The organism is Klebsiella sp. HMSC09D12 (genome assembly GCF_001808475.1).
Lineage (GTDB): Bacteria > Pseudomonadota > Gammaproteobacteria > Enterobacterales > Enterobacteriaceae > Klebsiella > Klebsiella oxytoca.
Genome location: NZ_KV793473.1, coordinates 95,431 through 152,835 on the forward strand (window position 1 = coordinate 95,431; position 57,405 = coordinate 152,835).

A 57,405-nucleotide genomic window follows, 5' to 3' on the forward strand; every position below is an offset into this window, starting at 1 on the left:
ATGCTGCGCATCTGTCCGGGCTACGCGTTCTCAGCGGTCTGCGGTCCGGTAGCCCGGGCAGGCGCTGTGCGCCGCCCCCGGGAAGAGGTGCCAGGGCTGATGTATTAAAACCAAATCTCCGTCTGCACGCCAAAGTTCCAGTTTCCTCCGGCGGTAAAGCCTTTACTGCCGAAATCATCGTTGATCGCATAACGATCCAGGTCTTTATCCCAATTCATCCACGTGACAAAGAAACGTATCTCCGGCCTCGCTTTGATATCAAACACATCGCCAACTTTGAACGTCGGGGCGAAGGTCAGCTTGTAAAAATCGCCGCTCACCGCCTGGTATTGATGCACGCCGCTGTCGTAGCGATAGGTTCGGCCGTTGGGATTCAGGTCCATATATTGCCAGGACGCCTCGTATAGCAGGGCGAAGTTGCGGGTGATGCCCTGGGAAACCCGCAGGTTAAAGGTTGCCCAATCGTAGCGGTCGCCATCGCGGTAGCGATCTTCACTATGCTGGGCGATAACCGATGGTGCAAGCTGCCAGTTTTTCCCCAACGGCAAAATGCCGTAGGACGCAAAACGCAGGGACTTAGCGTTCTCGGTAAGATCGCCATCGCTGCCGGGCTGGCGCGCCTCGGCGCCCAGCCCGCCGCCGTACTGCAGGGCGCTCTCCGATACGCCCGGCGCGAGGCCATAGAATTGCTGTTTGTCGTGATACGCCAGCATCGCGTAGTAGCCGTGTTTCGCCGTATTATCGCTGCGCAGAGCGTAACTGCCGGTGGTCGAGGTATTATCTTTCAGGTCATCATTGCCCTGGGCGGTCATCGCCGTGGTCATCAGCTGCCAGTTGTTCCAGAAGTGGTTGGCGGTGAACATCAGGTTCTGTATATCGTTATCCTGGTAGTTATCGCTACCCAGATCGCCGAAGTTACGCGCATAGACCGAGTAATCGCCGCGCAGCGTATCACCCCACATCACGTCATTGATCCCGCCGCCGGTACCGCCGAGGAACATAATATCGCTATCGGTAAAGTGGATATCGAAATTATCGCGGTCGAAACGCTTGCCCGCCCAGATGGAAGCGCTCCTGAACGGCCCGGAAAAATCGGCGAAATTGCCCATCTCGACGTACAGCTGACGCACGTTCATGTGGTGGCTGTCGTTATCCTGTACCCATGGATCCGGGTTGGTTGCCCCGTCGGCAAGCATGGTTTTAAAGTGCGCCCATGACCCGTCGCTGAAGGTCATTTTTTTGCCGAAGCTGAGCTCCACGTAGTTATCTTTCTCGTTGCCGAGACGGCCAACGTGGGCATCGCCGTTGAGCGAACTGGCCGGGGAGACACCCGGGCCGCCGCGCGCGCCTTTACCATGGCTGTCAACCAGCATCCCGGAGCGCGCGTAGGCGTTGAACTCGAAGCCATCGCTGAGGCTGCTTTTCGCCAGCTGTTTGTCAGCAGCCTGCTGCTTTTGCTCGGTCGCTGCGGTGCGCTGACTGAGGGTCTGCACCTGCTTTTCCGCTGCCGCCGCGCGTTGTTCCGCGGCGCTGGTGCGCAGCTCCGCCTGCTGCGCCCGACGTTTGGCCTCTCCGGCCTCCTGCTCCGCATGATTAAGCCGGGCCTCCAGCTGCGCTAGCCGTTGTTCGACGGTGAGCGGGGCCGCACTCGCGCCGTAAGCCGAAAAAAGGGCGCAGCAAACCGCTGCGCTAATCAAAGAGATACGCATATCAATCCTTATTTTTTCAGAGGTATGTAGGGGGTGCTGCGCCTTACAGGGCGTGGTTTTCTCCAGCAACGGACGATGGGTTCGACGGCGCACGGCGTCCAGCGTCAAGGTCGGCGCGGATCTGCTCGTACTGGTCGTCGAGTCGGTAGAAGCGACCAATCCACAGCATTGAAGCCACAATCAGCAGCGCCGGGATATAGAGGTAGCAGGCTTTTATCGCCAGCATCGCGCCGTCGCTTTGCGTCTGGTTAGCGATATAACCGCCGGATGAGAGCAGGACCCCGGTAATGGCTCCCGCGCCCGCCATCGCCACCTTGCCAAGAAAGCCGTTGATAGAGGTCAAAATGCCGGCGGTATTGATGCCGGTTTTCCATACTCCGTAATCCACCGGATCGGCTTGCATAGAGAAGTAAATTGCCGTGCGCTGTCCGGCGCCAAGCGAGAGTACGACCGCTCCGGCAACCAGACCCCAGCTGTTAACGCCTGCCGCCATCATCATGCCCATGCCGACCAGGTTGATCGCGCTGGCGACCAGATAGACGTGGCGCTTTTTCATCCGGCTGGCGAGCAGCGGAACGGTGAGGGTACCCAGCAGAGGAACGAAGGTGGAGATCCCGGCGACGATCGCCGTGAGATCGTTATTACCGACGTAATAATGGAAGAAGTAGACCAGCGCCCCGGTCTGGAAGAAAAACGCGCCCCACATCAGGAAAATATTGATGGCGAAGACGAACCACGGTCGGTTGGCGCGCAGGCTGACCCAGGCGCGTTTTAAGGTCATGCGCTCCTGAGTAATACTGATATTTTCCTTAACGTTCCGGAAGCTCACCAGCAGAAAAAAGGTGGCAATAACGCCGAAAATCACCGCCGTATAGAAGAAGCCGTGCTCCTGATTGCCTTTCCCCAGCGCGCCAACCAGCGGCAGAGTGGCGACCGCGACAATAGTCGCGCCGAGCGAGCCGAGCAGAATGCGCACCGCCGACAGCGTCGTGCGCTCCCGCGAGTCGTTCGTCAGAAACGGCAGCATGGCGCAGAATGGAATATTAACGAGGGTATAGAGAAACGACAGACACAGATAGGTGACAAAAGCGTAGATCAGCTTACCGGTAGTGCCAAAATCAGGCACGTAAAAGGCCAGAATACACAGCAGTCCGAAGGGGATCGCGCCAATCAGCAGATACGGACGGCAGCGCCCCCAGCGGGTGGCGGTATTGTCGATAACCAGCCCCATTAGCACGTCGGCAACGCCATCCACCAGGCGCGTCACGAGGAACATCAGGCCTACGTAATAAGCGGGCAGGCCCATCACATCGGTGTAAAAGAACATCAGATAAAGAGAGATCATCTGCCACACAAGGTTGCAGGAGAGGTCGGCGATGCCATAGCCAAGGCGCTGCCGCCAAAGGGTAAAGGTTGTTTCTGCCATAAAAGTAAACTCGCTTATCGTTGTTGTTAAAGTCCGTACTGGCGAATAAACCAGGCCGGGGTGCAGCTCCACGCATGGCAATAACTGTTTATCAGCTTGCTGCCATAAGGGGAAAAATCAGGATGCGCCGGGTCGAAGATTTCCCAGAAGGTATCGGCACCGTAGTCGACCATTGCTCCCCAGTAGGCTTTGATCTGCGCAATAGCGTCGTCGCGCAGCCCGCACTGCAGAAGGGCGGCAATATAGTGGTGACGCAGGTATGGCGTGTTCATGGCGATCGCGGGGGGATTTTGCTCCAGATTATGCATGATCTCCCGGCGCTGCTGAGGAGTACCGACTTCCGCCAGTACCAGCCAGATTTGCGATGCCCATGAGACCTGCCGCTGCTCGCCGCTGATGTAGAAGCCTTGCTGCTCGTCCCATAAGACATCGAGGGCCGCAGCTTTAAGCTGCTGTAAACGCTGGCGATAGCTGACGGCCAGCTCAGGTTCGAAACGCTCGGCCAGCCAGACGGCGCGCTGCAGGCAGTAAATCAGCACGCCCTGCGCTGCAGCCTGTTTATTCAGCGATGCCTGCCAGTCGATAAACACCCACCAGTCGTCGCTATCGCGCACAACCCCGTAGGCGTCGCAGCGTTTCAGCGCCAGTTCAATCTGACGACGGGCCGTGGGCCACAGCTCGCGGGCCGTAGCAATATCCTCCGCGCTTTGCAGATAGTTGTAGAGAACGTCAACAAAAAATAGAGAATAATCAAAAAGAAAGGTATCGTCAGCAATGACATCCGGCTGCACGAACACGTTGGCCGATACCATACCGTCCTCACGAGTATGCCCGGCGAAAAGGTACAGGCAGCGGCGTACTAAATCGTGACGGGCGAAGGTCACATCGTTCACCAGCGCCTGCAAACGTAAATCGCCGAGCCACAGGCGGCGGTCGCGTTTGGGGCCATCCTCAAACACCTCCTGCATGCAGTTTTGCAGGGTCAGAACGGCAACGCTGTCGATGGCCTTGAGCTGCGGGTCGGCGGTTGTCGCTGCCGGGCATGCGCCGCTGGCGGAGGTAACGGCATTCACCTGAATCTGGTTGAACTGCAGACGAAACTTGCGCGACACGGCTTTGACCTCCACCTTCAGATAGCGGAAGCAGTAGCGGCGCGGCAGATCAACTTCGGCCGGCAGGACATCAAGCCACAGATCCTGCTGCTGCAGCCAGCTGCTGCTTAGCCAGCCCTGGTAATCGCTGAACGGCTCACACACTTCGCTCAGCGTTTCGCCGAAGGTGAACTGCAGATGGGCCGGAGCGTCCGGTGGGCTCCCGACGCTCTGACAGAGAAAATGCAGGTAGCCAACAAAGTGGCTGCCAAAATCAATAATGACGCTATCGCCGCTGCTCAGCTCGCGCTGGTAAAACGCGGCCGGGGAACTTACCGGTTCGGCGCGCCAGCCAAACAGCGCCGTGGCGTCGGCGTGGGCTTCCACCACGGCGATCGGCGGGTACGCCTGGCGGCGTAGCGCGGGCCGGAGCGTCTCGGCGGTGCGTAGAAAATCCGGGTGGCGGGTCATCGAGACCTGAGAATTATGCTGAATTGCCTGTGACATACTGCGTCCTCTGTATTTATTTGTCCGCAGCATAAGATGCCGGCCCCGGGGGTAACCACTCTGGCAATGCCAATGCATTTGCCAGATTGGCACTGATAATGAGATGGGCGGGTTGCCGATCACAATTCCAAAAATCTTGCTCGTGGCGGTCGGGAAAATGCATTATCTTGCCTCTGCGCCGTATGCCGTTTTGGACTTTATAGATGATGATGTTGACCGTTGAGTATTATTTCACCCATCCGCAGGATAAGCTGGGCATGTACGCCAGCGATCCGGAAGATAATAGCCATGAACATAGTCATGAATTTGCTGAGCTGGTGATCGTTGAGGAAGGGCACGGTTTACATGTTATTAATGGCAGACCACTATATATTCAACAGGGCGACGTTTTTTACGTTCAGCCGGGTGACGTTCATTATTATGATGAGCTAGGGACGCTTAAGTTAATTAATGTGCTGATTAACCCGTTGGTAGGGTTTCATTATTTACAGCCTCTCGATACTTTATTACAGACTTTCTCTGCGCAGAATGCGTCCTGCTACGGTTGGCTGGCGCCGGACACCCGCCATATCTGCAAGGAACTGGTGGATAAGATATTTTCTGCCGAGCTGCGGCAGGGGCAAAATATTGCCCTGCGCGAAGCCGCGTTTTTCCAGCTGGTGACGACGATTCTGCATGCCGAAACCGAAGCCGAATATAGCACCACTAAATATAAGCTGCATAAATTGCTGACCTGGCTACAGGAGCACTGTTTTGAAGATCATAACTGGCAGCAGCTGGCGGAGAAATTCCATCTGACCACGCGTACCGCTTTTCGCCATATTAAAGAGGCGACGGGATTGACGCCGGATAATTATTTAAAGCGTCTGCGCTTAGTTTCGGCGCGCGTAAAATTACGCGAGACCGATATGACGATTACCGAAGTGGCTTATCTATGCGGCTTTGCCAACAGTAATCACTTTACCACTTTATATAAAAAGGTTTTTGGCCTGACTCCCAGCGAAGACCGGCGGCGTTTGCTGCGCTAGTACACCTGCCGGAGGCGATGCTGCGCATCTGTTTGGGCTACGCGTTCTCAGCGGTCTGGGGCCCGGTAGCCCGGGCAGGCGCTGCGCGCCGCCCCCGGGAGAGACGAGCAGGGTGGTGAAGAATTGCCCCGGAGGCGATGCTGCGCATCTGTCCGGGCTACTCTTCTGGCGTATTGGCGCGGACGTGGCGGCCGCTGGCGACAAAGTTGCCGGTGCCGAGATGATGGAGGGTATTGATCTTATCATCGTCGAACTGCCAGCGTCCGGTGACAAACGCGCGTTCGTCGGCGGCGGCGGAAACCACTTCGCCAAACAGCGTATCGTACTGCTCCTGAGCCGCCGTTGCCGGCAGCAGTCGGCACTCCATCCACGCCAGACACTTTTCTTCAATCAGCGGCAATCCCAGCTCCGGGCCTTGCACCACCGGAATACCGTAAGCGTTAAATTTATCCTCATCGCGTCCGCTGATGCTGCCGACCGCGTAGGTCCAGCTGGCGGCCTCGACGCCCGGGACGACGATGCCGAACGTGCCGTTGCGCTCAATAATTTCCCGCGTCCAGGCGCTTTTATCCACCACGATAGCCAGCCGCGGCGGGGCGAACTCCACCGGCATCGACCATGCGGCGGCCATAACGTTGCGGCGCTGAGTATGGGCGTCGTAGCTGGTTATTAAAATCGTTGGGCCATGGTTGAGCAGGCGACTGGCGTACTGGAGTTCCACGTGGCGAAAACGGCTCATATGCGTTCCTTGGTAAATGGGTCTGATGCCAGACAACACGTTAATCCGCAATGAAAATGTAATCAATACGTCATCAAGGCTCCCTATAGTCGGCGTCACTAAGTCCCAAAGAGGATAACAATATGTTAGCTCCCCTGTCTTTGACACAGGTGAGCGCGCGCCGGCGGATGTTGACCGCCGGCAGAGCCACGCTTTCCCAACGGGAGGGCGAAAATGCGCGCGCTTACCAGCATTAAGCTTGACGGCGTTTCTTTCGCCTTCGGCGCCAACACCGTCCTTAATCAGATCGATCTGCATATCGATGCGGGCAGCATCGTGGCGCTGCTCGGGCCTTCTGGCTGCGGCAAAAGCACGCTGCTGCGCCTGCTCGCCGGATTAACCGTACCCGCCAGCGGCAGCATTCACTTCGGCGATCGGCTGGTGGCGAAAGCCGGCTGGGGTATGCCGCCGGAGCAGCGCGATCTCGGCATGGTCTTCCAGGATTACGCCCTGTGGCCGCATATGACGGCGGCGCAGAACGTGGCTTTCCCGCTGCGCATGCGCGGCATCGGGCACAAGGAACGACAGCGACGGGTCGAGGAGGCGCTGGCAATGGTCGGTCTCAGCGGCTTCGCCGAGCGTAAACCGTCGGGCCTTTCCGGCGGACAGCAGCAGCGCGTTGCCCTGGCCCGCGCCATCGTCGCAGAACCGCGCGTGCTGCTGTTCGATGAGCCGCTCTCCAATCTCGACAGCGAGCTGCGCGAGTCGCTGTGTCTCGAAATGAGCCGCCTGCTGCGCCAGCTGGGCATCACTGCCGTCTACGTCACCCACGACCGTCGCGAAGCCGAGCTGCTGGCCGACAAGATTATTCATTTATCTGCGGGCTGCGTTGCCGCTGTCCGCGCCGTGACTTCAACCTCAGGGGAATCCGTATGAAAACCGTTATCACCGTTACCAAAGGAGCCGCGCTCGCGATGATGCTGTCCGCCACCACGATCTCCTGCGCCCACGCGCTCACCGTCTACACCGCCGGGCCGGGCTCGCTGGCGAAAAGCCTCGCCAGCGGTTATGAGAAGAAAACCGGGGTGAAGGTGAATATATTTCAGGCCACCACCGGTAAGGTGATGGCGCGTCTTGAGGCCGAGCAGGCTAACCCGCAGGCAGATGTGCTGATTTCCGCCTCGTGGGATACCGCGGAAGATTTGCATCACCGCGGCTGGCTGCTGCCGTATCAGAGCGCCAATGCCGATAAAGTCCCGGTGAACCTGAAATCCGCCGATTACGTTGCCCAGGGGATTTCGGCGCTGGGGATCGTCTGGAATACCAAAAGCGGCACTCCGGAGCCGAAAGAGTGGCGCGACCTGACCGAAGCGGCGTTCAAAGACAAAGTGACGACGCCGGACCCGGCGCTTTCCGGCGCATCGCTGGATTTGCTGATCGGGTTACAGAATGGCATGGGCGACCAGGCCTGGGCGCTGTTTAAAGACTTGAAGAAGAATGGCATGGCGGTCAGCGGGCCGAATGCCCAGGCGGTAACGCCGGTGATGCAGGGAGCGAAAGCGGCGGTATTCGGCGCGGTTGATTATGTCTCTTACGGCAATATTCATCAGGGCGAGTCGCTAAAGGTGATTTTCCCGGCCAGCGGCACGGTGATTGCGCCGCGGCCAATGATGATCCTCAAAACCAGCCCGCATGCTGACGATGCAAAGGCCTTTATTGATTATGTGCTGTCGCCGGAAGGCCAGGCGCTGGTCGCCGACGCCTGGCTTATGCCCGCCCGCAGCGATATTCCGGCGAAGCGTCCGCTGCTCAACGAACTGAAAATTCTGCCGACCGCCGGCGAAGGCACTAGCGAACGTAGTGCGGTGCTTTCCCGCTTTAATACGCTTTTCGCCCAGTAAACCGACTTTTCCCCAAGCTGCGAAAGTTGGTTCGGGCACATTCCCCGGAGGCGGCGCTGGCGCGCCTGTCGGGGCTACCGGACTGTAAACGGCCGTGATTTTGTAGCCCGGCTAAGCGCAGCGCGAGCCGGGTAAGATCGTATCCAGGAATATATCGTGAAACAGAGACTTATTTCAGCGGGCACGCTGGCGGCACTGCTGGTGCTGGTGGCGTTGCCGCTGCTCTTTATCGTCCTCCAGGCGATTTTTCCCCGGTTTAGCGCCGGCTCGCTGAGCGGCGCGTTTAGCGGCGTGTCAACACTGATTGCCGACCCGCAGCTGCCTACGATGCTCGGCGGCACCCTGTGGGTGGCCTGCGGCGTGGCGCTGATGAGCGTGGTCATCGGTCTACCGCTGGGCGTCGTGCGCGGATTGTTTACTATCCCGCTGCCGCGGCTGTGGGATCTGCTCTTTCTGATCCCCTTTCTGACGCCGCCCTATATTGCCGCGCTGTCGTGGATGCTGATGCTGCAAAGTCATGGCTATCTGCAGCAGCTGACCGGCTGGGATCTTAACGATCTGCTTTTTAGCCGCATCGGGATCGTGCTGGTGATGACCCTCAATATCTTTCCGGTGGTCTACTTTGCCGTCTCGCGCAGCCTGTTGGCCAGCGGTCAGCGGCTGGCGATTGTCGCCCGGGTGCACGGCGCCAGCGCCTGGCGTGCGTTCTGGTACATCACGCTGCCGATGCTTTCGCCGGCGCTGGCGGCGGGGATGCTGTTGGCGTTTACCCTGGCGATTGAGGAATACGGCGTTCCGGCGGCCCTCGGGTCGCGGGCGGGGCTGGTCATGCTGACCGTAGGCATTGAGAAAAAGCTTGCCGACTGGCCCGTCGATCTGCCCGGCGCATCGCTGCTGTCGCTGCTGCTGATCGCGGTGGCGCTGCTGGCCTGGTGGCTGCAAAAACGGCTGACTGGCGGTAAAGAGGTTACCAGCGTCACCGGCAAACCGGGAGAGAATAGCGGGGCGGAGCTGGGCTGGCTGGCGCTTCCGGCGATGCTAGTGATGGCGGGCGTCGGTGGGCTGGCGGTGGTGCTGCCTGGCGCATCGATGGTGTTGACCAGCCTGATGAGCACGCTGTCGGGCGGTATTCATGCTGACAACGTTACCTTTCGCCATTTTGCTGCGCTGTTTACCCAGCAGGGCGATGCGCTGTCGGCGCTGGCAACCAGCCTTTCGCTGGCGCTGGCTTCGGCTGGGGTTGTTGGGCTGGTGGGGCTGCTCGCCGCCTGGCTGGTTGTGGTGCAAAAAATCAAGGGGAGCGCGATAGTCGATGCCTTATCGCTGCTGCCGGCGGCGCTGCCGGGCGTGGTGGTAGGCGTCGGGTTGATTCTGTTGTGGAATCAGCCGTTCTGGCCGCTTTCCCCCTACAACAGCTGGTTTATGCTGCTGCTCTCCTACAGTTGTCTGCTGCTGCCCTGGCCGGTACGCTACGTCGGCAGCGCGCTGCGCCAGCTTGGCAATAATCTTGAGCCTGCGGCAAGGGTACATGGGGCGACGGCCCTGCAGGCGCTGCGTCTGATCGTTCTGCCGCTGGTCTTCCCGGCGCTGCTGGCGGCGATGCTGATGGTGTTCGCCGTCGCCTCCCGCGAGCTGGTAACTTCGCTGCTGCTCGCGCCAGCCGGGACGCAAACCGTCGCGGTGTTTATCTGGCGCCAGTTTGAGCAGGGCTCGGCGGGGCAGGGAATGGCAATGGCGTCGCTGACGCTGCTTACCGGTCTCGGGCTGATGCTCAGCGCGCTGTCGCTGATGCAGCGAGGCACGCGCGGATAAATGCGATCGCACAAAATAGCTGGTCAGGCGGGAAAAACAGGCTATAAATGTCGGACACCGATTGCTGGAGGCATTGATGAGTCCCTTTTTAAGCGCCTATTTTTCTCGTCTGGGCTGGACGGGCACCCCGGGTGTTTCACTTAATACCCTGCGCGAATTGCATATTCACCATAACGGCGCGATCCCCTTTGAAAATCTGGATGTGCTGCTGCCAAGAGAGATACATCTCGACGATCGCACCCTGGAAGATAAGCTGATTCACGGTCGTCGCGGCGGTTACTGCTTCGAGCAAAACGGCCTGCTGGAGAGAGCGCTGCGCGAAATTGGTTTCAATGTGCGCAGCCTTCTGGGCCGCGTGGTGCTGGCCAATCCGCCGCATATGCCGCCGCGTACCCATCGGCTGCTGCTGGTGGACGTGGAGGGCGAACGCTGGATTGCTGACGTTGGTTTCGGCGGCCAGACCCTGACCGCGCCGATCAAGCTGCTGGCCGATGTGGAACAAGCGACCCCGCACGGTGAGTATCGCCTGATCTACGAAGGGGAAGAGTGGACCCTGCAGTTCAGCCATCACGGCCACTGGCAGTCGATGTACCATTTTGACTTAGGTCGCCAGTACGCTTCCGACTATGTGATGGGCAACTTCTGGTCAGCGCACTGGCCGCAGTCGCACTTCCGCCATCATCTGCTGATGTGCCGCCACTTACCGGATGGCGGCAAGATGACGCTGACCAATTTCCACTTTACCCATTGGGATAAAAACCATGTGGTCGAAAAGCGGGATTTAGCGGATGTTCCGGCGCTGTATGAAGCGCTGCAAACGCGTTTTGGCCTCGGCGTGGATGATGCCAAATATGGCTTCAGCGAAGCGGAACTGGCGGCAGTGATGGCGGCGTTTGATACCCATCCCGAAGCCGGAAAGTAGAGCCGGGGAAAGCGTTAAAAACAGCTATTTTAAGTGACAGAGTCAGGTTAAATGAATCATTGAAACCTGACTCTGTGAAATTGTTTGTGCCCATAATGCTTCACTTAGGGCGAGCCTGTCAGGCGGAGATAAATGCCATGTATAATCGAACGTCAAGCTGCTGATTTTGTAATGGTCTGGCAACCCTTCATTGTGTTCTACGAATATATTGTTTCTTTTCGATACGAGGCTGTGGAGATTTCACAGGTGTTGTTTTAATATCAGGTAAGTGATTAAAATATACCCAAGGTTAAAAACCAGTTTGTATCCTCCAGCGACTGTCGATTGATGCTGCATGAAACACTTAAGAGGTTGTTTATGCAGGTTGTCTTTATTGTATTTTTGATGGAAGGAGCCCATCTTTTCCACACCGGATTCAATCAGTGAAAATATAACAAAATAGATGAAAACATACCCTGCAGCTAAAAAACATAAATCGGCAAGGAGTGGGTTGAGAGGATTGTAACCTAATTGCACTCTAATATAAGTGAGTAATAAAAAACCAACTATTCCGAAGGCAATTCGGTAGAATTTGCGCTGTGTCTTCATCTTTCCTCACGGAAATTTTCGTTTTTACGCCAACAAATGCGTGTCTATTGTTTACTGTGTTCGAAGTGCGATTCGTTGATTCTTCAATAATGCTTCTCGCTGCAATGCGGGTTATACAAATCAAAGTCAATAAACTAAGTTTGTGATGCTCTTTCGCCAGACGATCAGCTCAAAGCTACTATACCTTATTGGATTGGGGATAATTGACAATTCAGAAAAGCACTCGGCATAAGGTAAAAGCGAAAGTCTACTGAAGATACCGCCGAGCGCGTCGATAACCGGAAACTGGTGTAGCGTTTAAAGTGGGTTTTAGGCTGCCTTTCTCCCTCTCCCCGCTTGCGGGGAGAGGGTTGGGGTGAGGATAAGACTCAGCGTCTTGAACGTACCACCTGGTAGCGGCGGGTGAAATATTCAAACGGCGCGCTCCAGACGTGAACCAGACGGGTGAACGGGAACAGCAGGAAAATCGTCATTCCCAGTACCAGATGTACGCGGAAAACAAAGGCGACACCGCTGAGCATTTCAGACGAGCCGCCGCGGAAGGTCACGATGCCTTGCGCCCAGCCGACCAGCTTCATCATTTCACTGCCGTCAGGATACTGCGCCGAAAAAGGAATCGTGCTCAGCCCGAGCAGGCACTGAATCAACAGAATGCTCATGATGATGATATCCGGGGTGGTCGAGGTCGCGCGAACGCGCTGGTTGGTCAAACGACGCCAGAGCAAACCGGCGCCGCCGATCAGCGTCAGGACGCCGCAGACGCCGCCGAGCACCATCGCCATCTGCTGCTTGACCGCAATCGGTAAAAACCAGGCATACACCCAGTGCGGCGTTAACATGCCGAACAGATGGCCAAAGAAAATGCCGAGTATGCCGATATGAAAAAGATTCGACCAGATCACCATCCCGCGTTTATCGAGCATCTGGCTGGAGGAGGCGCGCCAGGTGTACTGACCGTAGTCATAGCGCAGCCAGCTGCCGAGAAAAAAGACCGTCGCGCAGATGTAGGGGTAGATGTCGTAAAAAAAGACGTTCAGGTACTGTATCATTTCGGGCCTCCCGCGCTGACGTCGACGTACTGCGGCGCCACGTCCTGGCTAAAGCGTCGTTGATATTGCTGTAACGGTGAGCTGTCACAGGTTGTGGCGTTATCTTCGATAAATTTCACCTGTTCTTCTTCCCAGACCGCATCCAGCGCCTGCCGGGTATCATCACGGGACTCGTTGTTAACCTGCTGCGTGACACTGTCACTTGAGAGGGGGCTCCCGGCGAGGCTCAGCAGGGCGTCAAACAGCGGATACCACGCTACCTCGCGCTGCTTGAGCCGCCCGCCCAGCAGCGCCAGAATCGGCGCGACGTTTTGCAGCCCCTCACGCGCTTCGTTTTCCGGCAGGATGCTGAGGTATTCCAGATACAGCGGCAGATGGTCTGGAAGTTCGCGACAGTTTAGCTGTAGACCCGCTTTTTCATACTGAGCGAGCAGATCGACCATTGCCTGGCCGCGATCGCGGGACTCGGCGTGCACGTGTTCAAACAGCAGCAGCGACGTAGCGCGGCCCCGGTCGAACACTTCGCACCATTCGGCCTGCTTATCCAGCAGCGGAGCATTCAGCATTTCCGCGACGAAGTCGTTGAGCATGGGGGCGTCGTGCCGCACCATGGCCAGCACCTCCTCCTTGCACTGCCAAAGAAACTCATCCGGGTACTCCATCAGCAGGCCGATCGCTTTGAGGATTTGCATTATTCCCCCTCCGCTTTATCGCGTACTTCGGTGATGTTGATGGCATCGATACGGCTACTGTTGAACAGGTTGAATTTGGTGTCGGAGCCGTGGCAGCCGTCGCCAAAGGTAAAGCCGCAGCCGTTGCGCTCGGGGAAAGCGTCGCGCGCCATTTCGCGGTGGCTGGTCGGGATCACGAAACGGTCTTCATAGTTGGCGATCGCCAGATAGCGGTACATCTCCTCGACCTGTTCAACGCTTAAGCCCACTTCCTCGATGGCGCGGGTATCCGTGACGCCTTCCACCGTTTGCGAGCGCATGTAATGACGCATCGCCATCATGCGCTTCAGCGCGCGCAACACCGGGCCGGTATCGCCCGCGCTGAGCATATTGGCGAGATACTGTACCGGAATACGCAGGCTTTCGATGGCCGGAAGCACGCCGTCGCTTTTCGGCAGGCCGCCGGCGTCGGCGTAGGACTGAATCGGCGACAGCGGCGGCACGTACCAGACCATTGGCAGGGTGCGGTATTCCGGATGTAGCGGAAGCGCCAGCTTCCAGTCCATCGCCATTTTGTACACCGGCGAGCTCTGGGCGGCATCAATCACGTTTTGTGGAATCCCCTGTTTCAGCGCTTCTTCAATCACCGCCGGGTCGTGGGGATTGAGGAACACCTCGCACTGCCGCTCATAGAGATCGGTTTCGCGCTCGGTGCTGGCGGCCTCTTCAATGCGATCCGCGTCGTATAACAACACGCCGAGATAGCGGATACGCCCCACGCAGGTTTCCGAACAGACGGTGGGCTGTCCGGATTCGATACGCGGGTAGCAGAAGATGCATTTTTCCGATTTACCGCTTTTCCAGTTGAAGTAGATTTTTTTGTACGGGCAGCCGCTGATGCACAGACGCCAGCCGCGGCATTTATCCTGGTCGATCAGCACGATGCCGTCTTCTTCACGCTTGTAGATGGCGCCGCTCGGGCAGGTGGCGACGCAGCTCGGATTCAGGCAGTGCTCGCACAGGCGCGGCAGATACATCATGAAGGTGTTTTCAAACTGGCCGTACATCTCCTTCTGAATCTTGTCGAAGTTACGGTCGCGGGCGCGCTTTTCAAACTCGCCGCCGAGCAGCTCTTCCCAGTTGGGCCCCCAGATGATTTTATCCATCCGCTTACCATCGATAAGCGAGCGCGGACGGGCGGTGGGCAAATGTTTCCCCTCCGGCGCGTTGTGCAGGTGCTGATAATCAAAGGTAAAAGGCTCATAATAATCGTCGATTTGCGGTATCACCGGATTGGCGAAGATTTTGGTGATGACGCCCATTCTGCCGCCCAGACGCGGGCGTATTTTGCCATTAACGTCGCGCACCCAGCCGCCTTCCCACACCTCCTGGTCTTCCCAGTTTTTTGGATAACCGATGCCTGGTTTGGTTTCGACGTTGTTAAACCAGGCGTATTCCATTCCTTCACGTCCGGTCCAGACGTTTTTACAGGTGACGGAACAGGTGTGGCAGCCGATGCATTTATCAAGATTGAGAACCATGCCGACCTGTGAGCGTATTTTCATTTTTTCGCCTCCTGTATCCCGTCGCGACCTTCGTCATCCAGCCAGTCAATATTTTTCATTTTGCGTATCATGATGAACTCATCGCGATTGGAGCCGACGGTGCCGTAATAGTTGAAACCGTAAGCCAGCTGGGCGTAGCCGCCAATCATATGGGTCGGTTTCGGGCACACGCGGGTCACCGAGTTATGGATCCCGCCGCGCCGTCCGGTGACTTCCGAGCCCGGAATATTCATCAGACGCTCCTGCGCGTGGTACATCATGGTCATCCCCGGCGGTACGCGCTGGCTGACCACCGCGCGAGCGGTGAGCGCGCCGTTGGCGTTAAAGGCCTCGATCCAGTCGTTATCTTCAATCCCCAGTTCGCGAGCATCGGTTTCGCTGATCCACACGATCGGCCCGCCGCGCGACAGGGTTAGCATCAGCAGGTTTTCGCTGTAGGTGGAGTGAATGCCCCATTTCTGGTGCGGCGTCAGAAAGTTGAGCGCTTTTTCAGGAAAGCCGTTAGGCGGGATCGCTTTCATCTGGCTGACGCTGCGGGTGTCAATGGGCGGACGATAGACCACCAGGCTTTCGCCAAAGGCGCGCATCCAGGGGTGATCCTGATAGAGCTGCTGGCGGCCGGAAAGGGTGCGCCAGGGGATCAGCTCGTGGACGTTGGTATAGCCGGCGTTGTACGACACATGCTCGCTCTCGAGGCCGGACCAGGTCGGGCTGGAGATAATTTTGCGCGGCTGGGCCTGAATGTCGCGGAAGCGGATTTTTTCATCCTCTTTATTCAGCGCCAGGTGCGTGTGCTCGCGGCCGGTAAATTCGCCGAGCGCTTGCCAGGCTTTGACCGCCACCTGGCCATTGGTTTCCGGGGCGAGGGCGAGGATCACTTCCGAGGCGTCGATGGCGGTGTCGATGCGCGGGCGGCCTTTAGCCGGGCCATCCAGCTTGACGTAGTTGAGCTTACCGAGGAAATCGACCTCGTTCTGGGTGTTCCAGGTGATGCCTTTACCGCCGTTGCCGAGTTTGTCGAGCAGCGGGCCGAGGGAGGTAAAGCGCTCATAGGTCGCCGGATAATCGCGCTCAACCACGGCAATCGACGGCGCGGTTTTACCCGGCGTCAGCTCGCATTCGCCTTTCCGCCAGTCCAGCACGTCAAAGGGCTGAGAGAGTTCCGCCGGGGAGTCATGCTGCAGCGGCACCAGCACCACGTCGGTCTCTTTATCGAGGTGGCCGACGCAGACTTCAGAGAAGGTTCTGGCGATATCTTTGTAAATTTCCCAGTCGCTTTTCGCCTCCCACGCCGGGTCAACGGCGGCGGAGAGCGGGTGAATAAAGGGATGCATATCCGAGGTGTTCATATCGTCTTTTTCGTACCAGGTGGCGGTTGGCAGAACGATATCGGAGAACAGACAGGTGCTGGACATGCGAAAGTCGAGCGTCACCAGCAGGTCGAGTTTGCCCTCAATGGCCGCGGTTTGCCACTCCACCTCTTCCGGCTTCACCTCATCGGTAGCCCCCAGCTCTTCGCCCTGAATACCGCTGTCGGTCCCCAGCAGGTATTTGAGCATATACTCATGGCCCTTGCCGGAAGAGCCCAGCAGGTTTGAGCGCCAGATAAACAGATTACGCGGATGGTTTTTGCCGTTATCCGGCTGTTCGCAGGCGAAGCGGATCTCGCCGGACTTCAGCGCCCGGGCGGTGTAGTCGGCGGGGGGCAGTCCGGCTGCGGCGGCCTGCGCCTTGATGGTCAGTGGGTTAACCCCCAGCTGCGGCGCGGAAGGCAGCCAGCCCATGCGCTCGGCGCGAACGTTAAAATCGATCAGATGGCCGCTGAATTGGCTGGCGTCGGCCAGCGGCGACAGCAGCTCCCGGGCGGTCAGCTTTTCATAGCGCCACTGGCTGGCGTGATTGTAAAAAAAGGAGGTGCTGTTCATCTGGCGCGGCGGACGATTCCAGTCCAGCGCGAACGCCAGCGGCAGCCAGCCGGTTTGCGGACGCAGTTTCTCCTGGCCGACATAGTGCGACCAGCCGCCGCCGCTCTGGCCGACGCAGCCGCAGAACACCAGCATATTGATCATCCCACGGTAGTTCATATCCATGTGGTACCAGTGGTTGACGCCGGCGCCGAGAATAATCATCGATCGTCCGTGGGTTTTATGCGCGGTATCGGCGAACTCGCGGGCGATCTGCTCGATGTGCTGGCGCGGGACGCCGGTGATCTGTTCGGCCCACGCCGGGGTATAGGCTTTCATTTCGCCAAAGTCCCTGGCGGCGCTGGGGTCGTCTAAACCGCGATCGAGCCCGTAGTTAGCGAGGATGAGATCATAAACACTGACCACCAGTCCCGTTTCGCCATTGGCCAGCGGGAGGTGTTTAACCGGTAGCTGGTGCAGGGTGACCGGATCCTGCTTAACGCTGCGAAAGTGCGGGTTTTCGTTGCCGCCGAAGTAGGGAAAGCCCACCGTCACCACGTCGTCACGGCTATCCAGCAGCGATAGTTTGAGTTCAATGGTTTGCCCGGCGGCCTGCTGTTCGAGGTTCCACTTGCCTTTCTCTCCCCAGCGGAAGCCAATCGAACCGTTGGGCGCCACCAGTTCACCTGCGCTGTTGTACGCGACGGTTTTCCACTCCGGGTTGTTGCTTTCGCCCAAATCGTCGACCAGATCGGCGGCGCGGACCATCCTGCCGGGAACGTAGAAACCCTCCTCGCGGCGCTCAAGCATCACCAGCATCGGCATATCGGTATAGGTGCGACAGTAGTTGAGGAAATAGTCGCTGGGATTATCAAGGTGAAACGTTTTGAGGATCACATGGCCCATTGCCATCGCCAGCGCGCTGTCGGTGCCCTGTTTCGGCGCCAGCCACTGATCGCTGAGTTTGGCAACTTCCGAAAAATCCGGAGTAATCGCGATGGTTTTGGTGCCCTTATAGCGCACTTCGGTAAAAAAATGGGCGTCCGGCGTTCGGGTCTGTGGGACGTTTGAGCCCCAGGCGATGATATAGCTTGAGTTATACCAGTCGGCGGATTCAGGGACATCGGTTTGCTCACCCCAGGTCATCGGCGAGGCGGGGGGAAGGTCGCAGTACCAGTCGTAGAAGCTCAGACAGGTGCCGCCAAGCAGCGACAGATAGCGGGTACCCGCGGCGTAAGAGACCATCGACATCGCCGGGATCGGCGAAAAGCCCGCCACCCGGTCCGGCCCGTAGTTTTTGATGGTCCAGACGTTGGCGGCGGCAATCAGCTGATTCAGCTCTTTCCAGCTTGAGCGGATAAACCCGCCTTTGCCGCGTACCTGCTTGTAGCTGAGGGTTTTAACCGGGTCCTGCATAATGCTATCCCACGCCTGCACCGGATCGGCGTGCTGAGCCAGCGCTTCGCGCCACAGCGCAATCAGCCGCTTGCGCACCAGCGGATACTTCAGACGGTTGGCGCTGTAAAGGTACCAGGAGTAGCTCGCGCCGCGCGGGCAGCCGCGGGGTTCGTGGTTGGGCAGATCCGGGCGGGTTCGCGGGTAGTCTGTTTGCTGGGTTTCCCAGGTGACCAGACCGTTTTTGACGTAAATCTTCCAGCTGCATGAGCCCGTACAGTTCACGCCGTGGGTTGAGCGGACGATTTTGTCGAACTGCCAGCGCTGCCGATAGCTGTCTTCCCAGTCGCGGTTGGTGTTGTATACCTGGCCGTGACCGTTGGCAAAGCTCTCGCCTTTTTGTTTAAAGTAGCGAAAGCGATCCAGTAGTTTACTCATGACATTTCTCCTGCACCAATAATGTCCGGCCTTACAAGACCGCACTATCCTGTAGGCCAGATAAGGCTTCAGCCGCCATCCGGCAAAGATGTCGTTATTTTTTTGCCGATTTACGACGGCCGTAGACCAGCCAGGTCACCAGCACACAAACCACGTAGAAAACAAAGAAGACCTTCATTGCCCCGACAGGTGAGCCGGTCAGCGCCAGCGAGGTGCCGAAGGCTTTAGGGATAAAGAAGCCGCCAATGGCGCCGATTGCGGAGATAAAACCGAGCGCCGCCGCGGTGTCGGTCACCGCTTCGTGCTGAGCCTGTTCATCGCTGCCGCCGCGCTTCTTCACGCTGTCGATAGTTATCTGGCGGAAGATCACGGCGATCATCTGGAAGGTGGAACCGCTGCCGAGACCAGCGGTAAGGAACAGTCCCATAAACACCACGTAAAAAGCGAGAAAACTGCCGGAGCCGGTGCCGGGCAGGGTGAGGAACAGCAGGCCGGTGAACAGCGCCATTAAGATAAAATTGATCAACGTGACCCGCACGCCGCCGAGACGGTCGGAAATAATGCCGCCAAATGACCGCGCCAGCGCGCCGATAAACGGCCCGAAGAAAGCCAGCTTCAGAATATTCACGTCGGGGAACTGCGTTTTCGCCAGCATGGCAAAACCGGCGGAGAAGCCGATAAACGAGCCAAAGGTGGCAAGGTAGAGCAGGCTTAACAGCCACATATGCGGGCGCTTCAGTACCGGCAGCTGCTCGCGAATTGAGGCCTTCGAGCTGGCGATATCGTTCATTCCCACCCAGGCTGCGAAGGTGGCGATCGCCAGCAGCGGTACCCAGACGAGCGCGGCGTTGCTAAGGGCGAGAAGAGATCCATCCTCCTGAGGCACCCCATGAACACCGAGAAAAGCAAAGATGGGCAGAAAAATCACCGCCGGCGCGATCATCTGCATCACGCTGACGCCGAGGTTGCCGAGCCCACCGTTAATCCCCAGTGCGCTACCCTGTTTCGCTTTGGGGAAGAAAAAACTGATATTTCCCATGCTCGAAGCAAAGTTCGCACCGGCAAAACCGCACAGTAAGGCAATAATGATAAATACCCAAAACGGGGTAGCGGTATTTTGCACGGCAATTCCCAGCCAGATGCAGGGAACCACCAGAATAATCGTACTTAATACCGTCCAGTAGCGCCCGCCAAATATGGGTACCATAAAGGAGTAGGGCACGCGTAATATCGCGCCGGAAAGCGAAGGCAGAGCGGTTAATAAAAAGAGTTGATCGGTAGTGAAATTAAAACCGACTTTATTGAGGTTGACCGCGACGGCGCTAAATAACATCCAGACGCAAAAGGCAAGTAGCAGACAAGCTACGGAAATGCAAAGATTTCTGCGGGCTATTTTCTTTCCCTTATTTTCCCAGAATGCCGCGTTTTCAGGTTTCCACTCGCTTAAAAGATAATGATTCTTTTTCTCATTTTTGCTCAGCATATTGCCCTCGAATGAACATTAACCAGTCAAAAAGAATAAAGATGTAAAACAGTCAATTAATATAAAAGAATGAAAGAAGGGGCCGAACGATGTGTTAGTTGTAATGAATGAAGAATAGATAAGAAAAGCGCGTCGGCAGTCGACGCGCGGAGAATAGAGGGAGATTATTTGTTACAAAGTGTAACCTGAGTCAGAACAGTTCCATCGAAATAAAATAATTGATATGCCGGTTAAAGGTGGCATCATCTATTTCCTCCATACCCAGCGCGTAAATACCATCCAGGCCACATACCAGCGCAATGAGCCGCCAGGCAATACTTCCCGCATGGTCTTTTGGCGTAAACTCGCCCGCTTCGGTTCCGCGCTGAATAATTTTCAGCGTCTCTTCATGCCACATACTCATCGTCAGCAGATATGCGCCTTTGATATCGCTATCGCTGTCGGCCAGCAGCTGCGCTTCGCGCCATAAACGAATATAGGGCTCAAGCTTGCCGTCGTCGCTGCCCACCATGGAAAACAGGCGTTCCCGCCACGTGGCGTCGTCAGCGACCAGCGGCATGTCCAGCATTTCACGGATAAGGCGTACAAAGGTATGGGCTTTCAGCTCGCCTGCTGAAGTGAAATGGTGGTGCAGTTGACCGGCGGAGACGCCGGCTTCGGCGGCAATCTGGCGCACGGTCATGGCGCTGAATCCGCCCCTAAGCGCTACGCGCATGGCTGCCAGTACAATAACTTCCCGTCGCGCATCGCGATTTAAGTAGCTCATAACGCCTGGTGACCCCCGTTTTTGGCCGATAGTAACAAAAAGTTGGACACTCGTTCAACATTGGGGCAGGATCGCCATCCTGGACACTTGTCCAATTTTCAACTTTGAGGAAAGGTAGTATGTCTCGGCAATGGTTGACGCTGATGGCGATTTTGCTGGTTTATATTCCGGTGGCGATTGATGCCACCGTTCTGCACGTGGCCGCGCCAACGCTTAGCGTAGCGCTGGGGACCAGCGGCAATGAGCTATTGTGGATTATTGATATTTACTCGTTGGTGATGGCCGGCATGGTGCTGCCGATGGGCGCGCTGGGCGATAAAATAGGCTTTAAACGCCTGCTACTGCTCGGCAGCGCTATTTTTGGCGCCGCCTCGCTGGCGGCGGCGTTTTCGCCGACGGCCGAAACGCTGATTGCGTCCCGCGCGCTACTGGCGGTAGGGGCAGCGATGATCGTCCCGGCGACGCTCGCCGGTATTCGCAGCACTTTTGCGCTGGCGCAACAGCGTAATATGGCCCTTGGCCTGTGGGCGGCGGTGGGTTCCGGCGGGGCGGCCTTTGGCCCACTGATCGGCGGCATGCTGCTGGAACATTTTTACTGGGGCTCGGTTTTCCTGATCAACGTGCCGATCGTGCTGCTGGTGATAGCGATTAACGCCAAAGTGGTGCCGCGTCAGCCCGCACGACGGGAACAGCCGCTGAATCTATTCCAGGCGCTAATCCTGATCGCCGCCATATTGATGCTGGTATTCAGCGCTAAAACGGCGCTTAAAGGGCAAATGGCGCTGTGGTTAACCGGGCTGGTGGCGGTTGCTGGCGCCGGTATGTTGTTCTGGTTCGTGCGCAAGCAGCTTATGGCGACGCGGCCCATGGTCGATATGCGACTGTTTACCCATCGCATTATTTTAAGCGGTGTGATGATGGCGATGACGGCGCTGATCACGCTGGTGGGCTTTGAACTTCTGATGGCGCAGGAGCTGCAGTTCGTGCATAGCAAAACGCCATTTGAGGCCGGGCTGTTTATGCTGCCGGTGATGGTGGCCAGCGGTTTTAGCGGGCCGATTGCCGGCATGTTGGTTTCGCGCCTGGGGCTGCGCGAGGTGGCAACCGGGGGAATGCTGCTCAGCGCGCTGAGCTTCCTCGGCCTGTCGAAGACCGATTTCAGCACCCAGCAGTGGTTAGCCTGGGGACTGATGACGCTGCTGGGCTTTAGCGTCGCCAGCGCGCTGCTGGCTTCCAGCTCTGCCATTATGGCCGCAGCGCCGAAGGAGAAAGCGGCGGCGGCGGGGGCCATCGAAACTATGGCCTACGAGCTGGGGGCTGGTCTGGGCATCGCCCTGTTCGGTCTGATATTGACCCGCAGCTACACCTCATCGATTGTTTTGCCGTCGGGCGTTGACGGCGCAGCGGCGGAGCAGGCGTCCTCCTCCATCAGCGAGGCGATTAAGCTGGCGCAGTCGATGCCGGCTATTCCTGCGCAAAACCTGCTCGAAGCGGCGAAGGCAGCGTTTATTCATTCGCACAGTATCGTGCTGGCGACGGCCGGTGTCCTGCTTCTGCTGCTGGCGGCTGGTATCTGGCGCAGTCTGGCCAGGGCGCCGGAGCTGAATTAACCCTTACAGCTGAAGAGAAAGCGCCATCGCCGCCCGCCGTAGCGGGGCGAGGGCTTTCTCCTTCAGCGCGGCGGCGTTGGTATAGCCTGCCGGAACGCCAACGTTAAGCGCCGCCACCACCTGACCGCTGCGGGAAAGCAGCGGTACCGCCAGCGAACATAATCCCACCTCAATTTGCCGGTCAGCGAGCGCGTAGCCCTGCATACGCACTCTGGCGATTTCCTGCCGTAAACCCGGCAGATCGCATAGCGTATACGGGGTATAGCGGATTAAGCTGGCTCGTGACAGTGTCACTTCAAGCTGTTCTTCCGGCAACGCGCTAAGCAGCACGCGTCCCATCGACGTGGCCCACGCAGGCAGACGGCTACCGCGGCCGATATCTACGCTGAGCAGGTTATTCACCGCCGCTCTGGCAATATACAGGACGTTATCGCCGTCCAGCGTGGCGGCGGAGCAGGATTCTCCGAGGTTTTTACCCAGATTATCCAGGGCGCTCTGCGCGACTTTCGCCAGCGGCGTTCCGGCCAGGTAAGCGTGACCCACCGCCAGCACGCGGGGGAGTAGCTCATAGCTGCGGCCATCCGGGCTATGCACCATTCCCAGCGCGGCGAGGGTATAGAGGCAGCGGCGCACAGCCGCGCGGGAGATCTGCGTTTTTTGGCTAAGCTGGGAAATGGTCAGGCGCTGCCGCTGCGGGGTAAACGCGTTAAGGACTTCCAGCCCGCGCGCCAGGGACAGCATAAAGTTAGGGTCGTGTTCAGACTGGCGGACGCTGAGAGTATCTGGTTTTTTTTCGCTCATATACCCCTCTTTTACTGAAGATAAAGGTTCATGGGGCATCACTATATCGCGGGTGAAAAACGCGGCGATTCCTTGTGCTGTTTTTACCATGTCGATCACATTATTAACCCCAATTTAACAACCGCGTCGATAATCGCACAACATTTCGATTATCGCCGTTGACCGTCCCGACCGTGCAGACCTATTGTCAACAGAATCGTTACCCCACGTTATGAACAGGGGGATGAAAAGTTATGTATTTCATCACCAGGAAAAAAAGATGACCGTGACCATTGAACGTATTGAAAGCTGGCTGGTAGATATCCCGACCATTCGACCGCACAAACTCTCCATGACCACGATGGGCTGTCAGACGCTGGCGATCGTCCGCATCACCCGTTCGGACGGGATTTGCGGTATTGGCGAAGCCACCACCATCGGTGGATTGAGCTACGGCGTGGAGAGCCCGGAAGCTATCGTTTCGGCAATTAACCATTACCTGATGCCGCTGCTGAAGGGCCAGCCTGCCGATAATCTCAATTCCCTGACCGCGCGAATGAACGGCGCGGTTAAAGGCAACACCTTTGCCAAATCGGCGATCGAAACCGCGCTGCTGGATGCGCAGGGAAAGGCGCTTGGCCTGCCGGTTTCCGCGCTGCTTGGCGGCGCGCTGACGACCTCGCTGCCGGTTCTCTGGACGCTGGCGAGCGGCGACACCGAGAAAGATATTGCCGAGGGGGAAAGGCTACTCGCGGAGCGTCGCCATCGGGCCTTTAAGCTAAAAATCGGCGCGCGCGAGCTGGCGACTGACCTGCGCCATACCCGCGCGATTGTTGAAGCCCTGGGCGATCGGGCCAGCATCCGCGTCGACGTGAATCAGGCGTGGGAAGCCACCGTCGCGGCAAAGGGCTGCCGCGAGCTGGCGGCGATGGGGGTCGATTTGATTGAACAGCCAGTTAGCGCTCAGGATAACACTACGCTGGTGCGCCTCAGCCATCACATCGGCACGGCTATTCTGGCCGATGAAGCGGTAGCGACCCATTACGAAGGCTATCGCCTGGCGCAGCAGGGATTCAGCGGGGCCTATGCGCTGAAGATTGCCAAAGCGGGCGGGCCAAACAGCGTGCTGGCGCTGGCGAAGGTGGCGCAAGCGGCGGGAATTGGGCTTTACGGCGGCACGATGCTTGAGGGGACCGTTGGCACCCTGGCCTCGCTGCACGCCTGGTCGACGCTCCCCCTACAGTGGGGCAGCGAGATGTTTGGCCCGTTATTGCTGAAGGACGATATTGTCAGCGTGCCGCTCACGTTCGCCGAAGGCGAAGTGACGCTACCGCAAACGCCGGGTCTTGGCGCTGAACTGGATGAAGACAAACTGCGCTTCTATAGCCGCAAAGGATAATGGAGGATTTTTATGCTATTTAAAGTCGATATGACCGTGAATATTCCGCTGGGGTTTCCTGCCGACGAAATTGAGGAAATTAAGCAGCGAGAAAAAAAGTATTCACAACAACTTCAGCGTGAAGGTAAATGGCGACATATCTGGCGCGTCGCCGGACTTTACGCCAATGTCAGTATTTTCGATGTAAAAGATGCTGAAGAGCTGCATCAAATTTTAATGGCTCTACCGTTATATCCCTTTATGCAAATTCGCGTGGAGGCGCTCTGTCGTCATCCCTCCTCGATTCGCGAAGACGACCGTTAATAAAAATAATAACTAACCTCGCGCCGAAACTATTCGGCGAATATCCTACAACGATAAGTGAGAAATATTATGAGTAATGCATTCGTACAACAAGATGCTGTGCAACATTTATTGCGTGAAAGTGCAGGTTTAAATGCAACCGGCGGCGACGAACGTTTTAAAACGATTGTTCATCGTCTGCTGGAAAACATCTGCACGCTGATTGATGACTATAATGTCACTGAAGAAGAGTTCTGGCATGCGGTGAATTATCTGCATGAATTAGGCGGCCGCCAGGAAGCGGCACTGCTGGCGGCGGGCCTCGGCCTTGAACACTTCCTCGACCTGCGCCAGGACGCTATTGATGCCGCAGCGCAGCGGGAAACCGGCACTCCTCGTACTATTGAAGGCCCGCTGTACGTGGCGAATGCGCCGCTGGCAGACGGGCATACCCGCATGGATGATGGTAAAGATGCGGGGGAGGTGATGTGGCTTTATGGCCAGGTTCGCGACACCCAGGGCCACCCGATAGCCAACGCTATCGTTGATATCTGGCATGCCAATACCCTCGGGAACTACTCTTTCTTCGATCAAAGCCAGAGTGAATATAATCTTCGCCGCCGCATTCGCACCGGCGCCGATGGCTGCTATAGCGTGCGCAGCATTATGCCATCCGGCTACGGTTGCCCGCCGGATGGGCCAACGCAAAAACTCCTTGACCTGTTGGGGCGTCACGGTAACCGTCCGGCGCATATCCATTTCTTCGTTTCCGCGCCGGGTCATAAACATTTGACCAGCCAAATCAATCTCAACGGCGACAAATACCTGTGGGATGATTTCGCGTTCGCTACCCGCGACGGCCTGATTGCCGATCCGGTAAAAGTCAGCGACCGCGAGCTTATTCAGCAGCGTGAGCTGGAAGGCGAACATACTGAAGTGCGCTTTGATTTTACCCTGTGCAAAGCACTTAACGCCGATGAAGAACACCGCGGTACGCGCCTGCGCGCGCAGGAGTAGCGCGCGGCGTTAATTCTCTTCTCCGGCCAGGTCGTGGCCGGAGAATAAAGCGAAATTCCGACCTCACAGTTTTCTATTCCTGAATTATGCAGGAGGGCCGACTCATGCAAAAAATGTTCACCACATTAAAAGATAAAATCACCAATGCATTAATTGTCGATCGTGAAAAGCATATTTATCGCTGCCATCGCTCAATATTTACCGATCCGCAGCTATTTGATTTTGAAATGAAGCATGTTTTTGAAGGAAATTGGTTGTTCCTTGCTCATGAAAGCCAGATTGCGCAGCCTGGGGATTATTACACCCTGACTCTTGGGCGCCAGCCGGTAATAATAACTCGCGACAAAAAGAATGAACTGCATGCGCTAATTAACAGCTGCGCCCACCGCGGGGCGATGCTGTGTCGCCGTAAAACCGGTAATAAAAGTTCCTTTACCTGTCCATTTCACGGCTGGACATTCAGTAATAACGGCAAGCTTTTAAAAGCCAAAGATGAAAGTACCGGCGGTTACCCGGAGACTTTCAAGCATGAAGGCTCCCACGATTTAAAGAAACTGCCGAGGTTTCAATCGTATCGCGGCTTCCTTTTCGGCAGCCTGAATGCCGATGTACAGCCGCTGGAGGCGTACCTGGGCGAAACCTGCAAAATTATCGACCTGATCGTTGACCAGGCGCCGGAAGGGCTGGAGGTGCTTAACGGATCATCGAGCTACGTTTATGAAGGCAACTGGAAGCTGGGGGCGGAAAACGGTGCTGACGGCTATCACGTTAGCGTGGTCCACTGGAACTACGCTTCCACCATGTCGCGCCGCAACTACGAAGCGGAAGGGACGCACGCGGTAGACGCAAACGGCTGGTCGAAAAGCGTCGGCGGCGGTTACGGCTTTGACAATGGACATATGCTGTTGTGGACCCGGGTGCTGAACCCGGAAGTGCGGCCGGTCTACGAACATCGTGAACGGCTGCAGGCGGAATTCGGCCAGTCCCGCGCCGAGCAGATGGTCAACGAAACGCGCAACCTGTGCCTCTATCCAAACGTCTATCTGATGGATCAGTTTTCGACGCAGATCCGCGTGATACGCCCCATCGCGGTGGATAAAACCGAAGTCACCATCTGGTGCTTTGCGCCGAAGGGCGAATCTGACCAGGCGAGGGCGCTGCGTATTCGCCAGTATGAGGATTTCTTCAACGTTAGCGGCATGGGAACGCCTGACGATCTGGAAGAGTTCAGCGCCTGCCAGCGCGGCTATCTCGGTGAGAATCTGGCATGGAGCGACCTCAGCCGCGGGGCGCTGCACTGGGTCGATGGCCCTGACGAACACGCTCTTCAGGCGGGCTTCAGGCCGCAGCTAAGCGGGGTGAAATCGGAAGATGAAGCTTTGTATATCGCCCACCATCATCACTGGCAAAACGTGATGCTGGCGGCGCTGGAAAAAGAGCAGCAGCGCTACGAGCAATCGATCACGCAACGCGTGGAGGTGGTCTGATGCTGACTCTCGAACAGGTTCGCCAGTTTCTCTATTACGAAGCCCGCCTGCTTGACGATCGTCAGTGGGATGATTGGCTGAACTGCTACAGTCCACAGGTGGTGTACTGGATGCCCGCCTGGGGAGATGACGACAAGCTTACCCGCGACCCTCAGCGCGAAATTTCGCTGATTTACTACCCGAACCGCGATGGCCTCGAAGACCGGGTATACCGCATCAAAACGGAACGCTCAGGGGCCAGCACGCCGGAACCGCGCACCACTCATATGATCGGCAACGTTGAGCTGCTTGGCGAAACCGAACAGGGGATGGAGGTGCGCTACAACTGGGTCACCTACTGCCATCGCTATCAGCAGACGGATACCTGGTTTGGCTCTACCTGCTGCACGCTGAGTGAGAACGCCGGCAAACCGCAGATTATCCGTAAAACCGTGCGCCTGAATAACGATTACATCCGTCAGGTAATTGACGTTTACCACATTTAAGAGGCGTTTATGACCTTTAATATTGCTCTCAATTTTGAAGACGGCATCACCCGCTTTATTCAATGTCACGCCGGAGAGAAAGTACTCGATGCCGCCTATCGTCAGCAGGTTAATCTGCCGATGGATTGTTCGGACGGCGTTTGCGGCACCTGCAAGTGCCGCTGCGTCAGCGGCGAATATGGTCTGGGCGATGAGTATCTTGAAGAGGCGCTCAGCGAAGACGAAGCCGCAGAGCGCCAGGTGCTGACCTGTCAGATGGTGCCATCCAGCGATTGCGTCATTGATGTACCGGCGGCGGCAGCCCAGTGCAAGACCGCGCTGGCAAGCCTGGGGGCGACGGTGAAAGCGGTCAATCTCCTGTCTGACACCGCCATTGAGCTGGCGATCGTGCTGGATGAGCCGCTGGACTTCCTGGCGGGTCAGTACATCAATATTCAGGTCCCCGGCACGCCGCAGGTGCGCGCCTATTCGTTTAGCTCTCTACCGGGCTCGCGTGAGGGGAGCTTTCTGATCCGTAACGTGCCCGGCGGCTTGATGAGTCAGTGGCTGACGCAGCGGGCCAGTCCCGGCGATCGTCTGACGCTAAGCGGCCCGATGGGCAGCTTTTATCTGCGCAGCGGCGAGCGTCCGCTGTTGCTGTTGGCGGGGGGCACCGGCTTAGCGCCGCTGCTCTCGATACTGCAAACGCTGGCTATGCAACGCAGCGCCCGGCCCGTCACTTTGCTCTATGGTGTGACCCGCGACAGAGACCTGGTGAAAACTGATGCGCTTGAAGCATTTACCGGCCAGCTTCCCGCTTATCGCTGGCTGCCGGTGGTTGCCGATGCGCAAAGCCAATGCCCGCAGCGCGGTTTTGTGACCGACCATCTTAATGACGCAATACTCAACGATGGCGATGTGGATATCTATCTGTGCGGGCCACCGCCGATGGTCAATGCGGTATCCACGGCGCTGCGCGAGAGAGGCATTTCGCCGGCGGGGTTCTGGTATGAAAAATTCATCGCCAGCCAGAGTGCGGCGGCATAAGGAGCAACGATGCGATTTAACCATAAAGTCGTGGCCATTACCGGCGCCGCGCAGGGGATTGGCCGACAGACCGCAGAGCAAGCGGCGCGTGAGGGTGCGCGGCTGCTATTGATTGACCGATCTCGCTATGTTCACGAACTGGCGGCGGCGCTGAACGCCGCCGGTTGCCAGGCGCTGGCGCTGGAAGCCGATCTTGAACAATGGGAAAGTACCGAGCGGGCATTCGCCAACGGCGTGGCCCATTTTGGCCACCTGGATGTATTGATTAACAATGTCGGCGGCACCATCTGGGCGCGGCCGTTTGCGGAATATCAGCCGGATCAGATAGAGAAGGAGATTCGCCGCTCGCTGTTTCCGACCCTGTGGGGCTGTCGGGCTGCGCTACCGTGGATGCTGAAGCAGGGCAAGGGCAGTATCGTTAATATTTCGTCGGTGGCAACGGCGGGCGTGAACCGGGTGCCTTATTCCGCAGCGAAAGGCGGCGTTAATGCGTTGACCCGTTCGCTAGCCCTGGAATATAGCGCAAACGGGATCCGCATTAACGCCGTGGCGCCGGGGGACACCGAGGCGCCTGCGCGCCGGACGCCGCGGAATGAGGAGCTGCCGTCGGCGCAGGAGCAGACGTGGTATCAGCAGGTGGTCGATCAGACGGTGGCGAGCAGCCTGATGCATCGCTACGGTACGCTGGCGGAACAGGCCAATGCCATCCTGTTTCTCGCCAGCGATGAGGCCAGCTACATCACCGGCGTGACGCTGCCGGTCGCCGGCGGCGACCTCGGTTAGCGCCGGGTCGCCTGCCAGCAGAGCAGGGAGCCGGCGCACACCATGCCGGCGCCCTGCCAGAACGACCACGAGAGCGCGGCGCTGAGCAGTACCGCCGCCAGCGCGGAGGAGAGCACCGGCGTAAAGTAGGAGGCGGCGGCTAACAGGCTGACGTTGCCGTGCAGGATGCCGACGTTCCACGCCGCATAGCCCAGGCCCAGGGCAATGGACAGCGCGATCAGTTTGACTATTACCGGCCAGCTAAAGACCATGGGCGGCTGTTCGCTGAACAGAAACTTTAGCCACAGGGTCAGGGCGGTAAGCAGAACAAACAGAGTGATGCCGTTTTTGCCTTGTGCATATTTAGCGGTGACCGTGCAGTAGGCCGCCCAGATAAATGCGCCGACGAACGCCAGAATATAGCTCAGCGGGCTGGAAACCACGTTGCTGATAATTTCGTCAATGTTCAGGCCATGCTCACCGCCTAATACCCAGGTGACGCCGAATAAAGCCAGCAATAACCCCGGGATAACCAGCCAGCTGCTTTTTTGATTGTTAAAGACAATGGCAAATAAAATCGTCAGGCTGGGCCACAGATAATTGACCATGCCCACTTCAATCGCCTGCTGGCGGGTTCCGGCTAGCCCGACCGACAGCGCGAGGCATATTTCATAACTGACAAACAGCACGCTGCCTGCCAGCAAATAAGGGCGGGGGATCTGACGTATTTGCGGAAAACCGACGGTAAAGATGAGCAAAAGGCCGCTCAGGCTGTAGATCATCGCCGCGCCGCCTACCGGACCAAGCCCTTCGCTTACGCCACGAATCAGCCCGACCATGGTGCTCCAGAGGACGATGGCGGCGAATCCAATTAGCGTGGCTTTTTTCTTCTCCATATTTAACCTGATGTTGGTTCAAACGCAGTCGGCTTTTATAACACTTTTTTTTCGCCCTCGGGGGATATTTTCCACAGCGCTTAATCCTAATGGAGTAATGAAATTCGGCGCGGCTGACTATTAAGGGGGCCTGGGTTCAGGACATTGATTTGACGCAAATAAAACAGGGTTATTGCTGTTAATTTCCACTCCCGCAATGAATAGACATCCCGCATGGAGGGGAACAATGGACGTCAGCCGCAGAAAGTTTTTTAAAATCTGCGCAGGCGGTATGGCCGGAACAACAGCCGCTGCATTGGGTTTTGCGCCCAAAATGGCCCTGGCTCAGGCGCGTAATTACAAATTGCTGCGCGCCAAAGAGATCCGCAACACCTGCACATACTGCTCCGTGGGCTGCGGGCTATTAATGTATAGCCTGGGCGACGGCGCGAAAAACGCGAAAGAAGCGATTTATCACATTGAAGGGGATCCGGACCATCCGGTGAGCCGCGGCGCACTGTGCCCGAAAGGCGCAGGGCTGCTGGACTATGTCCATAGCGACAACCGTCTGCGCTATCCGCAATACCGCGCGCCGGGTTCGGATAAATGGCAGCGCATCTCCTGGGATGAAGCATTTACCCGTATCGCTAAATTGATGAAAGCCGACCGTGATGCCAACTTTATTGAGAAAAACGAGCAGGGCGTGACGGTTAACCGCTGGCTGTCCACCGGGATGCTGTGCGCGTCGGCGGCCAGCAATGAGACCGGCATGCTAACGCAAAAATTTGTGCGCTCGCTCGGCATGCTGGCGGTAGATAACCAGGCTCGCGTCTGACACGGACCAACGGTAGCAAGTCTTGCTCCAACATTTGGTCGCGGTGCGATGACCAACCACTGGGTTGATATTAAAAACGCCAATGTCGTGGTGGTGATGGGCGGTAACGCCGCCGAAGCCCATCCGGTGGGATTCCGCTGGGCGATGGAGGCAAAAAACAACAATGATGCGACGCTGATTGTCGTTGACCCGCGCTTTACGCGTACGGCGTCGGTGGCCGATATTTATGCGCCGATCCGTTCCGGTACCGACATTACCTTCCTGTCGGGCGTGCTGCTGTACCTGATCGAAAATAACAAAATCAATGCCGAGTACGTTAAACACTATACCAACGCCAACCTGCTGGTGCGCGACGATTTTGCCTTCGAAGATGGCCTGTTCAGCGGCTACGATGCCGAAAAGCGTCAGTACGATAAGTCTTCGTGGAACTATCAGTTCGACGAAAATGGCTTCGCGATGCGCGATGAAACGCTGCAGCATCCGCGCTGCGTATGGAACCTGCTGAAGCAGCACGTTTCGCGCTATACGCCGGAGGTGGTGGAGAACATCTGCGGTACGCCAAAAGCGGACTTCCTGAAAGTGTGCGAAGTGCTGGCCTCAACCAGCGCCACGGACCGGACCACCACTTTCCTCTATGCGCTGGGCTGGACGCAGCATACCGTCGGCGCGCAGAACATCCGCACCATGGCGATGATTCAGCTGCTGCTCGGCAATATGGGGATGGCGGGAGGCGGGGTCAACGCGCTGCGCGGCCACTCCAATATCCAGGGGTTAACCGATTTAGGCCTGCTTTCGACCAGCCTGCCGGGCTACCTGACGCTGCCGTCGGAACAGCAGGTTGATCTGCAAAGCTATCTAGCTGCCAATACGCCGAAGGCGACGCTGCCCGAACAGGTGAACTACTGGAGCAACTACCCGAAGTTCTTCGTCAGCCTGATGAAATCTTTCTACGGCGACGCGGCGCAAAAAGAGAACGACTGGGGCTTCCACTGGCTGCCGAAATGGGACCAGGCTTATGACGTTATTAAGTATTTCAATATGATGGATAACGGCAACGTCACGGGCTATATCTGCCAGGGATTCAATCCGGTGGCGTCCTTCCCGGACAAAAACAAGGTGGTCCGCAGCCTGAGCAAGCTGAAGTACATGGTGGTTATCGACCCGCTGGTGACCGAAACCTCGACCTTCTGGCAAAACCACGGCGAGTCGAACGATGTTGACCCGGCAGCGATTCAGACCGAGGTCTTCCGCCTGCCGTCCACCTGCTTTGCCGAAGAGGATGGTTCCATCGCCAACTCCGGGCGCTGGCTACAGTGGCACTGGAAGGGCCAGGATGCGCCGGGCGAAGCGCGCAACGACGGCGAAATTCTGGCCGGGATTTACCACCGCCTGCGCGAGATGTATCGCACCGAGGGCGGCAAAGGCGTCGAGCCGCTGCTGAAGATGGGGTGGCACTACAAGCAGCCGGATCGTCCGGAATCAGAAGAGGTCGCGAAAGAGAACAACGGCTACGCGCTGGCGGATCTCTACGACGCTAACGGCGCGCCGCTGGCGAAGAAAGGCCAGCTGTTGAACAGCTTCGCACTGCTGCGCGATGACGGTACCACCGCGTCGTCTTGTTGGATCTATACCGGCAGCTGGACCGAGCAGGGCAATCAGATGGCCAACCGCGATAACGCCGACCCGTCAGGTCTTGGCAATACGCTCGGCTGGGCATGGGCGTGGCCGCTCAACCGGCGCGTGCTGTACAACCGCGCGTCGGCGGATATGAACGGCAAGCCGTGGGATGCGACGCGAATGCTGATCCAGTGGAACGGCAGCAAGTGGGTTGGCAACGATATTCCGGACTTCAATACCGCGCCTCCGGGCAGCAAAACCGGGCCGTTTATTATGCAGCCGGAAGGTCTGGGGCGTCTGTTTGCCCTGAATAAGCTGGCGGAAGGTCCGTTCCCGGAACACTACGAACCGATGGAAACGCCGCTTGGTACCAATCCACTGCACCCGAGCGTGGTCTCCAGCCCGGTGGTACGCCTGTATGAAGAAGATGCCCTGCGTTTAGGTAAGAAGGACAAATTCCCGTACGTCGGCACCACCTATCGTCTGACCGAGCATTTTCATACCTGGACCAAGCATGCGCGGCTCAATGCGATTGCGCAGCCGGAGCAGTTTGTCGAAATCAGCGAAGGCCTGGCGAAAGCGAAAGGGATCGCCAATGGCGATCGGGTGACGGTCAGCAGCATGCGCGGCTTTATTCGCGCGGTGGCGGTGGTGACGCGTCGTCTGCAAACGCTCAACGTCAACGGTCAGCAGGTGGAAACCGTCGGTATTCCGCTGCACTGGGGTTTTGAAGGAGTGGCCCGCAAAGGTTACATCGCCAATACCCTGACGCCGAACGTCGGGGATTCCAACTCGCAGACGCCGGAGTATAAGGCGTTTCTGGTCAACATCGAGAAAGCGTAAGGAGCGAAGCAATGGCGATGGAAACCCAGGACATCATTAAACGCTCCGCCACCAATCCGATCACCCCCGCGCCGCGCGCGCGGGATTTTAAGGCGGAAGTGGCAAAGCTGATTGATGTCTCCTCCTGCGTAGGCTGCAAAGCCTGCCAGGTGGCCTGTTCCGAGTGGAACGATATCCGCGATGAAGTCGGGCACTGCGTCGGGGTTTACGACAATCCCGCCGATCTGAGCGCCAAATCCTGGACGGTAATGCGCTTTAGCGAAACCGAGCAGAACGGCAAGCTGGAGTGGCTGATTCGCAAAGACGGCTGTATGCACTGTGAGGATCCGGGCTGCCTGAAGGCGTGCCCGTCCGCCGGAGCGATTATTCAGTACGCAAACGGCATCGTCGACTTTCAGCAGGAAAACTGCATCGGCTGCGGTTACTGCATTGCCGGATGCCCTTTTAACGTCCCGCGCCTCAATAAAGAGAACAACCGGGTCTATAAGTGCACGCTGTGCGTCGATCGGGTCAGCGTTGGCCAGGAACCGGCCTGCGTGAAAACCTGCCCAACCGGCGCGATTCACTTCGGCAGCAAGCAAGAGATGCTGGAAGTGGCCAACGAGCGTGTGGAAAAACTGAAGAAACGCGGCTATTCCCATGCCGGGGTGTATAACCCGCCTGGCGTCGGCGGCACCCACGTGATGTACGTGCTGCATCATGCGGACCAGCCGGAGCTGTACCATAACCTGCCGAAGGATCCGCAGATAGATACCTCGATAAATCTGTGGAAAGGCGCGCTGAAACCGCTCTCCGCCGTTGGCTTTATCGCCACTTTTGCCGGGCTGATCTATCACTACATCGGGATTGGGCCGAACAAGGAAGCGGATGACGATGAGGAGGAGCATGATGAGTAAATCGAAAATGATTGTGCGCACGAAGTTTATTGACCGCGCCTGTCACTGGACGGTGGTCATCTGCTTTTTCCTGGTGGCGCTGTCGGGGATCTCGTTTTTCTTCCCGACGCTGCAGTGGCTGACCGAAACCTTCGGTACCCCGCAGATGGGGCGTATTCTGCATCCGTTCTTCGGGGTTCTGATTTTCGTGGCCCTGATGTTTATGTTCGTGCGCTTTGTCCACCATAATATTCCCGACAAACAGGATATTCCCTGGCTGAAAGGGATTATCGAGGTGCTTAAGGGCAATGAGCATAAAGTGGCGCGGGTAGGGAAATACAACGCTGGCCAGAAAATGATGTTCTGGACGATCATGAGCATGATATTTGTGCTGCTGGTCACCGGGGTGATTATCTGGCGGCCTTATTTTGCCCACTATTTCCCAATTCAGGTTATTCGCTATAGTCTGCTGATTCACGCAACGTCGGCCATTATTCTTATCCATGCGATTCTGATCCATATGTATATGGCATTCTGGGTTAAAGGATCGATTAAAGGCATGATTGAAGGGAAGGTGAGCCGCCGCTGGGCGAAGAAGCATCATCCGCGCTGGTATCGCGACGTGGAGCGCCTGGAAGCGAAAAGGGAAAATCGCGAAGGGCTGAAGTAAGCCTTAACGTATTACCCGTTCCGGTTAATGCCGGAACGGGGGTTAATATCCTCAGGGGCATCAATTAGCTCACCTCTGACAGCGGTGAAAAATTGTCTCATTTATTTATGTCCGGGCGCGCGATCTGACGGTCTCTCTTTTTCTGACGACAGATATTTTCCTTTTTCCCATTAAGCCAGTTGGGTCGCTGTTTCAACGTAGCGCTATTAACGTCATTATTCGTTGTCTCTATAAAAACGCTATCGTTTAGGCGGATCCTTGCGTATTTTGCGCGGCGGCTTCCACAGAAAAGAAAATCACTGAAATTAATATTGTGGGTTGTCTTTACGCAGCGATAAAGAGTAAGCTGTATACGGTTCAAGGAAGTCCGGGTTATATTTGAGTAAAAAATGGAAGATGCTAAATTAATAAAAATCATGCATGAAAGTGGCTTTACAGATAAGCAGATCGACAAGTTAACGGCGAGATATAAGACGCTTTTATACTGTGCCGTTGACGAAGCGGCATCGCGCTTGCCCAGGGCAATATTTGTCCATGTATTCGTTCTTTTAATTATCGGGATCGGCATCCTGAAAGCGGTCCATGAAGGGACCTGGCATCCTGCGCAACTCATTATTTTCGCGCTACCGCTGGTCGTCGCCTGTGGGGTATCGCATCACTTCGCTCCGCTAAGTGAGGTATACAAAGCAGCAAAGGTGATGAAAAAGATCAAACATCAGCAGGTTCACTAATTCACTCGCGGATGAAGCGTTAACGGCGACTGACTGCCCGAGGCAATAAAATCATGAAAGCCATGCTTCGCTATTTTTTAAAGGATATTTATGACGGCATTTGCACTCACGTAATATTAATCTGCGCAATAGTACTTACAGGGCTTATTTACCGGGCTTTCGATTTTGACGTTTGGTTCACGCCTGCCGTTGTCATTGTTATATTGGTTGCCCATTGGGTATTAAGCCAATTCAGGATTTAATGATTGCTGTTTTTATGAACGTTGGATATGAAGTAATCACGCTGTTTTATGGATAAACAGGTTACGGAAGGTTTTAAACTGGTTTACCGCCAGAGAATGCATAATAATGCGACCGGTAAAATCCATAACAAGTGATTAGATGTATGAAAAAGACTATTTTTTCGTTAGCGCTTGGCACTTTTGGTCTCGGAATGGCGGAATTTGGCATCATGGGGGTATTACCTGAAATTGCCCGTGATGTCGGCATATCCATTCCTGCCGCAGGCAACATGATTTCATATTATGCGTCCGGCGTCGTGATCGGCGCGCCGGTGATGGCGATATTCTCCAGCCGCTTTTCACTAAAATCAGTGATGCTGTTTCTCGTAGCGCTATGCATTATCGGCAACGCCATCTTCACGTTCTCTTCCAGCTACTCGATGCTGGCGCTGGGGCGCCTCATCTCCGGGTTTCCGCACGGCGCATTCTTTGGCGTGGGCGCGATCATTCTGTCGAAAATTGCGCCGCCAGGCAAGGTTACCGCAGCGGTGGCGGGGATGATCGCTGGGATGACCGTCGCCAACCTGCTGGGGGTACCGGGAGGAACCTGGCTTGGCCATCAGTTCAGCTGGCGCTATACCTTCCTGGCGATTGCGGTCTTTGACGTCGCGGTGCTGGTGTCCATCGCCTGGTGGGTGCCGACGTTATTTGATAAATCAACCACGCGCTTGCGCTCGCAATTTCATTTTTTAACCTCGCCTGCGCCGTGGTTAATTTTTGCCGCCACCCTGTTCGGCAATGCCGGCGTCTTCGCGTGGTTTAGCTATATTAAGCCGTTTATGATCAACGTCTCCGGCTTCGGTGAAAGCGCCATCATAATGATTATGATGCTGGTGGGTCTGGGGATGGTTCTGGGGAATTTATTTAGCGGTAAAGTTTCCGCACGCTACAGTCCGTTACGTATTGCCGCCGTGACGGATGGCGTTATCGTTTTGACCTTATTACTCCTGTTCCTGCTGGGTGAGAATAAAACCGCCTCACTAACCCTGGCGTTTATCTGCTGCGCGGCGCTGTTTGCCCTGTCGGCGCCGCTGCAAATCATGCTGCTGCAAAATGCCAAAGGCGGCGAGATGCTGGGCGCGGCGGGCGGCCAGATCGCCTTTAATCTTGGTAGCGCCATCGGGGCGCTGTTCGGCGGGATGATGATTACGGCCGGCCTTGGCTGGCGTTCTGTTGCCTTACCGGCCGCGCTGCTTTCGTTTCTTGCGCTCAGTTCACTGCTGATTTATGCCCGCTATCAGCAGCGTTCTGTCTGACGAAATCCGCAGGCGGCTAATCCTGCCACGGCTCCCCGAGGGTCAGCATTAACCGGTTGGCCCAGGCGAAGAAGGCTGCCGATTGCAGCAGATCCAGTTGGGCGAGGGTATCCAGCTGTTGCTGTTCGACGGCCGCAAGGTGGCTCGCGGCCAGGGCGGGAGGGGTAACGGAAATCGCTGCGGCAAAATCAATGAGCGCCTGCCAGCGCGGCGTCTGCCCATCGCTCAGCTTCTCTCCCGGGGTCACCGCCAGCAGGGTCTCTACCGCCGTTTCATCTTTCGCTAACTGCGCGGCCTTGCGAGCATGCACCGAGGCGCAATAAATACAACCGTTGATTTTACTCGCTACCGTCGCCGCCAGCTCGCGTTCGGCACGCGGCAGGCCGCCGGGAGTATAAAAAATCCCTTTATCGGTTAACGTACGCTGCTCCAGCACCGGCTGGTTGCGCGCCAGCAGGCGGAAGTAGGGCGAGTCGCTGTGGCCGAATTTCGCCAGCAGCGCCTGCTCATCCGGGGTAAATTCCGCCAGCGGTTTAGCCGCCAGCCAGGGTTCCCAGTGCAGTTCATCGCGGGTGAAGCGCACCGGCGCGCGTTTACCGCTGAGGGTTTGCGGTGAGGTATGCCAGAATCCGGCTACGACCGGGGTCCCGGCAACCGGGGCGCTTTTACCGTTGAGCAGGCGTAGACCGTTCAACAGACGACTCTGGAAGCTGACAAACGCAATCAGCTGGGCCAGCGTCACGATAGCGCGCGGGCTCCATCCGGCGCGGGTTAATGCCTCCAGAGCCGAAGGCGTGGCTTCTACCGGCGCGAAGGTCAACAGCCGGGCAAAGGCCTGCGCCGGAACCAGCCGCGGCGAGGTCGGATCGGCAATCCCAAACCCGGCATAGTGGGCGGCCAGCGCATCGCTCTCATGCAGCTTCGCTACCCTGGCGGCAACGGCAAAACGTTCGTCGAGCGGAAAGTCGTTATCCTGCTGACCGAACAGCGCTTCATAGCTTCCCTGAGCATGATGGGTGGCCGCCTCGCGCACGGCTCTCGCCGCCGCTAAGGCGGAATCGGGGGCAATTTCTGCCAGTTCGGCCAATATATCCTGACTGAGCGTCATGGTGACTCCTTATCGTATCTGCGGGGCAATATGCTGAGCGATCAGCTCAATGGAACGAAGCGTGTCGCGGTGCGAGGGTTCAACGGAGTGCACCTGGAACGAAATATCGGTTACCCGCCGCAGGACGCTATCGCGCCCCAGCGAAGCGGCGACGTGCTGCGGGTCGCCAACGTGCGCGTCAAGCTGCGGTAAAAAATCTGTGACAGTGTCACCAATAATGTGATGACCTGCGGCGCGATGCTGGGCCGCCTGCTGACGCAGACCGGGTTCTGCGACCTGCAGCGCATACTGCTGGCTATCGGCGACAAAGGCCGTCCGCGAGGCGAGGATCCGTGGCTCGACGCCCGGCGGCAGCGCGGCGAGATAGGCGTCAATAATCGGATTCTGGATAGCGTCCAGCGGCAGCGTGGGCTGCCCTGAAGGACGCGGCTGGGTACGCGAAAGCATCAGGCCGTGTCCGGCCTGAGCCGCGCGCACCGCGCCTTCAACGGAAAAAGTGGCAATCCAGATACGCTCCGCCAACTGCGGTGCCTGGGGATAAAGATGATTATCCGGATGCGAAAGTGAATCTCCGCGCCAGGCGCTTTGAATCAGATGCAGGTGTTCGGCAAAGACTGCGCTGCGCTGGTCGATGGTCAATCCAAAGGGTAAAAACGAGGTCGGCGTGCCGCCAGATCCGAAGCCCACCTCCAGTCGTCCATCGGCGAGCAGATCCAGCACCGCCGCATCCTCGGCAACCCGCAGCGGGTTTTCCATCGGCAGGGTGATAATGGCGGTTCCCAGGCGAATGCGCTCCGTATGCGCTGCCGCGTGGGCGAGAAAGACCAGCGGCGACGGCAGGCCGCCTTCGTGCTCATGAAAATGGTGCTGAGCGACCCAGGCGCTGTCAAAACCCAGTCGTTCGGCGTGGCGAATTTGTTCGGTAGCCAGCCGATAGCGCTCACCTGGCGCGACGTGGTCCAGCAGGCGAGTGAAAAAACCCAGTCGTTTACGCGTCATGCGACCTCCTTGTTCGAGGGGGAAAAGTGGAGAATAGCGGCAATAAGCTCGCGGGTATACTCATGCTGCGGAGCGCTGAACAGTCGGCCGACATCGCCATGTTCAATAACCTGGCCCGCCCGCAGTACCGTCACGCTGTGGGCGATACGGCGAACCGTCGCCAAATCGTGGGTGATAAACAGATAGGTCAATCCCAGCTGTTGCTGCAGCTGCTGCAGCAAGGCGAGAATTTGCGCCTGGACGGTAACGTCCAGCGCCGAAGTCGCTTCATCGAGGACAAGGATCGTCGGTTCAAGGATTAGGGCGCGGGCGATAGCCACCCGCTGCCGCTGTCCGCCGGAGAGTTCACGGGCGGTTCGCGACAGCAGCTCCGGAGCGAGCGCCACGCGAGCGGCGACCGTTTCGACGCGCTGGCGTCGTATTCCGGCGCTGAAGCGGTCGAAGTTCTTTAACGGCTCTTCAATGATTTCAAACAGCGTTTGCCGTGGGTCAAGAGAGGCAAAGGGGTTCTGATAGACAAACTGAATTTTACGCCGTAGCTGGCGGAGCGCCTCCCGACTGAGATGCCCGGCATCAATACCATCGATGGCAATCTGGCCGCTATCCGCCTTTTCGAATCCCAGCAGGATCCGCGCAAGTGTCGTTTTGCCGGAACCGGACTCACCAACCAGCGCGTGCGTGCAGCCGCGCTTAACCTCAAAACTCACGGCGTCCAGCGCCTGCAAATGCGCCCGGCCTAATGAGAAGCGCTTGCTGATGTCGTCGACGCGAATCGCCGGCGTAGCCAGTACGCGACCGCCGGCGGGAGCCATGGTCAGCGCCGGGCCGTGAAGATCGCTGAGCAGCTGGCGAGTATAGGCATGCTGCGGCGTCCGTACCACATCGCGGGTCGCGCCTTGCTCCTGAATTTCGCCATGACGAAAGACCAGCAGGCGGTCGGCACGTTCGGCTGCCAGCGCCAGATCGTGAGTGACGAACAGCACCGCCGTGCCGGACTCCCGGCGCAGGGTATCCAGCAGATCGAGGATCCGCTTCTGTACCGTCACGTCAAGGGCGCTGGTTGGCTCATCAGCAATGATTAAATCCGGTTTCAGAGCGATGGCGATGGCAATCAGCACTCGTTGCTTCATGCCGCCTGAAAGCTGGTGCGGATATTGATCGAAGCGCTGCTCCGGGTGGCTCAGTCCAACCTTCGCCAGCAGCGCCAGTACCTGCGTTTTACGTTCCGCGGCGCTGCGTTTCTGATGGAGGCGCAGAATTTCACCTACCTGCGCGCCGATGGTTTTCACCGGATTGAGGGAGTTGCCTGGATCCTGGGGCACCAGGCTAATTCGCGCGCCGCGCAGGCCGTCGAGGCGTTTACCTGACCAGCCGCTAATGTCTTCACCGTTAATACTGATGCGCCCGCTGTCGCGCCGGGCATTCTCCGCCAGCAGACCCATTATCGCTTGGGCGGTAGTGGTTTTGCCCGAGCCGGATTCGCCGACGAACGCCAGCATTTCGCCGCGTTTTACCTGAAAACTGACGTTATGCACGACTTCACGCCATTCACTCTGCGAACGATAGCTGATGCGTAGGTTTTCTACGGTTAAAACATTCATCGGCGTTCTCCGCTAAATTGACGGCTAATACGATTGGCGGCAAGCACGACCGCAATCACCGCCATACCGGGAAGGGTCGTTAGCCACCAGGCGGTGGAGAGGTAGTTACGGCCTTCGGCGATCAGTAATCCCCACTCTGGTACCGGCGGCGGCGTGCCGTAGCCGAGAAAACTCAGGGTTGAGAGCGCCAGAACGGCCTGGCCGAACTGGAGCGTGGCGAAGGCCAGTACCGCGGTGAGCGAATTGGGTAAAATATGCCGCCAGAAGACGGCAAAAAAGGTGCCGCCGCTGCCGTAGGCCGCTTCGACGTAATCGCTGCGCCGTACGCGTACGACTTCCGCGCGCGCCAGGCGGGCAAAGCTGGCTATTGCCGCCACCCCGACCGCGACGGCGGCGTTGAGGGTGCCGAAGCCGAGCAGAATAATGACCGTCAGGGACAGCAACAGGGATGGAATCGCCAGCAGTACGTCGACCAGCCGCATGACGATCGACTCCACGCGTCCCGCCAGCGCGCCGGCCAGCGTACCCAGCGCGGTTCCGATGATCAGGCCAATCGCCACTGCCGCCAGCGCAGCGGAGAGCGAATGGGCAGCGCCGTAGACGATTCGACTCCACAGATCGCGACCAAGCTGGTCGGTGCCCAGCCAGTGACCCGCCTGGGGGGCCAGGCGCTGGGCGCCGGGGAAACCTTCCAACGGGTTATAAGCGGTAAACAGCTGCGGGACAACGGCCATTAGCGCAGCAACGATCATAATCGCCCAGGCCAGCAGCAGGCCGGGCTGGAAGCGTAGCGTGCGCCAGTCTGGCGAGCGGCGGCGGGCGGCGATTGCGTAATCAACCAGACTCATAGCGTACCTCCCTCAGCGGTTTTCAGGCGCGGGTCGAGCAGCGGCATCAGCAGGTCGACCAGCAGATTAATCAGGACAAAACCAAGGGCTGAGATCATCACCACCGCCTGCAGTACCGCGATATCCTGATTATTGACCGCCTGCTGCGTCAGCAGACCCAGCCCGCCGCGGCCAAACACGGTTTCGGTAATCAGGGCTCCGGCGATCAGTTCCCCGAGCAGCAGCCCGGCCATATTGAGCACCGGTAGCAGGGCATTGCCGGTAACGTGCCGCCACAGCACGCCGGTCTCGCTCATGCCTTTAGCACGAGCAACGGCCACAAACGGCAGCGCGGCGACCTGATCCAGACTGCGCATCAGAATTTGCGCCAGCGGAGCGGAAATCGGTACCGCGACGGCGACGACGGGCAGAATGAGTCCCTCAATCGGTCCCGGATTGATCACCGGTATCCAGTGCAGCTGAAAGGAGAAAAGCTGTATCAGGGCGATAGCGAGCCAGAACGTCGGCAGGGAGATAAACAGCACCGGCAGCGATTGCAGCGTATTGCTTAGCCAGCGCAGACCCGGCAGCCGTGAGGCGAAGGCGAGGGTAAAAGCCAGCGCCACCGCCAGCGCAAAGGCGGGGAGCGCGAGGCTTAGTGTCTGCGGCAGATTGCTGGCGATCAGCGCGCTCACCGGCAGTCCGGCCTGCAGCGAATAACCAAAATCCCCGCGCAGCATGGCGAAGAGGGTGTGGAGATACTGCTTCCACACCGGGCTATCGGCCCCCCAGGCGAGGCGCATTTCGGCGATCTGCTCAGGGCTGAGCCCCAGATCCGGATTCTGAAACTTGATCAGTACCGCATCGCCGGGCAGCACCTGTAACAGGATGAAGGAGAGGGTAAATGCCGCCCATAGCACCAGTAAACCCTGGCCGGTTCGCCGCAGAAGATAATGGCTCATCGCAGGCTCCTCAGTGCTTTTCCAGCCACGCGCCATAGAACGACGGGCGGCCTACCGCTTCAAAACTGACGCCTTTCACCCACGGGGCGCCGGCGAAGACCTGCGGTTCTTCAAATATCGGGATCACGTAGGCATTATCCAGCAGATAGCGTTGGGCATCGCCGGTGAGCTGGAGCCGTTTTTGCGGTTCAACTTCGGCTGAAATCGCGCTCAGCAATGCGTTGAGCTTATCGTCGCGGAACCCCTGTACTTTGTCGCTGGAGCCGCCTTTTTGCAGCAGCGCGTCGCGGTTAGTGGGGAAAAACATGCTTTTCACCACGTCGGGGTCGGCGCGGCCCACTTCCGACACGGTGAGCGGCGTTTTCAGCGGATCGAGGTTATCCAGCGTACGGCTGCCGGCATCGCCGGCTTTGACCGCCAGCGCGACGCCGACCTGACGCCACTGCTGAGCGACAAGCTGCAAAACTTCTTTATTTTGCGGTTGCGGCAGAGATTCATAGACGGTTAAGGCCAGCCGCTGGCCATCTTTGACCCGAATACCATCGGCAGCCGGTTTCCAGCCTGCATCATCAAGCAGTTGTTTTGCTTTGGCCGGATCGAAAGCCAGCTTGTCGCTGAGGTTAACGTACCCGGCGGCGGTACTGGCGACGACGGAGGTCGCCTGCGGATAGTTGGCGGAGAACAGCGTTTCGACTACCTGCCTGGCGTCGGTGGCGTGCAGCAGCGCCTGACGAACGCGCAGGTCGGCAACCAGCGGATTATCCGGCCGGAAGCTCAGGCTGTCGTTAACGCCGCGCGTGGGGGCAGCATAAATTTTAAAGCCCTGCCCGGTGGCCTGCTTTTCATCGTAGGCCTGTACCTGACGGATAAAATCAGCCTGGCCCGCCAGCAGAGCGCCAATGCGCACGCCATCTTCAGGGGTAACGATGTAAGTGATGCCATCGAGATTAGCTGGTCCCTGCTGGGTGAGATTTTTCGGTCCCCATTGATAATCTTTGCGCGCGACCAGAGTGAGTTCGCGCCCCGGCTTTTTATCTTTTACCGTAAAAGGTCCGGAGCCAATAATATGGCGGGCATCGCCCAGCTCTTCAAAATTACGCGCCAGGGTACTGAGGGATACCAGCCCGGAGCCGATGGTGGCGGTGCCCTGCAGAAATCCCGGCGAGGGCTTTTTAAAGTAGAACTTTACCGTCAGCGGATCGATGACTTCGCTGCGATCGTAGTTATTAATGACCTCAGACACCGGCAGGCGGTGCGCTTTATCACCGAGGCCGTAGGTATCAAAGTTTTTGGCGACCGCCCTGGCGTCAAGCGGGGTGCCATCTGAGAAGGTCACCCCGGGGCGAAGCTTAAAGGTATATTCGGTTTTATCCGCGTTGGCGCTCCAGCTTTCGGCGATCCACGGCTCCACCTGCAGCGTTTTCGGGTTCTGCCAGGTGAGCTTATCGGTTATTTGATTAAGAATGCCGCCGTTGGGGTAGAAGCCACCGGCCGGTGGGTAAAGATTAGTATGCGGCTGCTGCTCCAGATAGATTAACGTACCGCCTTTAACCGGGGCGTCGGCGGCCCAGGCGGAAAACGCGCCGGTTAAAAATAGCGCCGCCAGCGCGGGCAGGCGAAAACGGATGTGCATGGTGAATTCCTTTGTTATCTCTTGTTTAGTCATCATCGGGCGCGCGTTTTAACAAAGGAAGTAAGGATTTGCGCTAAGCATTTGCGTAAAAAGCATTTATATCCTGCATACCACAGGCTGCGCATAGCGGGGAGAGCGTTGTTAATGAAGGTGGTAGCCGGTTCGATATTTATCGGCTGAACGATGATGAGCGTAAGAAAGGATTTCTGCCGGGCATCATGTAAATATGCGCAGCAGAGCTACCTGCATAAGGGGATAAATGGAACCTCTCCCGTAGCGAGAGAGGCGAGAAAATTAACGGCGGAAATCAATCACCATACGACCGCGAATTTGTCCCTGTTCCATCTCCTTAAAGATGGCGTTGATATCACCCAGCGGGCGCAGGGTGACCTTCGGTACCACCTTACCCTCGGCGGCAAACTGGAAGGCTTCGGCCAGATCCTGGCGCGTACCCACCAGAGAACCAACCACCTCGATACCGTCCAGTACCAGGCGCGGAATATCCAGGCTCATGGCTTCCGGAGGCAGGCCGACGGCCACCACGCGTCCGCCGGCGCGAACCGCATCCACCGCAGAGTTAAACGCCGCTTTGGCGACCGCCGTCACGACTGCGGCATGGGCGCCGCCGGTTTTCTCGTGGATAATTTTGGCCGCGTCTTCGCTGCGGGAATTGATGGTCAGATCTGCGCCCATTTCTGCGGCCAGTTTCAGCTGTTCATCATTAACGTCAAGGGCGATGACCTTGGCGTTAAAAACGTTTTTCGCATATTGCAGGGCCAGGTTACCCAACCCGCCGAGGCCATAAATGGCGATCCACTGGCCGGGTTTGATATGGGAAACTTTTACCGCTTTATAGGTGGTGACCCCTGCGCAGGTGATGCTGCTGGCTGCCGCAGAATCAAGACCATCCGGCACTTTGACCGCGTAATCGGCAATGACGATACACTCTTCGGCCATCCCGCCATCAACGGTGTAGCCCGCATTTTTTACCGAACGGCACAGCGTTTCGTTACCGCTGTTACAATATTCACAGTGACCGCAGCCTTCGAAGAACCATGCGACGCTGGCGCGATCGCCCGGCTTGAGCGAGTGCACGCCAGGGCCGACCTGCTGCACCACGCCCACGCCTTCATGGCCCAGAATGACGCCGGTTTTATCGCCGAAATCGCCGTTCTTAACGTGCAGGTCGGTATGGCAGACGCCGCAGCAGTCCATTTTTAAAAGGGCTTCGCCGTGCTGTAATGGGCGAAGTGTTTTTTCCGTAACATTGACCTGATGATCTTGCGTGACGACGGCAGCTTTCATTCTGTTCTCCTTATTAAACATAAGCGTATTAACACAATATTTGTTTTTACGCATGTTAACCAATAGCTTAAATTGCCAATAAATCAAGGTAATAATAGATTTTTATGCTGGTTAAAGATTTCTTTTGTTTGTTTTTCGAACAGTTTTTCTTATGTTTCTGCGCGTCATATTTATGTCACTTGCATGTCATGAAATTTTCATCCGCGATCTCTATCGTTCTGTTTTTCAATTTCTTATTAACCTAGAGCGACATGACAATGCATCTGGCGAAAACCCTCCTGGCCGCAGGCCTTCTGCTTTCTACCGCTGTTGAGGCGCAAAACGTGCTGGATTTTCCGCAGCCGAACAACAACCCTGAAGAGTTTTACGCCGTAACCGAAATCCCGGCGGGCGGCATTATCAAATACGAAACGGACGCCAAAACCGGCTTTCTGATCGCCGATCGTTTCCAGTCGATGCCGGTGGCCTATCCGGCTAACTACGGCTCGCTCACTCAATCGCTGGCAGGGGATGGCGATCCGCTGGACGTGGTGTTTTATACCCGCGCGCCGATGGCCCCGGGAACGCTGATTAAGCTGCGTGCGATTGGCTTGCTGAAGATGATTGATGGCGGTGAGAAGGACGACAAAATCATTGCCGTTCCGGCAAGTAAAATCGACCCAACCTACGATGACGTGATTAACATCAGCGATCTGCCGAAAATTGAGCAGGAGCGTCTGCAGGCTTTCTTCCGGGTTTACAAACAGCTGCCGGACGGACGCAAAAAAGTCGAGCTGGACGGCTTTAACGATGCCGCCGCCGCGAAACAGGAAATCAAAGCGGCATGGGAAGCGTGGAAAGAGAAAAATCCGCAATAAGTACAAAAGCGGGTAAAGCCGGCAGGCGTCTTTTTCCCCGCAAGGTGGGTATCGGCATGGTGTCACGCGCGAGTAAAGTGCGAGCATTCACCCCGTTCAGTTGAGGCCAGTTCAGGGAGGAGGCAACACGGCGGCTTGACAGCACGCAGCAGAAAATGGTTGTATCATGCAACCATTTCTGACAGAGCTGACCTCAGATGAACTCACCCGCGCTTGTTGATGAAATTCGTACCGCTTCCCGCCTGATGGTGCGTGAACTGGGCTTTATGAGCACCACGCTGGCCGCTACGGCGTACTCACCTTCGGCGGTACATACGCTTGTGGAAATTTCTCTACGCGGCGCGATGACGGCCGCTCAGCTGGTGCAGATCCTGGGGCTGGAAAAGTCTAGCGTCAGCAGGATGCTTTCCCGTCTGCTTGCCGCCGGGGAACTCCGGGAAAAAACGTCCTCCCGCGACGGGCGGATTAAGCAGCTTGCGTTAACGGCGCAAGGTGCGGCGACGGTCAAAAAAATTAACGCCTACGGCGCTATGCGGGTAGTGGATGCGCTGGAACACCTGAGCGATGCGCAAAGACAGTGCGTCGCTCAGGGCCTCACAACCTGGGCCTGGGCGTTGGAAAAATGCCGCGACGTCGAGGCTACAGGCTCGAAAAAGACGATTGATATCGCTACCGGCTATCGGCCTGGAATGATTGGCCGCATAGCGCAAATGCACGGCGAGTATTATGCAAAACATTATCAGTTTGGTGCTTTTTTCGAGAGTAAAGTCGCCAGCGGGCTGGCGGAATTTTCAGCTCGTCTCGATAAACCGTGCAACCGTGTTTGGCTGGCCGTTCAGGGCGAGCAAATTGTCGGATCGGTAGCGATTGACGGCGAGGATCTGGGGAATAACCAGGCGCATCTGCGCTGGTTTATTCTCGACGATAGCTGCCGGGGTAGCGGCATTGGTCGGCGCCTGCTGAGCGAAGCCATGGCTTTTTGCGATAGCCGGGACTTTGCATCAGTACAGCTATGGACCTTCAGCGGCCTGCACGCCGCCCGCAGGCTGTATGAATCCTTTAGTTTCACGCTGGATAAAGAGTGGCAGGGCGAACAGTGGGGCAGGACGATGACCGAGCAGCAGTTTAGTCGAATCAAACCGCGACCGGCGACTCATGCTAAGTAAAACCCCGGCGCAGCGGGCTGCGCCGGGGAACAAACATTTAGCTTAGCAAAGCGTTGAGGGTGGCTATCTCCTTACGCCACTGCGCCTGCAGCTGCGGTTTTTGATGTTTTGGTTTACGGGCCAGATCGTCGGCCAGCAGTTGCTCAAGCGACACTAACCGTTCCAGCAGCGTATCATGGTCTTCCTCCGCTTCGCGGCGGTTCTCCGCCACGACCTCCGGGGCCGGACAACGAACGGCGGTGCGTAAAACCTCATACACCTCTTCGGCGCTGTGCCATTCGCTCAGCCCGCGCTCGTCAATAAGCCAGAAGCGATTGCAGCTATGGTTAATGAGTTCGCGGTCGTGGCTCACCAGCAGCAGTCCGCCTGGGTAGTCGCACAACGTTCTTGCCAGCGCTGTTTTGCCGTCCATATCCAGATGGTTGGTTGGCTCATCCAGAAGCAGCAGGCTATAGTAGGCCAGAGACAGGCCGACAAATAGCAGACGCGAACGCTCGCCGCCGCTTAAGGTGGCGACCTTTTGCCCGTGACGAGCCCAGCTAAATCCGGCTGAGATCAGCGCCCGCTTGCGCGCGTCCGCCGCCGGCTCAAAAGGTTCCAGCGCGTCGAGAAGCGTGTCGTCATCCGCAAGCTGATGCAGGGTCTGATCGTAATAACCCGGTTTCAGCCGCGGGTGCAGGCGTAAGCCGTCCTCCGCTGATTCCTGCTGCATATGTCGCCACAGTAGACGCAGCAGGGAGGATTTCCCGCCGCCGTTACGGCCCATTACCGCGACCCGATCGCCGCTTTTCAGACGAGCCAGACCCGCAGTAAACAGGACCGGCAGACCCGGCGCGGGCGGGACGGGAAGCTGGTCCATCTCCAGCAGCCTGTCTGCCCGCAGCATGTCGCCGCGCAGCGTTAGCCGCCAGGGTGTTCCGGCGGTGAGATCGGTTTGGCTCTCCTTCAGGCGCTGAACCTGCTTTTCCATCTGCTTAGCTTTACGCGAGAGATCTTCGTTGTCATAGGTGCGCCCCCAGATAGCCAGTCGTTTGGCGCTGGCGGCGACCCGATCAATCTCTTTTTGCTCGGCTTTATGGCGCAGCGCATCGCTGGCATCTCGCTCATCCAGCGCCTGACGGGCAGCGCTGCAGGGAAGGGAGAAGGCATGCAGGGTTTTGTCGCGCAGGATCCAACTCGCATTAGTTACAGCATCCAGTAAGATGTTGTCATGAGACACCAGAACGAAACTCCCCTGCCAGGTTTGCAAGAAGCTTTCCAGCCACAGGAGAGTCGGCAGGTCGAGGTGGTTTCCCGGTTCGTCCAACAGCAGGAGATCCGGTTGCTGAATCAGCGCCCTGGCAAGCAGCAGCCGGGTATGCTGACCGCCGCTCAGGGTTGACGCCCGCTGCCGGGCTTCATCGGCCGTAAAGCCCATCTCCGCCAGCAGCCGCTCCGCTTGCCAGCGCTGGTTCTCTCGCTCAAGGGCGGGAAGTTTTTCCAGGACCACCTGTAGCAGAGGTTGCGCTAACAGCGTATCGGGTAGATGCTGTTCCACCCGTGCCATCAGGCAGTGGCTGGCCAGCGCCACGCTGCCCCCATTCGGAATCATCGTGCCGTCCAGCACTCTAAGCAGGGTACTTTTTCCGCAGCCGTTATAGCCAATCAGGCCAATGCGGTCGCCTTTTTTGAGGGTAAAGGAGAGGTTTGTGAACAGCGGGCCAAACGCCGTATCAACATGGAGAGATTGTGCAGTTAGTAATGTGCTCATGGTGAACTTACTCAAGAGTTACAGGCATGTTTATGCCTCGTCAAACATCGCTGACGATAACCCGGTAAGCCCGAGGGAAGGGATTCAGTCTTTGGTTTCTTCGCTCAAGCTGAAGTTATCGCAGCACGATACCGATAACGCTTGAGCAGGTGCGATCGCCAAATGCACGTGAAAAAAACATTTCACGGTACGACATGGGATCCTCCTTTTTTTATTCAGTAAGTTGATAGGTGCAGGCAGTGTAATGGGTGAAATCCGTTTTGGCTAGCGATCCGTTTACGCCGGGCACGCTTTTGCCACTAACATCCTGGGCGCTTGAACCCTATCAGGCTTAGCAGCGCTGCTTTGGCGCAACGCAAAAGCGATAACGCAGAAGAATTATTCATGGAATCAATATAACTTACGTAATCTCGCTCATTTCATAATCGATTCGACAGAAAAGAAGAATATTTCCGCTACCAATTGATATATATCATTATTTCTCTGCAAACTGTAATGGTTCAAAACCAATTATTTGTCATACCTATAGCTATTTATGCTTCAGATAAAATGAATATTGGGTTTATATACTTTAAAAACCGGGTTCGCTGTTTTCATGCTGCTAAATAAATCTGTTTGCTTAGATTTTGATCATCAATAGCTAACGTTGAATAAGCCACGGCATGTGGTTTAATATTTGTTTCGTCTGTATAAGCCTGGCGAGATAATCTGACAGCAGGACTGATTATCCTCAATAAACGTTAGCCAGGCCGTTTCCTGAGATAACTATATCAATTGTCTGGTGCTTTATATCCTTATAAAGCGCTTTGGATTTTTATTCGCCGTGAGCCGGGTTTATGAAAAATTTAATTATCACCGCTAAAAACTATTTATTAGCGTTTTTAATGCCGCATGCTACTTAACGTACAGCAACAGCCGCACAATATAGTTATTAAAAAATAAAAAGGTCACGCCTGTTAATTACTATCGAAATAGGGGGGGAGATGCGCATACTTGTCTTTGCGGATAAGGCTCTGCTGCGTCATCATTTGAAAGTACAGCTAACGCAGCAAGGGCATATCGTCGATGATGCACAAAACGTCAAGGAAGCGAATTACTATATCGTAGAGTATCCGCCTGACATCGCAATTATTGATCTGGACGCGACAAGTGAAGCGGGTCTGGCTCTGATCCGCGACTGGCGCGGCCAGGGGGTTTCTGTACCGATATTGGTTATGAGCGCAGGCGAGTGCTGGCAGGATTGCGTTAACGCCCTCAACGCCGGTGCGGACAACCACATCCGTAAGCCATTTCATATTGATATTATGGTTGCGCGTATCAATGCGCTTTTTCGCCGCAACTATGGATTGTCATCAGAATTAATCTCAATACCGCCATTTCTGCTAAATCTTTCGCGTCGGGAATTGTCGGTAAATGGTGTTACGTTAAATCTGACCGCTTTTGAATATATTATTATGGAAACATTAATCCGCAACTGCGGTAAAGTTACCAGCAAGGATGATCTTATGCGCCAGCTGTATGCAGAAGGAGAGCTATATTGCAGCAGTTCACTAATGGTCCTTATTGGGCGGATACGTAAAAAGATTCGGGCGTGTTATTCATCTGAGTCCATCGTGACGATTCGCCGGCAGGGCTATAGATTTGATATCAAAAAATAGCGAACCAGAGAATTATTTCCCAGGTAACCAGGAGCATTAACGCTCCCGGTTACGCTAGTGGTTATATTGACGTCCGGCGATAGTTGCGATATTCCGGCTGCCAGAAGTTATCGGCGATCGCCTGCAGCAGCGCTTCGGCGGAGGTTTTCACCGCCACGCCTTGCTCCTGGGCAATTTTACCCACCGCAAAAGCGATAGCGCGCGAAACGCTCTGGATATCTTTCAGTTCCGGCAGAACCGGACCTTCACCGTTATTCACCAGCGGCGAATGTTTCGCCAGCGTTTCGCTGGCGGCCATCAGCATCTCATCGGTCACGCGCGAAGCGCCTGAAGCGATAACCCCAAGGCCGATCCCCGGGAAGATATAGGAATTGTTACACTGGGCGATGACATACTGCTTGCCTTTGAGCGTTACCGGAGCGAACGGACTGCCGGTAGCGACCAGCGCTTCTCCGTCGGTCCAAGTGAGGATATTTTGCGGTGTGGCTTCCACCCTTGAGGTCGGGTTTGACAGCGGCATCACGATTGGTCGTGGGCAATGCTTATGCATCTCGCGGATAATCTCTTCGGTGAACAGCCCAGGCTGCCCGGAGACGCCGATCAGGATATCCGGTTTTACATTTCGCACCACGTCAAGCAGCGACAGCACGTCACTGGTGGTGTCCCACTCTTGCAGGTGTTCGCGTTTCTGCACCAGTTTGCTCTGGAACGGCAGAAGATTTGGCATCGCATCCGTGAGCAGACCGAAACGGTCAACCATAAATACGCGTTTGCGGGCTTCTTCTTCGCTTAACCCTTCGCGCTGGATCTGGGCGACGATCTGCTCCGCGATACCGCAGCCTGCGGAACCGGCGCCGAGGAAGACAATTTTCTGCTCGCTCAGCTGACTGCCCGCGCCGCGGCTGGCGGCAATCAGCGTACCGACGGTGACCGAGGCGGTGCCCTGGATATCATCGTTGAAGGAGCAGATTTCGTGGCGATAGCGGTTAAGCAGCGGCATAGCGTTTTTCTGCGCGAAGTCTTCGAACTGCAGCAGCACATCCGGCCAGCGGGCTTTAATCGCCTGAATAACATCGTCAACAAACTGGTAATACTCATCGTCGGTAATGCGCGGGTGGCGCCAGCCCATGTATAACGGATCGTCGAGTAGTTGCTGATTATTGGTGCCCACGTCAAGAACGACCGGCAGGGTGTAGGCCGGGCTGATCCCCCCGCAGGTGGTATACAGCGACAGTTTGCCGATAGGAATGCCCATTCCGCCGATGCCCTGGTCGCCGAGGCCGAGAATACGTTCGCCATCGGTCATCACGATAACCTTGACGTTATGGTTCGGTACGTTTTGCAGAATATCGTCGAGATTATTGCGGTTCTGGTAAGAGATAAACACGCCGCGGGCGCGACGATAGATCTCAGAGAAGCGCTCACAGGCGGCGCCGACGGTCGGGGTATAGATGACCGGCATCATTTCATCGAGGTGGTTGCCGACCAGACGGTAGAACAGGGTTTCGTTGGTATCCTGAATGTTGCGCAGGTAAATGTGCTTGTCGATCTCGGTTTTAAATCCCTGGTATTGGATCCACGCGCGTTCGGCCTGCTCTTCGATGGTTTCGACCACTTCCGGCAGCAGGCCCAGCAGATTAAAGCTGCTGCGCTCTTCCATGCTGAAGGCGCTGCCCTTATTGAGCAGCGGAAATTCAAGCAGCACGGGGCCGGCGTAAGGGATGTAAAGAGAGCGGTTTTTCTTATGAGTGAATTGCATCGCACTAACTCCTTGATAATCGCTTCAGCCCGGGCGCGGCGACAGGCGGGGGGCTGGCAGGGAATGGCAGCGGGCAGAGTATAAAGCAGAAGACATCAAAGGAGGGTAAACATGAGGGGGATAGTCTTAAAAAAACACCATCCTGGAGAAAGGACGGTGTTTTTATCATCACTTAGCTGAAAGATTAGCCACCGCGGCGCTTGCGGCCGGTGGCGCGAACATGGTTAACCGTGGTTTCCGCATCGCCTTCCAGCAGGACCTTTTTCTGCTGAGAAAGTTTGTAGTTCAGACCAAGAAGATGACGTGCCTGTTGGTTCGATTTCATTCTTACTCCTTTATCCTGTGTCGGTTTCAAGGACAAGCCCGACGACTGTCGGACGAAATTTAACCCTCAATACGCCGCTTATTTTTCACGCGGCGATCATTAGCGTGGCCCATTTTGCCGGGATTAGCAACATTGAGACGGCACAATCAGCCTCATTTTCAGAGTGGTCCGGGGTCACTCTGCTTCTGCGGATCGTGCCCGGTAAGGCGTTCGCCTTTCCGGGCCGACGGGCGGGTGGCGGGTTTACCCCCTGGATATAGCATTAACCTTCACCAGGCAGAAATCCCCGCGTAATACCCAGACTTACCACTTCATTTCGCCGGTATTCACTTTGGCGCTCAGCTCCAGCGAACTCTCTTCCGCGAGCCCCGGCCAGCGCTGTTTCATCGCCTTAATGACGCCAGCGGAATCTTTATGCTCTTTGAGCGCCTGCTCAAACTGGGTCAAATAATCGCGAGTAAAAGTAATCGCCCGGTCACCGGCTGGCGGCGTGCCGAGATAATGGCCGGGGATCACCTGCTGCGGATGCAACGCGGCCATCTCGTCGAGCGTATTTATCCACTGCTGACGGCTTTCGACGCTCTGAGTGTCCGCCGTCCAGACGTGCATACCCCACGCCACGCCGGTACCGCCAAGAATGGCTTTATTCGCCGGGATCCACACATAGGCGGCATAATTTTGCGGCTGGCGGATCTCAACCTTTTCGCCGTCGATAGTGAAGGTATTAGCCGTCAGCTCCTGCGGGACATAAACCTGGGTCGGCGCGCCGTCCTTCATCTGCGGGCCCCAGTACGCCAGTTTGGCCTGTTTGGTGGCGTTAATGTGTTTAACCACTTCTGCGGTTGCCACCACTTTGGCTTCCGGGAACGCTTTGACCAGCGGCTGCAGGCCAAAATAGAAATCCGGATCGCCGGAAGTAATCACGATGCGGGTCAGTTTTTTACCGCTTTTCTGAATCATTTCAACCAGCTTCTCGCCATCCTTCACGCTGAACTGAGCGTCAAACAACACCGCTTCATGCGGGCCGGAGGCGAGGGTGGAGTTAACCGCGAAAATACCGTTCTCCTGCGGGTTATAGGTTTGCAACGTTAATGGGGCTGCCAGAACTGAAGCGCTGAACAGCGTAGTAGCGATGGCAAGGGCAGATAATTTCATGTTCGTTTCTCTTCGTCAGGTGAATAAGCGCTATTTTACGGATTTCCTGATTTGCGAAAATTCCTGAAAAAAGAGATGCTGAGTTTCATAAAACGTGCAGATGGAATCAAGTTATGGATCGAGTCATTGCCGCGCAGGTCTATATGCGTATTTGTGAGCTGGGAAGCTTAAGCGCCGCCGCGCGGGCGCTGGGGATGTCGCGGCCGATGGTGAGCCGCTATCTGGAACAGATGGAGCAGTGGGCTGGCACCCGACTGGTTCATCGCTCTACCCGTAAGCTGACGCTCACGGCTGCGGGGGAAAAGGTACTGCAAAAAACGCGCACCCTGACGCAGCTGTCGGATGAGATCGCCGGGCAGAGTGAACGAGCGATCCCCAGCGGAACGCTGCGCGTAGCCTGCGCTCATTTTACCGCGATGCAGCTGATTTCTCCGCTTTTGCCCGATTTTCTCGCCCGCTATCCGCAGCTGCGTCTTGAGCTGGATATCAACAATCATCCGGTAAGCCTGATAGGCGAAAGGATCGACGTGGCGATTCGGATCACCGACAATCCGGAGCCGGGAGCTATTGCCCGCCGTCTCGGCGTTTGCCGTTCGGTGCTGTGCGCGTCGCCGCGCTGGCTACAGCAGAATGGGCCGCTGCATACGCCGGACGATCTCACTCGCCACAACTGCCTGCATTACAGCCATTTTGCCAGTCAGACCTGGCAGTTTAGCGACCCCAGCGGCGAAAGCGTGACGGTGGCGGTTTCCGGCAACCTCAGCGCCGGGATCTCCTCGCTGTTGATGGAGGCGGCGGTAGCCGGCTGCGGCATCGCAATGCTGCCGGAGCTGGAGGCGCAGCGGGCGCTCAACAGCGGGGCGCTGAAACAGGTTTTACCGACCTGGCGGCCAAAAGCCTTAAACGTGTATGGGATTTATCTCTCGCGGGACTACCAGCCGAGCGCGCTGCCGCTGTTTCTTGAAGAGATTCAGCAAAAACTGGCGCAACCTAACGATATAAAAGGACCCTTGTGATGATTGTTATTCGCCCAATGCGCGATGAAGAGTACGCCGCGTACCTGAACTATTTTATTGCCGATTATGCGGCGGAGATCGCGACCAATTACGCGCTTTCTCCGGAGGCGGCATTGGCCCAGGCGCAGCGCGAAATTGCCGAGGATCTGCCCGATGGCGTCAATACTCACGGCCAGGCTTTACGCTGCTTATTCGATGAAATTGACGGTACAGAAAAGCGGGTTGGCTATCTCTGGTATAAGCCTGACGCAGAAATACGCTCCGCCTTTATCTGTGATTTTTATATTTTTCCGTCCTTGCAGGGGCAGGGATTGGGTAAACAAGCGATGGCGGCTTTTGAGCATGAATTAAAAAAACTGGGTATCCGCCAAATAAAACTGCGCGTCGCCGGCGATAATCCGCGCGCTCGCCGACTCTATGAAGTCACCGGGTTTCGCGTTACCGGCATCAATATGAGTAAAAATATCGCTGCGGATTGATCCTAAAATCGCCGCGTGCCGCCCAAATGCGTAAGGGAGTTCTATACTTAACCCTTTCATGTCACAAAAGGAGCGATATCATGGCAATCCATAAGAAAGGTCAGGCGCATTGGGAAGGGGATCTAAAAAGCGGTAAAGGAACCGTCTCTACCGAGAGCGGCGCGCTGAACCAGCAGCCTTATGGTTTTAACACCCGGTTTGAGGGTGTGAAGGGGACTAACCCGGAAGAGCTAATCGGCGCCGCACATGCTGCCTGTTTTTCCATGGCGCTATCGCTGATGCTGAGCGAAGAGGGCTACACCGCGACCTCCATTGATACCGTGGCAGTGGTAACGCTGGATAAATCCGGCGGCGGTTTCGCCATTACCCAGATCGCGCTACAGAGCAAAATCGTGCTGCCAGGCATTGAGGCCGACGCGTTTGACAGCATTATTCAGAAAGCAAAAGCCGGTTGTCCGGTTTCTCAGGTGTTGAATGCTGAGATAACCCTCGATTATCAGCTCAATTCCTGACCTCTCGGGTGCCCGCGTTCAGCGGGCGCTCTCCTTCAAAGCCGTTTCAGGCCAATGCCCCCGCCGTTGATTAATGTTATCTTTCCCGCTCACGAATGAGAGCAGGTGGGTCATGATCAGCATACGCGGAACGATTGAAGCTCAGGTTCTGGGCTTAACCGGCATGGCGCTAAAAGAGATCGATTTTGAACATCCCAAAGGCGAACCGGGGCTTTTTGGGCCGCAGTCGGCTATCTGGCAGGTTCACGGCGATTTCACGTCCATGCTCTGCGGCGGGGTCAGCGCGCTGTTGTTACAGATGCTGCATCCGCTGGCCCTGGCGGGCGTCTGGGATCACTCAAATTTCCGTGAAGATATCTTTGGCCGCCTGCGCCGCACCAGCCAGTTTATTTCCGCCACCACCTTTGGCACCACCGCCGATGCCGAACGGTTGATTGCAAAAGTACAGGGGATCCATCTGCGGGTAGGCGGCCAGGACAAAGACGGCAC

Annotated in this window: 49 protein-coding genes (1 of these 49 only partly in view); 25 read left to right on the forward strand and 24 right to left on the reverse strand. The window is 56.7% G+C overall.

The features are described from left to right. Positions 1-104 precede the first annotated feature (104 nt). Genes HMPREF3178_RS11940 through HMPREF3178_RS11950 form a run of 3 tightly spaced genes read right to left on the reverse strand, consistent with a single transcriptional unit; the run spans position 105 to position 4,733 of the window. Positions 105-1,709 (reverse strand): carbohydrate porin, encoded by a 1,605-nt coding sequence (locus tag HMPREF3178_RS11940; protein WP_017145939.1) that lies wholly within the window; start codon positions 1,707-1,709, stop codon positions 105-107. 43 nt (positions 1,710-1,752) lie between these two features. Continuing rightward, complete coding sequence (locus tag HMPREF3178_RS11945) at positions 1,753-3,135, reverse strand: glycoside-pentoside-hexuronide (GPH):cation symporter (RefSeq protein WP_004101888.1); 1,383 nt, start codon at positions 3,133-3,135, stop codon at positions 1,753-1,755. 26 nt (positions 3,136-3,161) lie between these two features. Next, a complete protein-coding gene (locus HMPREF3178_RS11950; protein ID WP_004101890.1) occupies positions 3,162-4,733 on the reverse strand; it encodes an alpha-L-rhamnosidase-related protein in 1,572 nt (523 codons plus the stop codon). 203 nt (positions 4,734-4,936) lie between these two features. On the opposite strand from HMPREF3178_RS11950, the gene HMPREF3178_RS11955 reads away from it, so the two are divergent. Beyond that, positions 4,937-5,761 (forward strand): helix-turn-helix domain-containing protein, encoded by an 825-nt coding sequence (locus HMPREF3178_RS11955; protein ID WP_004101892.1) that lies wholly within the window; start codon positions 4,937-4,939, stop codon positions 5,759-5,761. A gap of 157 nt (positions 5,762-5,918) precedes the next feature. Here the strand turns inward: HMPREF3178_RS11955 and HMPREF3178_RS11960 are convergent, their stop codons facing one another. Beyond that, positions 5,919-6,500 carry a flavin reductase family protein gene (locus HMPREF3178_RS11960; protein ID WP_004112829.1) on the reverse strand — a complete coding sequence of 194 codons (582 nt, stop codon included), beginning with the start codon at positions 6,498-6,500 and terminating at the stop codon, positions 5,919-5,921. A gap of 213 nt (positions 6,501-6,713) precedes the next feature. Between HMPREF3178_RS11960 and HMPREF3178_RS11965 the strand changes: the two genes are divergently transcribed. From HMPREF3178_RS11965 to nhoA, 4 genes are all read left to right on the forward strand, one after another. After that, complete coding sequence (locus tag HMPREF3178_RS11965) at positions 6,714-7,415, forward strand: ABC transporter ATP-binding protein (RefSeq protein ID WP_017145938.1); 702 nt, start codon at positions 6,714-6,716, stop codon at positions 7,413-7,415. Next, entirely contained in the window at positions 7,412-8,380 is a 969-nt protein-coding gene (locus HMPREF3178_RS11970) for an ABC transporter substrate-binding protein (protein ID WP_017145937.1), read from the forward strand. Before HMPREF3178_RS11965 ends, HMPREF3178_RS11970 begins: the two co-directional genes overlap by 4 nt. 156 nt (positions 8,381-8,536) lie before the next feature. Continuing rightward, a complete protein-coding gene (locus HMPREF3178_RS11975; RefSeq protein WP_017145936.1) occupies positions 8,537-10,192 on the forward strand; it encodes an ABC transporter permease in 1,656 nt (551 codons plus the stop codon). A 76-nt stretch (positions 10,193-10,268) separates the two neighbouring features. After that, complete coding sequence (gene nhoA, locus HMPREF3178_RS11980) at positions 10,269-11,114, forward strand: N-hydroxyarylamine O-acetyltransferase (RefSeq protein WP_004112839.1); 846 nt, start codon at positions 10,269-10,271, stop codon at positions 11,112-11,114. 240 nt (positions 11,115-11,354) lie between these two features. Here the strand turns inward: nhoA and HMPREF3178_RS11985 are convergent, their stop codons facing one another. The 7 genes from HMPREF3178_RS11985 to HMPREF3178_RS12015 all read right to left on the reverse strand — a co-directional run bounded on the left by HMPREF3178_RS11985 (position 11,355) and on the right by HMPREF3178_RS12015 (position 20,973). Then, entirely contained in the window at positions 11,355-11,702 is a 348-nt protein-coding gene (locus HMPREF3178_RS11985; RefSeq protein WP_004101900.1) for a hypothetical protein, read from the reverse strand. Positions 11,703-12,070: 368 nt separating this feature from the next. Beyond that, on the reverse strand, positions 12,071-12,751 hold the full coding sequence (narI, locus tag HMPREF3178_RS11990; RefSeq protein ID WP_017145935.1) for a respiratory nitrate reductase subunit gamma: 681 nt from the start codon (positions 12,749-12,751) through the stop codon (positions 12,071-12,073). Next, positions 12,748-13,443, reverse strand: coding sequence for a nitrate reductase molybdenum cofactor assembly chaperone (gene narW, locus HMPREF3178_RS11995; RefSeq protein ID WP_017145934.1), 696 nt, complete (start codon positions 13,441-13,443; stop codon positions 12,748-12,750). The genes narI and narW overlap by 4 nt, the downstream gene beginning before the upstream one ends. Next, entirely contained in the window at positions 13,443-14,987 is a 1,545-nt protein-coding gene (gene narH, locus HMPREF3178_RS12000; RefSeq protein WP_017145933.1) for a nitrate reductase subunit beta, read from the reverse strand. The genes narW and narH overlap by 1 nt, the downstream gene beginning before the upstream one ends. Further along, entirely contained in the window at positions 14,984-18,724 is a 3,741-nt protein-coding gene (locus HMPREF3178_RS12005; protein ID WP_004101904.1) for a nitrate reductase subunit alpha, read from the reverse strand. Before HMPREF3178_RS12005 ends, narH begins: the two co-directional genes overlap by 4 nt. Before the next feature lie 94 nt (positions 18,725-18,818). Next, positions 18,819-20,207, reverse strand: a complete 1,389-nt coding sequence (locus tag HMPREF3178_RS12010) for a NarK family nitrate/nitrite MFS transporter (RefSeq protein WP_017145932.1) — start codon at positions 20,205-20,207, stop codon at positions 18,819-18,821. A gap of 190 nt (positions 20,208-20,397) precedes the next feature. After that, complete coding sequence (locus HMPREF3178_RS12015; protein ID WP_017145931.1) at positions 20,398-20,973, reverse strand: TetR family transcriptional regulator; 576 nt, start codon at positions 20,971-20,973, stop codon at positions 20,398-20,400. Positions 20,974-21,092: 119 nt separating this feature from the next. On the opposite strand from HMPREF3178_RS12015, the gene HMPREF3178_RS12020 reads away from it, so the two are divergent. After that, positions 21,093-22,583, forward strand: a complete 1,491-nt coding sequence (locus HMPREF3178_RS12020; RefSeq protein WP_070585173.1) for an MFS transporter — start codon at positions 21,093-21,095, stop codon at positions 22,581-22,583. A 3-nt stretch (positions 22,584-22,586) separates the two neighbouring features. On the opposite strand, the gene HMPREF3178_RS12025 is transcribed toward HMPREF3178_RS12020, so the two are convergent. After that, a complete protein-coding gene (locus tag HMPREF3178_RS12025) occupies positions 22,587-23,384 on the reverse strand; it encodes an IclR family transcriptional regulator domain-containing protein (RefSeq protein ID WP_004101908.1) in 798 nt (265 codons plus the stop codon). Between the two features lie 211 nt (positions 23,385-23,595). Here HMPREF3178_RS12025 and HMPREF3178_RS12030 point away from each other — a divergent pair, with 211 nt between their 5' ends. The 7 genes from HMPREF3178_RS12030 (at position 23,596) to benD (ending at position 29,842) form a co-directional block, all read left to right on the forward strand. After that, positions 23,596-24,762, forward strand: coding sequence for a muconate cycloisomerase family protein (locus HMPREF3178_RS12030; protein WP_162098326.1), 1,167 nt, complete (start codon positions 23,596-23,598; stop codon positions 24,760-24,762). A 12-nt stretch (positions 24,763-24,774) separates the two neighbouring features. Next, positions 24,775-25,065 (forward strand): muconolactone Delta-isomerase, encoded by a 291-nt coding sequence (catC, locus tag HMPREF3178_RS12035; RefSeq protein WP_004101911.1) that lies wholly within the window; start codon positions 24,775-24,777, stop codon positions 25,063-25,065. Positions 25,066-25,134: 69 nt separating this feature from the next. Then, positions 25,135-26,061, forward strand: coding sequence for a catechol 1,2-dioxygenase (catA, locus tag HMPREF3178_RS12040; protein ID WP_004101912.1), 927 nt, complete (start codon positions 25,135-25,137; stop codon positions 26,059-26,061). A 104-nt stretch (positions 26,062-26,165) separates the two neighbouring features. Then, the gene (locus tag HMPREF3178_RS12045) at positions 26,166-27,548 is read left to right on the forward strand and encodes a Rieske 2Fe-2S domain-containing protein (RefSeq protein WP_004101913.1); all 1,383 of its coding nucleotides are present in this window, start codon (positions 26,166-26,168) and stop codon (positions 27,546-27,548) included. Further along, positions 27,548-28,033: a benzoate 1,2-dioxygenase small subunit gene (gene benB / locus HMPREF3178_RS12050; protein WP_017145930.1), complete on the forward strand. Its 486-nt coding sequence runs from the start codon at positions 27,548-27,550 to the stop codon at positions 28,031-28,033. The genes HMPREF3178_RS12045 and benB overlap by 1 nt, the downstream gene beginning before the upstream one ends. A 9-nt stretch (positions 28,034-28,042) precedes the next feature. Next, a complete protein-coding gene (gene benC / locus HMPREF3178_RS12055; protein WP_004112867.1) occupies positions 28,043-29,059 on the forward strand; it encodes a benzoate 1,2-dioxygenase electron transfer component BenC in 1,017 nt (338 codons plus the stop codon). 9 nt (positions 29,060-29,068) lie between these two features. Further along, positions 29,069-29,842 (forward strand): benzoate diol dehydrogenase BenD, encoded by a 774-nt coding sequence (gene benD / locus HMPREF3178_RS12060; RefSeq protein WP_017145929.1) that lies wholly within the window; start codon positions 29,069-29,071, stop codon positions 29,840-29,842. Here benD and yddG read toward each other — a convergent pair. Next, positions 29,839-30,717, reverse strand: a complete 879-nt coding sequence (gene yddG, locus HMPREF3178_RS12065; protein WP_004101917.1) for an aromatic amino acid DMT transporter YddG — start codon at positions 30,715-30,717, stop codon at positions 29,839-29,841. The two genes, benD and yddG, sit on opposite strands and share 4 nt — an antisense overlap. Before the next feature lie 226 nt (positions 30,718-30,943). On the opposite strand from yddG, the gene fdnG reads away from it, so the two are divergent. The 5 genes from fdnG (at position 30,944) to araJ (ending at position 37,804) form a co-directional block, all read left to right on the forward strand. After that, positions 30,944-33,991 (forward strand): formate dehydrogenase-N subunit alpha, encoded by a 3,048-nt coding sequence (gene fdnG, locus HMPREF3178_RS12075; RefSeq protein ID WP_085955746.1) that lies wholly within the window; start codon positions 30,944-30,946, stop codon positions 33,989-33,991. Between the two features lie 11 nt (positions 33,992-34,002). Next, complete coding sequence (gene fdxH / locus HMPREF3178_RS12080; RefSeq protein ID WP_070585174.1) at positions 34,003-34,887, forward strand: formate dehydrogenase subunit beta; 885 nt, start codon at positions 34,003-34,005, stop codon at positions 34,885-34,887. Then, on the forward strand, positions 34,880-35,536 hold the full coding sequence (fdnI, locus tag HMPREF3178_RS12085) for a formate dehydrogenase-N subunit gamma (protein ID WP_004101923.1): 657 nt from the start codon (positions 34,880-34,882) through the stop codon (positions 35,534-35,536). Before fdxH ends, fdnI begins: the two co-directional genes overlap by 8 nt. Before the next feature lie 389 nt (positions 35,537-35,925). Continuing rightward, complete coding sequence (locus HMPREF3178_RS12090; protein WP_004112879.1) at positions 35,926-36,267, forward strand: hypothetical protein; 342 nt, start codon at positions 35,926-35,928, stop codon at positions 36,265-36,267. A 385-nt stretch (positions 36,268-36,652) separates the two neighbouring features. Next, a complete protein-coding gene (gene araJ / locus HMPREF3178_RS12100; RefSeq protein WP_004112882.1) occupies positions 36,653-37,804 on the forward strand; it encodes an MFS transporter AraJ in 1,152 nt (383 codons plus the stop codon). 16 nt (positions 37,805-37,820) lie between these two features. On the opposite strand, the gene HMPREF3178_RS12105 is transcribed toward araJ, so the two are convergent. From HMPREF3178_RS12105 to adhP, 7 genes are all read right to left on the reverse strand, one after another. Then, positions 37,821-38,912 (reverse strand): alkylhydroperoxidase domain protein, encoded by a 1,092-nt coding sequence (locus tag HMPREF3178_RS12105; protein ID WP_017145925.1) that lies wholly within the window; start codon positions 38,910-38,912, stop codon positions 37,821-37,823. Positions 38,913-38,921: 9 nt separating this feature from the next. Continuing rightward, positions 38,922-39,911 (reverse strand): putative FMN-dependent luciferase-like monooxygenase, encoded by a 990-nt coding sequence (locus HMPREF3178_RS12110; RefSeq protein WP_016807814.1) that lies wholly within the window; start codon positions 39,909-39,911, stop codon positions 38,922-38,924. Further along, entirely contained in the window at positions 39,908-41,512 is a 1,605-nt protein-coding gene (locus HMPREF3178_RS12115) for a dipeptide ABC transporter ATP-binding protein (protein WP_017145924.1), read from the reverse strand. The genes HMPREF3178_RS12110 and HMPREF3178_RS12115 overlap by 4 nt, the downstream gene beginning before the upstream one ends. Beyond that, a complete protein-coding gene (locus HMPREF3178_RS12120; RefSeq protein WP_004101938.1) occupies positions 41,509-42,360 on the reverse strand; it encodes an ABC transporter permease in 852 nt (283 codons plus the stop codon). The genes HMPREF3178_RS12115 and HMPREF3178_RS12120 overlap by 4 nt, the downstream gene beginning before the upstream one ends. Next, the gene (locus tag HMPREF3178_RS12125; protein ID WP_017145923.1) at positions 42,357-43,301 is read right to left on the reverse strand and encodes an ABC transporter permease; all 945 of its coding nucleotides are present in this window, start codon (positions 43,299-43,301) and stop codon (positions 42,357-42,359) included. Before HMPREF3178_RS12125 ends, HMPREF3178_RS12120 begins: the two co-directional genes overlap by 4 nt. A 10-nt stretch (positions 43,302-43,311) precedes the next feature. After that, complete coding sequence (locus HMPREF3178_RS12130) at positions 43,312-44,934, reverse strand: TIGR04028 family ABC transporter substrate-binding protein (RefSeq protein ID WP_017145922.1); 1,623 nt, start codon at positions 44,932-44,934, stop codon at positions 43,312-43,314. A 294-nt stretch (positions 44,935-45,228) separates the two neighbouring features. Further along, positions 45,229-46,239, reverse strand: a complete 1,011-nt coding sequence (gene adhP / locus HMPREF3178_RS12135; RefSeq protein WP_004101944.1) for an alcohol dehydrogenase AdhP — start codon at positions 46,237-46,239, stop codon at positions 45,229-45,231. Positions 46,240-46,496: 257 nt separating this feature from the next. Between adhP and HMPREF3178_RS12140 the strand changes: the two genes are divergently transcribed. Together HMPREF3178_RS12140 and HMPREF3178_RS12145 are read left to right on the forward strand one after the other, a co-directional pair. After that, on the forward strand, positions 46,497-47,096 hold the full coding sequence (locus HMPREF3178_RS12140) for an inorganic diphosphatase (protein WP_017145921.1): 600 nt from the start codon (positions 46,497-46,499) through the stop codon (positions 47,094-47,096). 197 nt (positions 47,097-47,293) lie between these two features. Continuing rightward, a complete protein-coding gene (locus HMPREF3178_RS12145; protein ID WP_004112899.1) occupies positions 47,294-48,262 on the forward strand; it encodes a bifunctional helix-turn-helix transcriptional regulator/GNAT family N-acetyltransferase in 969 nt (322 codons plus the stop codon). Positions 48,263-48,299: 37 nt separating this feature from the next. Here HMPREF3178_RS12145 and HMPREF3178_RS12150 read toward each other — a convergent pair whose 3' ends face one another. Continuing rightward, complete coding sequence (locus tag HMPREF3178_RS12150; protein ID WP_017145920.1) at positions 48,300-50,012, reverse strand: ABC-F family ATP-binding cassette domain-containing protein; 1,713 nt, start codon at positions 50,010-50,012, stop codon at positions 48,300-48,302. A gap of 983 nt (positions 50,013-50,995) precedes the next feature. On the opposite strand from HMPREF3178_RS12150, the gene HMPREF3178_RS12155 reads away from it, so the two are divergent. Continuing rightward, complete coding sequence (locus HMPREF3178_RS12155) at positions 50,996-51,670, forward strand: response regulator (RefSeq protein WP_016807809.1); 675 nt, start codon at positions 50,996-50,998, stop codon at positions 51,668-51,670. A 61-nt stretch (positions 51,671-51,731) separates the two neighbouring features. On the opposite strand, the gene HMPREF3178_RS12160 is transcribed toward HMPREF3178_RS12155, so the two are convergent. The 3 genes from HMPREF3178_RS12160 to HMPREF3178_RS12170 all read right to left on the reverse strand — a co-directional run bounded on the left by HMPREF3178_RS12160 (position 51,732) and on the right by HMPREF3178_RS12170 (position 54,909). Next, positions 51,732-53,429: an NAD-dependent malic enzyme gene (locus tag HMPREF3178_RS12160; RefSeq protein WP_017145919.1), complete on the reverse strand. Its 1,698-nt coding sequence runs from the start codon at positions 53,427-53,429 to the stop codon at positions 51,732-51,734. A gap of 184 nt (positions 53,430-53,613) precedes the next feature. Beyond that, positions 53,614-53,754 carry a stationary-phase-induced ribosome-associated protein gene (gene sra / locus HMPREF3178_RS12165; RefSeq protein ID WP_004101955.1) on the reverse strand — a complete coding sequence of 47 codons (141 nt, stop codon included), beginning with the start codon at positions 53,752-53,754 and terminating at the stop codon, positions 53,614-53,616. 303 nt (positions 53,755-54,057) lie between these two features. Continuing rightward, positions 54,058-54,909: a Vmh family MBL fold metallo-hydrolase gene (locus tag HMPREF3178_RS12170; protein ID WP_004101956.1), complete on the reverse strand. Its 852-nt coding sequence runs from the start codon at positions 54,907-54,909 to the stop codon at positions 54,058-54,060. Positions 54,910-55,022: 113 nt separating this feature from the next. Between HMPREF3178_RS12170 and HMPREF3178_RS12175 the strand changes: the two genes are divergently transcribed. From HMPREF3178_RS12175 to HMPREF3178_RS12190, 4 genes are all read left to right on the forward strand, one after another. Beyond that, the gene (locus HMPREF3178_RS12175) at positions 55,023-55,925 is read left to right on the forward strand and encodes a LysR family transcriptional regulator (RefSeq protein ID WP_017145918.1); all 903 of its coding nucleotides are present in this window, start codon (positions 55,023-55,025) and stop codon (positions 55,923-55,925) included. Next, positions 55,925-56,404 carry a GNAT family N-acetyltransferase gene (locus HMPREF3178_RS12180; RefSeq protein ID WP_017145917.1) on the forward strand — a complete coding sequence of 160 codons (480 nt, stop codon included), beginning with the start codon at positions 55,925-55,927 and terminating at the stop codon, positions 56,402-56,404. The genes HMPREF3178_RS12175 and HMPREF3178_RS12180 overlap by 1 nt, the downstream gene beginning before the upstream one ends. A gap of 80 nt (positions 56,405-56,484) precedes the next feature. Further along, positions 56,485-56,916, forward strand: coding sequence for an OsmC family protein (locus tag HMPREF3178_RS12185; protein ID WP_004101962.1), 432 nt, complete (start codon positions 56,485-56,487; stop codon positions 56,914-56,916). A gap of 112 nt (positions 56,917-57,028) precedes the next feature. Beyond that, a protein-coding gene (locus tag HMPREF3178_RS12190) for an oxygenase MpaB family protein (protein ID WP_017145916.1) crosses the window boundary here: on the forward strand, positions 57,029-57,405 show its 5' end (the start). Its footprint extends 493 nt past the window's final position; 377 of the gene's 870 nt are visible here — the first part of the coding sequence; the start codon lies at positions 57,029-57,031; its stop codon lies beyond the right edge, outside the window.

What these genes read in the sequence shown, in the direction of transcription:
- HMPREF3178_RS11940 (WP_017145939.1), bottom strand. Translation starts at nt 1,709, where the DNA reads ATGCGTATCTCTTTGATTAGCGCAGCGGTTTGCTGCGCCCTTTTTTCG.
- HMPREF3178_RS11945 (WP_004101888.1), bottom strand. Translation starts at nt 3,135, where the DNA reads ATGGCAGAAACAACCTTTACCCTTTGGCGGCAGCGCCTTGGCTATGGC.
- HMPREF3178_RS11950 (WP_004101890.1), bottom strand. Translation starts at nt 4,733, where the DNA reads ATGTCACAGGCAATTCAGCATAATTCTCAGGTCTCGATGACCCGCCAC.
- HMPREF3178_RS11955 (WP_004101892.1), top strand. Translation starts at nt 4,937, where the DNA reads ATGATGATGTTGACCGTTGAGTATTATTTCACCCATCCGCAGGATAAG.
- HMPREF3178_RS11960 (WP_004112829.1), bottom strand. Translation starts at nt 6,500, where the DNA reads ATGAGCCGTTTTCGCCACGTGGAACTCCAGTACGCCAGTCGCCTGCTC.
- HMPREF3178_RS11965 (WP_017145938.1), top strand. Translation starts at nt 6,714, where the DNA reads ATGCGCGCGCTTACCAGCATTAAGCTTGACGGCGTTTCTTTCGCCTTC.
- HMPREF3178_RS11970 (WP_017145937.1), top strand. Translation starts at nt 7,412, where the DNA reads ATGAAAACCGTTATCACCGTTACCAAAGGAGCCGCGCTCGCGATGATG.
- nhoA (WP_004112839.1), top strand. Translation starts at nt 10,269, where the DNA reads ATGAGTCCCTTTTTAAGCGCCTATTTTTCTCGTCTGGGCTGGACGGGC.
- HMPREF3178_RS11985 (WP_004101900.1), bottom strand. Translation starts at nt 11,702, where the DNA reads ATGAAGACACAGCGCAAATTCTACCGAATTGCCTTCGGAATAGTTGGT.
- narI (WP_017145935.1), bottom strand. Translation starts at nt 12,751, where the DNA reads ATGATACAGTACCTGAACGTCTTTTTTTACGACATCTACCCCTACATC.
- narW (WP_017145934.1), bottom strand. Translation starts at nt 13,443, where the DNA reads ATGCAAATCCTCAAAGCGATCGGCCTGCTGATGGAGTACCCGGATGAG.
- narH (WP_017145933.1), bottom strand. Translation starts at nt 14,987, where the DNA reads ATGAAAATACGCTCACAGGTCGGCATGGTTCTCAATCTTGATAAATGC.
- HMPREF3178_RS12005 (WP_004101904.1), bottom strand. Translation starts at nt 18,724, where the DNA reads ATGAGTAAACTACTGGATCGCTTTCGCTACTTTAAACAAAAAGGCGAG.
- HMPREF3178_RS12010 (WP_017145932.1), bottom strand. Translation starts at nt 20,207, where the DNA reads ATGCTGAGCAAAAATGAGAAAAAGAATCATTATCTTTTAAGCGAGTGG.
- HMPREF3178_RS12015 (WP_017145931.1), bottom strand. Translation starts at nt 20,973, where the DNA reads ATGAGCTACTTAAATCGCGATGCGCGACGGGAAGTTATTGTACTGGCA.
- HMPREF3178_RS12020 (WP_070585173.1), top strand. Translation starts at nt 21,093, where the DNA reads ATGTCTCGGCAATGGTTGACGCTGATGGCGATTTTGCTGGTTTATATT.
- HMPREF3178_RS12025 (WP_004101908.1), bottom strand. Translation starts at nt 23,384, where the DNA reads ATGAGCGAAAAAAAACCAGATACTCTCAGCGTCCGCCAGTCTGAACAC.
- HMPREF3178_RS12030 (WP_162098326.1), top strand. Translation starts at nt 23,596, where the DNA reads ATGAACAGGGGGATGAAAAGTTATGTATTTCATCACCAGGAAAAAAAG.
- catC (WP_004101911.1), top strand. Translation starts at nt 24,775, where the DNA reads ATGCTATTTAAAGTCGATATGACCGTGAATATTCCGCTGGGGTTTCCT.
- catA (WP_004101912.1), top strand. Translation starts at nt 25,135, where the DNA reads ATGAGTAATGCATTCGTACAACAAGATGCTGTGCAACATTTATTGCGT.
- HMPREF3178_RS12045 (WP_004101913.1), top strand. Translation starts at nt 26,166, where the DNA reads ATGCAAAAAATGTTCACCACATTAAAAGATAAAATCACCAATGCATTA.
- benB (WP_017145930.1), top strand. Translation starts at nt 27,548, where the DNA reads ATGCTGACTCTCGAACAGGTTCGCCAGTTTCTCTATTACGAAGCCCGC.
- benC (WP_004112867.1), top strand. Translation starts at nt 28,043, where the DNA reads ATGACCTTTAATATTGCTCTCAATTTTGAAGACGGCATCACCCGCTTT.
- benD (WP_017145929.1), top strand. Translation starts at nt 29,069, where the DNA reads ATGCGATTTAACCATAAAGTCGTGGCCATTACCGGCGCCGCGCAGGGG.
- yddG (WP_004101917.1), bottom strand. Translation starts at nt 30,717, where the DNA reads ATGGAGAAGAAAAAAGCCACGCTAATTGGATTCGCCGCCATCGTCCTC.
- fdxH (WP_070585174.1), top strand. Translation starts at nt 34,003, where the DNA reads ATGGCGATGGAAACCCAGGACATCATTAAACGCTCCGCCACCAATCCG.
- fdnI (WP_004101923.1), top strand. Translation starts at nt 34,880, where the DNA reads ATGAGTAAATCGAAAATGATTGTGCGCACGAAGTTTATTGACCGCGCC.
- HMPREF3178_RS12090 (WP_004112879.1), top strand. Translation starts at nt 35,926, where the DNA reads ATGGAAGATGCTAAATTAATAAAAATCATGCATGAAAGTGGCTTTACA.
- araJ (WP_004112882.1), top strand. Translation starts at nt 36,653, where the DNA reads ATGAAAAAGACTATTTTTTCGTTAGCGCTTGGCACTTTTGGTCTCGGA.
- HMPREF3178_RS12105 (WP_017145925.1), bottom strand. Translation starts at nt 38,912, where the DNA reads ATGACGCTCAGTCAGGATATATTGGCCGAACTGGCAGAAATTGCCCCC.
- HMPREF3178_RS12110 (WP_016807814.1), bottom strand. Translation starts at nt 39,911, where the DNA reads ATGACGCGTAAACGACTGGGTTTTTTCACTCGCCTGCTGGACCACGTC.
- HMPREF3178_RS12115 (WP_017145924.1), bottom strand. Translation starts at nt 41,512, where the DNA reads ATGAATGTTTTAACCGTAGAAAACCTACGCATCAGCTATCGTTCGCAG.
- HMPREF3178_RS12120 (WP_004101938.1), bottom strand. Translation starts at nt 42,360, where the DNA reads ATGAGTCTGGTTGATTACGCAATCGCCGCCCGCCGCCGCTCGCCAGAC.
- HMPREF3178_RS12125 (WP_017145923.1), bottom strand. Translation starts at nt 43,301, where the DNA reads ATGAGCCATTATCTTCTGCGGCGAACCGGCCAGGGTTTACTGGTGCTA.
- HMPREF3178_RS12130 (WP_017145922.1), bottom strand. Translation starts at nt 44,934, where the DNA reads ATGCACATCCGTTTTCGCCTGCCCGCGCTGGCGGCGCTATTTTTAACC.
- adhP (WP_004101944.1), bottom strand. Translation starts at nt 46,239, where the DNA reads ATGAAAGCTGCCGTCGTCACGCAAGATCATCAGGTCAATGTTACGGAA.
- HMPREF3178_RS12140 (WP_017145921.1), top strand. Translation starts at nt 46,497, where the DNA reads ATGCATCTGGCGAAAACCCTCCTGGCCGCAGGCCTTCTGCTTTCTACC.
- HMPREF3178_RS12145 (WP_004112899.1), top strand. Translation starts at nt 47,294, where the DNA reads ATGAACTCACCCGCGCTTGTTGATGAAATTCGTACCGCTTCCCGCCTG.
- HMPREF3178_RS12150 (WP_017145920.1), bottom strand. Translation starts at nt 50,012, where the DNA reads ATGAGCACATTACTAACTGCACAATCTCTCCATGTTGATACGGCGTTT.
- HMPREF3178_RS12155 (WP_016807809.1), top strand. Translation starts at nt 50,996, where the DNA reads ATGCGCATACTTGTCTTTGCGGATAAGGCTCTGCTGCGTCATCATTTG.
- HMPREF3178_RS12160 (WP_017145919.1), bottom strand. Translation starts at nt 53,429, where the DNA reads ATGCAATTCACTCATAAGAAAAACCGCTCTCTTTACATCCCTTACGCC.
- sra (WP_004101955.1), bottom strand. Translation starts at nt 53,754, where the DNA reads ATGAAATCGAACCAACAGGCACGTCATCTTCTTGGTCTGAACTACAAA.
- HMPREF3178_RS12170 (WP_004101956.1), bottom strand. Translation starts at nt 54,909, where the DNA reads ATGAAATTATCTGCCCTTGCCATCGCTACTACGCTGTTCAGCGCTTCA.
- HMPREF3178_RS12175 (WP_017145918.1), top strand. Translation starts at nt 55,023, where the DNA reads ATGGATCGAGTCATTGCCGCGCAGGTCTATATGCGTATTTGTGAGCTG.
- HMPREF3178_RS12180 (WP_017145917.1), top strand. Translation starts at nt 55,925, where the DNA reads ATGATTGTTATTCGCCCAATGCGCGATGAAGAGTACGCCGCGTACCTG.
- HMPREF3178_RS12185 (WP_004101962.1), top strand. Translation starts at nt 56,485, where the DNA reads ATGGCAATCCATAAGAAAGGTCAGGCGCATTGGGAAGGGGATCTAAAA.